Here is a 56,922-nt window from a genome sequence, read left to right as displayed (position 1 = left end):
GGCGGCGGCACTGTTCCTGGACCGCATCAGGACTTAAATCGGAAGAGGGAAACCATGGAAAAGATTTTCTATGAATATCCGGCAGGTTCGCCTGCCAAAGCACGCGTGTTGACCGGCGTGGTCGGCTCCGGCGATCTGGAGGTGCTGCTGGAACCCCATACCGCCGGCGTCACCAGCATCGCCATCAACACCTCGGTCGATGGCATGGGCCAGGTCTGGGCGGCGCTGCTGACGCGCATTTTTGCCATGGCGTCGCTGCCGGCGGCAAAAATCGAGATCAATGACTTCGGCGCAACGCCGGGCGTGGTGCGCATGCGGATCGAGCAGGCGTTCGAAGAATTGCAGTATGCAAGCACAAAGTAAGGAAACCATGAACACCGAACAACTGCTGCAACGCGACAGCTTTATCGAACTCAATGCGCGCAGCCGGGCCAGCGCCTTGCTCGACGCCGGTTCCATGCGCGAGCTGATCGGCCCCTTCGATCGCGTGACATCGCCCTGGCTGGCGCTGCAAGGCGTGATTGCGCAGTCGGATGACGGCGTGGTCGTCGCCAAGGGCACATGCGACGGCCAGCCAGCCGTGATCCTTGCCATCGAAGGCGCATTTCAAGGCGGCAGCCTGGGAGAGGTCGGCGGCGCCAAGATTGCCGGGGCGCTGGAGCTGGCGGCGCAAGACAATCGCAACGGCATTCCCACCCGCGCGGTCATCTTGTTTGAAACCGGCGGCGTGCGCCTGCAGGAAGCCAATCTCGGGCTGGCGGCGATTGCCGAAATCCATTCTGCCATCGTCGATCTGCGCCGCTACCAGCCGGTGATCGGCATTACCGCCGGCACCGTGGGCTGCTTTGGCGGGATGTCGATCGCCGCGGCCCTGTGCAGCTATCTGATTGTGACCCGCGAAGCGCGGCTTGGGTTGAATGGCCCGGCGGTGATTGAACAGGAAGCCGGTATCGCCGAATACGATTCGCGCGACAAGCCGTTTATCTGGAGCTTTACCGGCGGCGAGCAACGCTACCGCTCGGGGCTGGCGGACGCTTACGTCGAAGACGACGCCATGCAGATCAGAAGCATGGTGCGCGACCTGTTCCAGCGCGGCATGCCCGAGCAAAACCGCAGCGACATGGTGCAGGGCTTTCTGGCCCGTCTGGCCGAGGTGGACGCCAGCGTACAGGCGACGCCTGAACTGATTCGCACGATTTACCAGAAAGGATTCGCATCATGAGCGCAGCTATGGGTAGGGCTATGAGTTCAGCTGATAGTTCAGCTAATAAACAAAGCCGCGGCGCGGTCTGGTTCTCCAGGCTGACCGGCGGGGCAATGCCAGTTGCCGGCTATCCCGTTTCAGTGCTGGTGGCCGACGCCGATCTTGCCGGTAAAAGGGCGCGCTACATTGCGGTGGTGACGGATCCGGACAACCGTTTCCCGCGCGTCCGCAAAGGCGAGGTCGGTCTGGTGGAAGGCTGGCAACTCGCGCGCGCGGTACAAGAACTGATGGCCGCCGACCGCGACAGCCAAACCAAGACGCCGATCGTCGCAGTGATCGATGTCACCAGCCAGGCTTATGGCCGGCGCGAGGAAGGTTTCGGCATCCATCAGGCGCTGGCTGGCGCCGCTGGCGCCTACGCTGAAGCACGACTGGCGGGTCATCCGGTGATCGGGCTGATCGTCGGCAAAGCCATGTCCGGCGCTTTTCTGGCCCACGGTTATCAGGCCAACCGCCTGATCGCAATCAGCGATCCCGAAGTCATGGTGCATGCCATGGGAAAGGCATCCGCAGCGCGCATCACGATGCGTTCGGTGGACGCACTGGAATCCTTGGCCTCGGCCATACCGCCGATGGCCTACGACATTGAAAGTTATGCATCGCTGGGTTTGTTGTGGCGATGCCTGCAAGTGGCGTACCCGGATGCGCCGTCCGCAGCCGACATCGATACCGTTGAAAGCAGCCTGCACGCCGCGCTCCAAGACATCCTGGCGGACAGCGGCCGCGACCTGGCTGGCCGGCTGGGGGCAGAACACCGTCAGGCGTCGAGCAAGGTGCGGGACATGCTGCGCTTCCAGTGGGGGGCCAGCCAACCTTAACTTAAGAAGGAGCAAACATTATTTTTCTGTAACGCTAAAAAAACAAGATTTGACAAGCCGCTGATGTCATCAATTAGGAGACAAAATCATGATTATTTACGGAACCGCCTTACTCGCCTGCTGCCACCTGCTGGGGATTTTCCTGGGCGATCTTCTCGGCCAGTTGATCGGCGTCAAGACCAACGTTGGCGGTGTCGGCATCGCCATGCTGCTATTAATTTTCGCCCGCCTGTACATGCAGCCGAGAGGGCTCTTGCCCAAACCAACCGACGCGGGTGTCGGCTTTTGGGCCGCAATGTATATCCCGGTGGTAGTTGCCATGGCGGCCCAGCAGAATGTGGTTGCCGCATTGCGCGGCGGGCCCGTGGCGTTGCTGTCGGCATTTGGCGCGGCGGCTGTCTGCGCCTGTTGCATCGCGTTGATCAATCGCACGGAGAGTCAGGCTGAGATTGAGGTTGAGACTGAAGCGGCCGCGACTGACCTGGCGCCGTTGGCCGAATAGGGGACATCATGTTAGAAATATTCCAAAAAGCGGTCCAGCAAAACGGACTTGTCACCGCCTTCGCGATGATCGGGATGATTATCTTGTTGTCGGGAGCCATCTCGCGCAAACTCACCTTCGGCCGCGTTCATGGTTCGGCGATCGCCATCATGATCGGCCTGGCGCTGGCGTACTGGGGTGGCATAGTGAGCGGCGGCAGCAAGGGACTGGCTGACGTTTCGCTGTTCAGCGGCATTGGCCTGATGGGCGGCGCCATGCTGCGCGATTTCGCCATCGTCGCCACCGCGTTCGAGGTACAAGCCACCGAGGCGCGCAAGGCCGGCCTGGTCGGGGTCGTGTCATTGCTGCTGGGGACGGTATTGCCGTTCATTGTCGGCGCCAGCATCGCCCGGGCCTTTGGCTACTCCGATGCGGTCAGCATGACCACCATCGGCGCCGGTGCGATCACCTATATCGTCGGTCCGATCACCGGCGCGGCAATTGGCGCAAGCTCCGATGTGATGGCGCTGAGCATCGCTACCGGCCTGGTGAAAGCTATTATCGTCATGATCGGCACCCCCATCGCAGCGCGCTTTCTCGGTCTGAAAACACCCCGTTCTGCAATGGTGTTCGGCGGTCTTGCGGGTACCGTCAGCGGCGTTTCAGCCGGCCTCGCCGCGACCGACCGCAAGCTGGTGCCGTACGGCGCACTGGTGGCGACATTCCATACCGGCATCGGCTGCCTGCTAGGGCCATCCGTGCTCTTCTTTGCCACGAAGGCAATTGTGGGCTGATCATGGAAGCCGCATCGCTCAAGCAACCGGAGGACGAAACCGTGGGCACATACGCATTTGAGGAGGTCGGCGCCGGCGTTCTTTGTCCGCACGACTTGCTCTGGATCGAAGACGCCAAGGCATTGACGACGGTCACTCCACTTCCGCCTTGGGCCAGCGCTGACCGGCTCTTACGCGCGCCGGTCGTCGTACGGCGCGAGAAAGTCGACGATCCCCGGTTGGTCCCGGTTGGCCTGCGTGGCAAGACGCGAAGCGAGCGCTTTGCTGCCTATCTGGAGCGCGATGCGGTGGCGCGTTGCATCAGGCCGGAGACCATGGTTGAGCATGCTCCGGCTTATATCGAAGAGCAGCGCAGCCGGCTGAGGGCCTTCGAAGCACTTGCGGTGCTGGCGCCGGCGCTTGATGCAACCGGCCTGCCCTGGGGGCCGACCGGCGGCGTCGGGTTTCAGCTTGCATCGCGGCTGCCGGTGGTCCGCGAAGACAGCGATCTCGACATCCTGCTGCGTTCGCACGCACCTCTCAGTGCTGCGCAGATGCTGGGGCTGCGGATGATATGTTCATCTCCAATATGCCGTATCGATATTCAGGTCGACACCGGTAATGGCGCATTTTCATTTTCCGAATGGGCCAACGTCAATGCGCAATGGGCCAACCGCAATGGGCGGGTGCTGCTTAAAACCGACGCCGGCCCGGTTTTGACTACCGATCCATGGCGCACGAACAACTGGCGAGATGCCGAAAGCATGAAGGCAGCATGATCCTGTTCACCTTCCCCGGCCAAGGCGCGCAGCGGCCTGGAATGCTGCATGCGCTTCCAGACCATCCGGCGGTCATACGTACGCTTGACGAGACCTCTGACGCACTCCACGACGACCCCTTGAATCTGGATACGCTCAAAGCATTCGAGTCCACAGTTGCCGTGCAGCTGTGCCTGCTGATAGCTGGCGTCGCAATGGCCAGATTCTTCATTGCACACGATGCTGGCCCGCATATGGTTGCCGGCCTTTCCATAGGCGCTTACCCGGCTGCGGTGACCGCCGGCGCCCTTGACTATGCCGACGCAGTGCGGCTGGTAGCGCGGCGCGGGCAACTGATGGAGAACGCCTATCCGCACGGCTACGGCATGGCGGCGATAGTCGGTCTCGATCGCTCTCAGCTGGAACCGCTGATAGCACGCGTTCATAGCCCTGCGGCACCGGTCTACCTGGCCAACTTGAATGCGAACCGGCAACTGGTGATTGCAGGGGCTGACGAACCGATGCGCCTGGTCATGCGACTCGCGCTCGGACAAGGCGCGACCAAGGCGGAACGTCTGGCAGTTGGCGTGCCGTCCCATTGCGAACTGTTCGATGCGGCGGCAGTGGAAATGAGAGCGGCCTTTTCAAGAGTGGCAGTACAGCGTCCGCAGCTGACTTATCTGAGCAGCAGCATCGCACGTGCTCTGTTCGAACCGCGGAGCATTGCCTACGACCTCGCCAATAATATGGCGCGACAGGTACATTGGTTTGAAACCGCCCGTCTTGCCTGGGAACGCGGCGCACGCTTGGCGCTGGAAATGCCGAGCGGTTCCGTACTGACCAATCTGACAGCGCCGGTATTCACTGATGGCCAGGCGCTCTGCTGCGACAACAACCGGATTGATACGCTGCTCGCTTTGCTGTCGCGCGAGCAGGCTCAACTATGAGAGTTTCATAATTCATGGCATCGCCCCGGCAAGAGTCATCTGGGGTCAGAGTCAACTTTCGCAGTGCTTCATCGCGAAACTTGACTCTGACCCCACATGACGGATTCGGAGAAAGACAGAACGCACTACGCGGTTTTGTTCTTTTTAATGATGAGGCAGGTACTCCGTGGCCCGCTAAGTGGGGTCAGAGTGAAGTTTCTGCAAAAAGCGCGCAGAAAGTTCACTCTGACCCCAGTTAGCTGCGTTTGTTAAGCAGTAACTTGGCAAGGGCATTGTCATGTTTTATGAAAATCTAAACAAATCATTAATCACATCATATTGGAATAGAAAACCATGGCTGACATAGAGACCTTTGGTCAGGAAACCCGCATTTTTCCGGCCCCGGCAGACTTTTCCAAGACTGCAGCCATTTCCAGCATGGATGCCTATCGCGCCCTGGTGGCCGAAGCCGAGCAGGATTATGAGGGCTTCTGGGGCCGCCTGGCCCGCGAAAACCTGCAATGGCAGACGCCTTTCACCAAGGTGCTGGACGATGCCAACGCACCGTTCTACAAATGGTTTGACGACGGCAAGCTGAATGTCTCCTACAACTGCCTCGATATCCATTTGCACAATGGCAACGTCGATAAAGTCGCGATCATCTTTGAGACCGACAGCGGCGATGTCAGCAAGGTCACTTATCGCGAATTGCACAAGAAAGTCTGCCAGTTCGCCAACGGCTATTTGTTCGATGGTTTTCCGCGCACGCTTCCGCAGGCCGAGATGATGAAAAAAGCCGGTGTCGGAATTGACTATGTGCTGGAGATCGACGTGCCGGACGAGGCCATTCTGGAACGCATGAGCGGGCGCCGGATTCATCCGTCGTCTGGTCGTAGCTACCATGTGAAATTCAATCCACCGAAGATCGAGGAAAAAGACGATATGACCGGCGAGAATTTGATTCTGCGCGACGACGATAGGGAATATACGGTTAGGAAGCGCTTAAGGGTCTATCACGATCAAACGGAAATGCTCATTGCCTATTACACTCAATGGGCTCAATCCGGACAGCCCGGGGCGGCAAAATATCGAAAGATAGACGGTATCGGCCCTGTGGACGTCATTCGGGCCAACGCATTTGCGGCCATAGCGCGGTAAAGGAATCGCATTCAATTGGCCCCTATCAAATAGGGCTCAACAATTTTCAATTCGTTCAACTATGGGCAAACGCGGGGGGCGGCTTGCCAACTATGTGCGCATTGACGTCAGGCACGGACATTGACGATTGTTGCCTGCATGATGGCAACCACTCTCCAGGCGGTTCCCGATAAGGCCCGGACTTCTCCTGTGCAGACAGTGAGCAGCTTACCCGAAGTCTGTACCTTTCCGATTGCCAGGAATCGTTCGCCAATCGCAGGCCGCACGAGGTTGATCTTGAATTCGGCCGTGACAACCTCGCTCTCGAACGGCGCCTTGGTCAACGCCGCGTAGCCACATGCACTGTCAACAATACTTGTTATTGCGCCAGCGTGAACGTAGCCGTGCTGTTGGGAAAGCTGGGTGGAAAATGGCAATTCTATTTGCACCTCGCCATCTGCAACCGAGACAAGCTGCGCGCCGAGGGTCGCCATAAGGCCTTGCGATTTGAAACTGACTGCGATCCGTTCTTGCATGTCATTCATGGGAAAGTGGCCTCTTGATGGGATCGTGCATGACGCCTGACGGTTATCAGGCGGACCGAATATTCATGCAGTCATTATGCATAAGGAAACCCATGTCCGGCAAGAACGCAGACTTGGCCGGGCCGGCATAACAATCCCGGGCGCCGCGCTGCCTGGGGCCCACGAAGATTCAGGCCTTTTCGGTTATCATCACCCCCCTTTCCGCTCTTGAGCATCGGCAATACGCGGCAAGTGTGAGTTTTTCAACATTGAGGAATGACTATGTCTGGATATCTGCAGGAACGCGAAGGCGCCGTGCGTAGCAAAGCGGTCACCGTGCAATCACTATTGGCCATGCGCGATGCCGGTGAAAAAATTGCGACGCTGACCTGCTACGACGCCACTTTTGCGTCGCTTATGGACCGCTGTGGCGTTGATTTGCTGCTGGTGGGAGACTCACTCGGCAATGTCTTGCAGGGACACAGCACGACATTGCCGGTGACGATTGCCGATATTGCTTATCACACGGCATGTGCCGCGCGCGGAAACCAGACTGCGCTGCTGGCCGCAGACATGCCGTTTGGCAGCTATGCCACACCGCAGTCGGCATTCGACAATGCAGTGAAACTGATGCAGGCAGGCGCGCAGATGGTCAAGCTTGAAGGAGGCGCCTGGCTGGCCGACACCGTAAAATTCCTTACCGAGCGCGGCGTACCGGTATTCGCCCATCTCGGCCTGACGCCGCAGGCCGTGCATCAACTGGGCGGATTCAAGGTGCAGGGAAAGACAGCGGAAAGCGCAGAGCGATTGAAAGCCGATGCAATGGCGCTCCAGGCAGCGGGCGCAACGCTGCTCCTCCTTGAAGCCGTTCCGGCCGCGCTGGGCAAGGAAGTGACAGAGATGCTGGCCATTCCCACCATCGGCATTGGCGCCGGCCCGGATTGCTCGGGACAAGTGCTTGTGATGCACGACATGCTGGACGTATTCCCCGGCAAGAAGGCCCGCTTCGTGCGTAACTTCATGGCAGGACAGTCGAGCATTGAAGGCGCGATCCGCGCCTATATCAAGGCGGTGAAGGACAAGTCATTCCCCGCCCCGGAACACTGCTTTTAGACCGCCGCCAAGGCGACCGGCTGGCAACGTCTCAAACAGCCAACCAATATGGGCAAAACGAACGAGTGCTCGCTTTGCCCAATGACGCCATTCAGGATGGCTATCGGATGCCTCTAGAGGAGGACGCGATCATTTCGTTGATTCCGCCACCATATTTTGACGAATAGTAAATTGACTCAATACGAGTAAGCACCAATAACCCGCTTCACCTTTTCCAGTGCTTCCTGGAGGGCGTCCAGTTCTACGGATCCAAGCGCCAGGCGGATCGCACGAGGCACATGCTCTGAAGTCGCGAAAGGCTCCGTAGTCGATATCGAAGGCGACAGCCTTGGTTTTAGTAATCGGCTTGCAAGACATGATGTATCTTCTGCTCACGAGTTTGTCACCGTATGTGCTGCGCCGTATCGAGCACAAAATATTCTGCCTGTGTCTTCGCACTCGTGAAATAGTTCGTTGCATGCCGTCTGGTTTCGGTTTTCGTGCGCGGGTTCCCGCAACAAAGCCGTCCATGAATATCTTCCAAAATCAGGAGAAAAACCCGTTAAAAACGCTCCGCAAAAATATGTAGATCCGCTTATTTTTTTTCGTCTGCCGCTAGACGTTTGCATGCGCAATCATGGCTGGACACGGCTGTTAAGTCGGGTAACAGCAGCGCATTGCTGCGCCGCCGTCCCCCAAGAACGGAGCATGCGATTTTCACCGCACTCCGCTTAAGTCTCTCGAAGTTTTGTCCCAGAAATTCTCTCGAACTACCTGTCACAATAAAATCATCGGCGTATCGCACGAAGTTCAGACGGTCGATGTAGCGTGTTCGCGCAGTGCGGCCGCCGGCAAGCTTTTGAGCCAGATGTGCTTGCGCCATCGAGTGCCATACTCGCCACCGTTGGAGAAATGATTCCACCTTGTGGCGTCCCAGCTTTAGTCGGAGAGAGCGCGCGGCTTCCCATGAGTAAATTTCTTCAATACAGCGTGGCAGACGTGCTGTGACATCGGCATTTCGCATCAACGCATATTTCTTCGCAAATCGGATAACGCACTAAATAGGCGCGACCAAACTGCAGATACCAAACAGGTACAGCCGAACTGCGCATGCCTCATCCGCTGCATCCATGCCGCCATTTCAGTGCTTAAAAACATTACAAAAAATGGAGTCGAAAAATGATAAATGCAAAATCGGCCGTCACAGGCCAGAATCAGAGTTTCCCGCCGCTGCCGGCGCTGCTGCGCAATGCCGCGCTGCATCTCGGACTCGAACCGGGCGCGGCCGATCAGGTTGCAGCGGCGGGGTCGCTGGAGATAGACGGGGTGGTCGTATCGGTCATCGCTCTGGAATTAGAGGCTGAAATCAGCGATAACGATATCGCGGTCGCCGCCACCTTGCAGCAAATACAAACGCCGGGCGCATCCGGCATGCAACTGCTGCTCAATGCCAATCTGCCGGCTCTGTTGAGCGGCGGCTGCGCGTTCGGCATGACCCCAGAAAAAGAGGTGATGGTGCTGCATCCGGCGCGGCTGGATATGCTCGACGGCGCGAAGCTGGCCCGCAAGATCCGTCAAATTGCCGCACTGGCCGATTCGATCGCATCGGATCTGATGCAGATTGCCGCGACAGAGACCGGAACCAGGCCGGCTCCAGCGGCATTGAGCGCACACTGAGCGGGAGCCGACATGCCAAAAATCACTCAGGCAGCGCCAACAGATCTGCATCACACGGTCGATATCGATGCCGCACATGGCGAAAGTTCCGCCGCCCTGCCTAGCCGCCAGGGATCGACATCCAGCCGCAGCAGGTCGTTTCAACTGGCAGGATTGGGCCGCGCGCCATCCGCCCGCAGCACCGACGCCGCATCGGAGACCAACGCAGGCGCGGAGGAAGGCAGCCCGCCGCATAACATGGGCAGCTCTCTGCTTGGCGCATCGCAGCGCTCGGACTCCACGCTCGATATCAGAAGCGCATCCGATCTCAGCCGTTACGGCACGCCAACCGGGTCTTTCCGCTCGATGTCCTCGCTGGCGCATCCGCGCACAGGCGCTCCGCAAGAGCACGCCTTCGCATCGCATGCGGAGGAAAACCAACCGTCGCATCGCCGGAGCCGCTCCTCCTTGCCCGGCCCGTCGCTGCGCTCGGACTCTGCCAGAACCTGGTCCAACATCAATCTTCACGATACGCCGGAAGCATCTTTCCGATCGACGTCCGGGCCCGTGCATGCAGCGCCGGCCGCCACGCCGCAAGAGCGCGCCGCCACGCGCCAACAGCAACTGGTGCAGCATGAAGCCTTGCGCAACTACAGCGACAAACTCGGCGCCATCGGCGCCGGCACGCTCGAAGCATTGGGTTTCGGCGCGAATACCGCCACGACTTTCGGCGCCGGGCGCACCTCGGGCGAACAGGCAACCATCGCGGCCATGACGCATATGGCCGGCGACCATCTGACCGGCTTTTACACTAAGCAGGCGGCCGCCCCCGTCCCTTACGCCACCATGCTGGGCCGATCCGTTGCCGGCACGACCGTCGGCGGCATCGTCGGCGGCGTCAGCAGCGTCGTCGGCCAGGTCTTGGTGGCGCCGGCGCTGGTCGGCACGGCGCAGGCGCTGGCCGGCGGTTCGCGCACATTCGCCAAGGTTCCGCCCGAACATATTTATCCCGATCCGGATCCTTACATCGACATCGGCGGACAACAGGCATTAAAACCGGAGCCGCAGTATCAGGCGGAACTGGCGCAGGTTGCGGCGCTGCGAGGCGAAGTTGCGCAACTCCAGAACCGCTACACCGTCGACGGCTCCAGGGCCATCGTATCGGGTTCGGTTTCTTTCGATGCCGCGCATGCGATACGCGCCGCACTGACGACGCCGACCAGCCGCTTCGAAGCGCCGGCGCTGCTGACCCGCATTGCACTGGGCACGGCGGCGTCGGGTGCGGCCGGCGTCGCGACCGGTGCATCTCTGGCGCTGTTGAAAGCGAATACGACCGTGAAGGTCCAGGTCGGCGAGCAGCAATATGCGCTGCCGCTGTTTACGGTAAAGGACCCGAACGCGGCGAGCGTGCAGGGCGACGGCGGCAATATTTCCCGTATCGCGATGGTGAGCAACACCGTGCGCGGCGCGTGGAACGCTTTTGCCGGCGGCCGAACCGGCAGCGAGCTGGCCATGCACGTGGGATTGCAGGTTGCCGAACGCTCGGCGGGCATTATCGCCGCCACCGTGGTCAACGCCCTGGTGCAGCCGGCGGCAACGTCGGTAGCCAATGAAATCGATGCGCACAGCGACGGCGTGCGCATCGCCGCCAATACGGTAGCCACCGTCACCGCATTTACAGCGGCGGTCGCCATATGGTTTTCGATATTGCCGAAAATCCAGGCGCAGCAAGCCAGGCCAGCCACCACTTAGTTACCGGGCCTGGGCACTATTTATGAAGTGAATTCCAATAATTTCAATACCAGGAGACATTCATCATGCTTAGAAAACTGGGTGGTTTTGTTGTATCGTCGACGGCGGATGCCGCCGTCGACGCAATCGACAAGCAATCGGATTCCGCGTCACCGCGGCCGTCGTCCTCGCCACGAATGAGAGGAAGCCTTCCCGCAGCCCTGTCCGGATTACTGCGGATGCAGCAGCGCCCTTATCACGTCGATGTGACGCCGACCGTCGTACGCGGCACGGACGGCAAGGGCCAAACGCCGGGGCATATACAAATCACTCCAACCAGGGACGAACAAAGCGCCCACGGCCTGGCGCCCGCCTACGGACATTCTCCCACGATGGAGGCCACGCAAGACGCCGTTGCATCTGAGGTGAAGGGAAAATTCGCGCATCCCGCGGGAACCCCCTATAACTTCGGCAAGCAGGTGTTTCCGAAGCGTGCGCTGCCGTTTAGTGCGGACAAACCGATATTGAGACCGTCCATCGGCGCCAAATGGGGACAGACATTCACCCGCCTGACCGGCCCCGCACTGAACGCGGAACAGGCCGCCATGCTGCGCGACTTCAAGCATTCGGCGCGATACAGCCTGAATACGCCGGAAAACTGCGTCGGCGGTTTTACCGCGGCGGCCAATGCCATCCTGAAACCCGCCGAAGCGCTGGAAATGACGCAGGGCCACGTCACGCCGCAGCATATCGCCGCCGAAGCGCTGCGCAAGATTCCCGATCTGAAACTGGACAAGGGCGTCGGCCTCGGCGTCGCCATCGGCAACGCGGAACGGGATCTGGGTGTGAAACTAACGCGCGGCCAACAAGCACATGTCATTGAAAACCTGGTCACACAGGAACAATTCGGCAAGCTCGATGCATCGATCAAGCAAGCGATCGGCGACCTCCCTCCGGGTTCGCTCAAGAAGTCATAAGAGAAAAGACCGGCAATTCGCCTGTCATATGCGCCTTTGACCTCAGCATGAGGACTTGCGGCAACAAGCAATTCGTATCGGGCAGCCGCCAGGACCTTCTCGGCGGTCTCCGGCACTACCGCATCATCGCCAGCTTCTAGAACGCATCTCACGGATATTTATGAATTGAGTTCTAGGTATGAACCCAGTTCCGCAGCTGGTCAAGCAACGTCGAAGTGATATAACCGCGATGGATCTTTTCGTCGTATTTATGCAATGCGCGCGACATTGCGTCGTACTTCGACCCCAGGTTTTTTTGTTCATCCGTTTTCAGATGCGCTGCCGTGAACGCACGGAGTGGCTGCTTCAACACCTCCTTGCCACTGATGTATTTGTCGCTATGCAAGTGCAGGAACACCGGCGCCGCCGGTTCGCGGCTAGACAACGGTTTGGGCTGGATGCGTATTTCGTAAAGCGTATCTTTATCCGACGGCAATCGAAGCGGGGGCCGTACGCTTTCAATCTCACCCAATTGCAGCAAGCGGCTCACGTGTTTTCCCCTGGGGAATTTGTGGCGCTTGAGCGCATCCCTTTCCCGAGTGTCCATGGCCTGATGAATCAATTCCAGCGCCTGCAAGCGGCTCCCGAGCAATTCGATGGTGGTCTTATCGACAGCCGGAGACTTGCCTGCCTCGTTGCTGGTTGCACGCAGACGGGCGATGTCGCCGAACCAGTTTTGCGCTGACGAACGGACGAAGTCAGCTGTATCCATTGGATCGTCCCGCGGACCGTACAGCGCCTCAATGTCTCTCGTGTTTTTCTTTATCGATTGTGCAATGGCGACGACATCGCCGCCCAAGCTCTGCGCAACATCGAGGTCGATCGGACACTTTCTCAAGGTCCGCTCGATCTTCCCCTGGAGACCGTCGTGGGGCTCCGCTGCCGGAGACTCCGCAGGTATTTCTGCACGCGGCGCCGATACGGCAGTATCGGCTTGGGCATGAGACACCGATGCCGCGACAGATGACGGACGGGCAGCGGCTTGCTTCAGCAGTTGCTTGCCGCGTCCGTGCGACTTCTTGGCCTTGCCGGATGCCGCCTTATGCGAGCGGGCGGGAGCACTCGCCGGAATCGGCCATGCCGGCATATGCGCCGGCAAACTCGCCGAACTCTCAGGCAACGCTTCCGGTAGCGCTACGGAAGGAGTGTCGCCGCTGTTCGGCTCGCACACCTCGCGCAAGCACGCTTGATACGCGGAAATGGCATGGGCCATCTCCAGCGAATATTGCCAAATATCAGAGTTGTCGCTCATTTCCAGCATGCTGGCGGCGTCCAGGCAAAAAAGCTCTCCTGCCGCGTTAAGCTGGTCGGCATATGCGGCGGCGAGTGCCTGGTACTCGCTGCGCTTCTCCGGACTGAGTTCATCACCCCGTTCAAGGGTTCTTATCGCTTGCTCGGTATCGCTGCTCCGATTGGATATGGCGTCCAAGAGTTCAATTACGCGCTGCATGAGATGCAAGAACTCCATGCCGCCGGAGCGCAGGCAAAGCATGACCAGGCGATCGACGTTGACCGTAACCGCGTTGCCGGCGATTGCCAGCAACGCTTTCTTGGCCGCGGCCGCGCCGGATTTGACGGCAGGCAGTTGCTTCAACATATTTTCATGGGGCTCGGTCTGTTCACACTGACGAACGAATTCGTGCAGGATGCCGCCATGCTTCGTAACCACCTCGCGAAAGCCCCGCAGTTCGTCGAGCGCCCGGTCCATGGCGGCCAGCTCTTCCTGCGTTCCGATCAGCTCCTCTCCGCCATGAGATGAAGATCCTTGGGCGCGTTGCGTTCCTTGCCAAGACCACCGGGCAATCTGATCCGAGCTTACATTGACGCCATACTCGGCCGACTGGGCGCGACGCACGTGAAAGACGCCTTTTAATTCTTCGTATTGGTCATTAACGATTTTCCCTTTCAGTCCCTCCAGCCCTTCCAGGCCGGACCCGGCGGATTTGACGCCCGCTTCAGCGAGCTTCAATCGCTGCGCCACATGCGTCATCGATCCATTGACCAGCGCCTGCCAGGCGTCGGCATATCTCAGCGCAGTCTTCACCGCCTTTTCGTGTTCCTCGACGGTCGATGCGTTATCCGCCGGAGCCTGCGGAAGCGATGCGGTGCGCCTCGACCGTCCGGAGGATGCCGGCCGCGTCTGCGCCTGGCGCGCCGACGGACGCGGTAACCCGCCCAGTGCCGCCGCCGATAGCTCTGCGCGTTCCCGACCTCGTGCGCCAGAGCGCTCGCCGGCACTGGCGCCGGTCTCTTCCCGCGCGGCGATAGCCGGTTCCGGCGATATGGGGACGTGATGGTCGCTGATTTTTCCGCTCTGCATTGCATTTTTCCAGAAAAGGTGTTTGGGCGTTTTATGGAAACAGGTTCCAGGCAGCCTGCACCGCCGATAGCGCTGAAGATCCGGTCAATCGATAGCTGACGCCCGCACGTGAGTAGCCATGTTCGGGATTTCGGAAACGCGGGCCGGCCGATAGACATCATCGATGAAAAATCCGCGTGCTCGCGCGAATGGCGCTTTGGCGGATTATTCCGGGATAAGTGTTCAACGAAATTTGCCGCCGCGAAATGGAAGCGCCTGTTCCGAAGATTGTTGACGGTCATTCAAAATTGTCGGGTATGGCATGCGTGCCACGAACCCGTCTTCCGTCTCTTAAAATCGAATGCGGATGCCTGCGATGGGGTCTCCGCTGTCAGCGCGCTGGCTTGACCGGTTCCGTGATAAACCGGACGCTGCGATCGTGGTCGATGACCGCGCCAAGCGGTCCGTTCTCCTCCTCTCCACCGCCTGTTATCCGACAGCCCGCTCATAGGTCATGACTGGCGGAGCGGTGACAAGTGACCGTTCGGGCTGCACGCCAGCCCTTCGCCTTTTCGCCCATGTCAACGGACGGAAATCGCTAGCATTCGAAGATTCGAAGCCGACGCGCCAACGCAACCCCCATGACCAACCTGCTGACACCGTTTCTCCGGTGCTTTTCGCCTTCCTCGCAAGCACCTGCACCGCAAGATGCAAGCACAAGGCAACGGCCTTCCCAAGCGCGCGACACGTCCTCCCTGGCGGGTTCTTCGACCGGCTTGGCGCAACTGCAGCAACTCAAGAAACGTGCGCCTCAGCCGGACGGGCACGAGACCCGGGCACCCCGCACGCGGATTGGGACGAGCGCCGGACAATCCCCGCCAGCGCCCAAGCGGCACTTCACGGCCGGCTCGTCGTCGGGTTCGGTGCCGCTGGATCAGGCCAGCGATCTCCGGGGCTCTGCCAGCAGATTGCCGTCCACGTCACTCGCTGCCGCATCCGATAGTCTTTCTAGCTGGACGTGTGTGGGAGCAAAGCCTGGGGGCACGGCCGCCGGCGCCCTATACACCGATCGGCATGGACAAAAGTGGCTGGTCAAAGGATACGGCAATGACGACATGGCCAAGAGCGAGGTGTTCGCATCGCATCTCTTGAATGCTGTCGGCGCACATACGGCCGAAATGAAACTGGTCGATCTCGGCAGCAAGCACAGAGGTGGATTGGGGGTCGCTTCTCGATGGCTGGACAGCGTTCAACCATTCAATGCGCGCGATGACGCCCATGTTAATAGCATGCAGCAGACATTCGCAGCGCACGCGTGGCTGGCCAATTGGGACTCAGTGGGCCTGACGCAAGACAATGTGCTCTTCCACCAGGGGCGAGCGGTACACATCGACCCGGGCGGTGCGCTCGAATATCGCGCCATGGGCGGCAAGAAAGGAGACGCGTTTGCCGACAAGGTAGGAGAGCTGGAAACCATGCGCAACCCTGACGTCAACCGTGCCTCTGCCGCCGTCTATGGGGCAATGACCACGAAGGATGTCGTGCGCAGCGCGAAGGCTGTCCTCGGTCTGCCGGCCGCTACCATCACGAAACTCGTGGGCCGCCATGGTCCGGGCAGCCCGGCGCATCGTATGGCCTTGGCCGCGAAGCTGATCGAGCGGCAGCAATACATCAAAAGATGGTGCGTGGCTGCACAGCCCGACCTGTCGAAGTTTCGTAATACCGAGCACGCGCTGAAAGCGCTGAACAAAGCGTTTCCGGCATACAAAGGCAATCCAAGCGGCACGCGCGTGAAGAACGTCGCCAAGTTCGTCGAGCTCGGCACCTTTGGCGAGCCACCGTGGCCGCTCGATGTGCCGCATCGCACTCACGACACATCCGTTTACGCCGCCCAGACCTTGGTAGGCCTCGCAAAACTGCCGGCCGCCCAACGGGAGGCTGTTCACAGCTACACGTACTTCGGATTCGAGGAAATCAATGCTTCGCTGCGCGCAGGCAAGCCGAGCGCCATCGCCAAGGCTGCCGACGCAGCGATTCGCAACGCCGGCAGCGAAATTGCTTACGGCACGCTGCTATCCCGCAAGATCAACGTCGAAGAGCCGTTTATGGAGCAGCTCCTGAATGCCACCGGCAAGGTGCTGCAGGAGCCCGCGCTCATGTCCACCTCGACCCGGCCTGATCTGTATACGGGGAATGTCCATCTGAAACTCACGGTCGGCCATGGCGTGAAGGGATTGTTCCTGGGCGGCGGCTCGGCGCCGGGCAACGGTTCCATATCAAAAATTCCCAACGAGTCGGAAATCGTACTTCCTGCAAATACACGCCTGTACATTCACGAAGTCACGGAGGCGACTCATCGCGGCGACAAGGACGGCTTTGGCAGCCAGGAGTCGGGGATTACCCATATCGTACACGCGATGGTGTTGCCTACCCGCTGACTGGGCGGAGAAAACGATGCCCCTCATCGTGGCCAACTTCACGAAGCAAGGCTCGTCCCACCGTTCACCAAAAACCAGCGGATGTGCGCTGCCCGTTTAGTGCTTCAGTTAACCTTTTTTTTGGGGCGTAAAAAATGGCAATTTCAAAATGTCCGAAGTGTGAACACCCCCGCTTTAAACTGAAAACTGGTGAGCCGTCACGAAAGCCCCAGAGAAGGCTGGTTGGTGCAGACGCAAACAGGTAGCAGGGGGCGTAGGAAAAACCCTACCAAAAGACCTACCTTTCCCGATAGTTTTCTACACCCGTCTCGGCATACTGGCTCATTTATGCATCGCGTCGGCGGCCCGCGATAGAAATGGTTGGAGCTGTTGCATATGCTGCATGCGGTGAGCGCAACGGTGCAGCAATGGCTGGTCGCGGCGTCACATGACCTGCCGGCAAAAGCTATCTAGACAGAACCCGCCACTGCGTTGTTGCACCCATATTTTCTCGTCTCCAGAGGCAAGGTTTGTGCAGGGCTGGCGTATGCGACAAAAAAAAGAATGGGTTTTTGAAAATATCAATAATACGAAAGCAGACAAGATGAAAATTTGCAGCATGTATCTCCGCTTTGCCAGCGCTACGCTGTTTTTTGTTTTTGGACTAAGTTCGACACTGGCGCATGCCGACGTTCGTATTTCCGGTTCCGATACGGAAGAAAATCTGATCACCACTGCCATTACGCAATATCAGCGCGGTAGTAAAAGTGATATCAAGGCTGAATTCAAGGGAACCAGCGTCGGATTCAAGGACCTTTGCAAAGGCGCGGCTGACATCGTGCCGGCATCGAATAAGATACAGGCCGATCAAGCCAAAGCGTGTGCGGATAAAAAAATTTCCTATATCGAGCTGCCAATCGCTTACGACGCCGTCGCGGTGATCGTCAACAAGTCGAACAATTGGACCAATGACTTGACGATAGCAGAGTTGAAATCGATTTTTCATCCCGAGTCCTTCGGTAAAATAACACGCTGGAATCAGGTGAGAGCCGCCTACAACGATGCGCCGCTGAAAATCGTATCGCCCGATACCAAGTCAGGGACGACCATGTTCTTCACGGAGCGCGTGAATGCCATGCGAGGTTTCTTGCGTGGCGACTCCACGATATTTAGCGACCATGACAAGATTATCGATGCGGTATCGGAAGATATCAACGCCATTGGCTTCGTCTCTCTTGGTGCGTCGGTCGGACACAAGGGAAATGTCCGTCCGGTGCCGGTCAATTTCGGGAAAGGGGCCGTGATACCGGATGCAAGCTCGGTGCTGTCGGGAGCCTACGAGCCGCTAACCCGGCTGCTGTACGTCTACATCGCCCAATCGGCATTGGCCAAACCTGAAGTTACTGCGTTCGCCAGCTATCTGTTCGAGAACGGCGACCGCTACGCGCGCTTTGCCGGATTCGTGCCGCTGGCCGCGTCAACCTATATCAGCGACGTGCGACGCATAAAGGCCGGGCAATAGCGGCAGCACCTTGTTTTCAGCCCCTAGGATTCATCCGTTTTTATAACTTGCAGAAGAGGAGATTTGCATGCTTCGCAGTCCAATTATCGCAATTTCAGGCATGGCGTTTGCGCTTTCCGTTCATGCCAATCCGACAGTTCAATTATCAAGTCTCGCCGACGTGGAAAAGGCTCTCGGCCGAGGTGTGCCGATCTCGGTGGTGCTCGATCTTGCTAAATGCAGTCCTGCCGCAGGCGCCACATCCCCCGGCACAGTCCGCGGCGGCCTCAAGATTGACGCATACCGGATTCTTCCGGACGGCACGCTCAGTTTCGCCGACGGCCATGCCACGGTCGACCGTAGCGGCCAGCCTATCTGGCAGTTCCTGCGCTACCAGGTCAAGCCGGATCAAGCGGTGACGTTTACGATGGATGTGTTTTCCTTGCCGTCATATGCTCGCAAGGCTGAGCAGATTAGCTACGCGTGTGCGGTAAACCAGGGCGTCGCCTTCTTCATGAATACAGTTTCAGCCGAAGAAACTCCCTGAACCTCGCCTTCTATTGAATCTTTGATCGCTCCGATGATTTTACCGGCCATCCGGTGGGGCGTTTCAGCGCTTTCCGTGTCATTCGATGAAATGACCGCCCGCGCCGATCACCGTAACCGTGACGAATTTCGAACCTGTATGGTCGGTTTCATCGTAATTCACGATGAAATCGCCGGCATCCCAGTGATGCATCGTTTCGAGCGCCTTGGTCAGAGCCGGCCTGCTGGGATTCGGGCCAGCGCGCCTTAGTCCTTCCACCAATACTTTCGCTGCGATGTAGCCGTCAAAACCGATATAGCTCGCCGTCAATTTGCGTCCAGCGGCATTCGCGGCTTTCAACGCCGCCTGATATTCAAGGGAGATATGGGTCTCGCCATTGAACGGCGACGGCGCCACCTGCGATATCACGATGCCTCTGCTTTCTTTACCTAGTTTTACAACCAGCTGATGTCCGCCGATAAGACTGCGCGCGAGAAATTGAACCGGCAGCTTATCGGCGGCCTGATTGAAATGCTGCACGAAGGCGACGGCGTCGTCACCGGAGACGCCGAGTATGATCGCTTGCGGATGCATCTTTACTATCTTGAGTACAGCGTCGGCCGGCTGAAGTGAATTGAGCTGCATCGTCACCACGCCGACCGGCGCCAGCTTGATTGCCTTCAATTTTTCTTCCAGGTCTTTTTGCAAAGCGAAGCCGCCGGCGCTATCGTAGCGCGCCAGCGCCACCCGCGATAATCCCATTGCCTGTACATGGCGCAATAGAGCGTCCAGTTCATTGGAATAGCTGGCGCGCGTCATGAACAGGATGCGATTTGTAGGCCGTGCATATAGCGACTCATTGCCAGCGTACGGTGCGACATAAGGTACGCCGGCAGCAGTGGCTATCGGCAGCGAAGCGAAGACTGTATTGGTGAACATGTGGCCGAACAACGCCAGCGCCTGATGATGTTCGATCAATTCTGTGGTGTTGGCTTGAGCGCGTTTGGCGTCATAGCCGTCATCCAAAGTGATTAAACGGATGCGCCGGCCATTGACGCCGCCTTCCTTGTTGATTTTTTCAAAGTAGATTTGCGCGCCGTCTCGATAGGCTTCGCCCATTTCACTGAAGCTACCGCTTAACGGAGCGGATTGACCAAGAACGATATCGGCCTGCTCTCCGGCATGTGCCGAAAAGAATACATGCGCCGCTGCCACGAATACGACCAATCTGATAACAATATTTCTACGTCGCATTTTGAGCTCTTATTATTGAATATGTGAATGGATTTCCAATCTTGCAGAACAATGGAAATAATCTCGTATTGCTTTTCGTATTTTTTCTCGTACTTTTGCTTCAACCCGCCGCCGATCTGCCCGAATTTTCTCCGTGATCCCTACGCCGCCGTCGCCGGCTATCTATCGTCAAGCACCTTGGCCAGACGCATCACCGTTACGCCGGGGGCCACATGGCGCAGCGACGGCATGATGATGACGCAGTTGTCGTAAGGTGTGGAAATTTCCCGTTCGCCGTCGCGCGCGATGACGGTGCCGGCGTGCTCGATCAACTCCAGCCCGCGGAAATCTTGAGTAAATTCAAAATCTGTCGTGTCCGCGACGACCGGCTGAGTTACCTGGAAAAAGTGCTGAGTCAAGATTTCGCCTCGGGTCAAAAAATTGTCCAGCTTGGTTGCCGCGACGACCCCGGTCTTGATCAGGAAGCGCGCCGCGGCATCCAGTGCAACGTCCCGGCTCCGCAGTGAAAAATGCTGTCCGCTCTCGATCAGCAAGGCATTCTTCGGGCTGGCTGCGTCGCCAAAGCCGCCATAGTCGCGCATCCGTTTTCCGTTCGGATGACCGGCGTCGACGATCACATGTTGCGGCGCGCCGATTTCCGCAGCAAAGCGGATGCCTTTTTGCAACGGCCCGCTTAGCAATAAAGGCGGTGCTTCTTCGTGCATCGAATGCAGATCCAGCAAAAAATCGACGCTATCGATGATTGGACGCAATTCCCGCGCGCGGCGCAATTCCAAGGTGTCGTCGCCGCTGTCGAAGCGGGATGCCGACCAGACGCGATTCAAGTCTTCATCGATAAAACGGGTTGCGTCCGGATTGCTGCTATCGAAACGATGATAGGCCTCGACGTTCGCAAAACCGAGCGTGACGCGGCCTTTAAGCGGGCGCAATTCGGCGCGCAGCAGCTTGTCGACCGCGATCGCACCGCTGACTTCGTTGCCGTGCGTTAGCGCCATGATCATCACGTGCGGACCGGCTATGCCACTGTCGAATGCATGCACGTAATCGACGCCGGTATTTCCATGCTGCCATCTGCGGATGTCGGGAAACGTCACCTCCATTGGATAGACTTGCAACTTGGCGCGAATTTGTTCCAAGGTATTCATAGATTCCACTCCTGCTTGAAAAAAAAATGCCGGATGCTCCTGGCGATCCGGCAGAAATGATGTGAATGCGTAATGAAAAAAAACGGGATTTTAAAACGGCTTGCGGCGCGCCATCCGGCGGCCCAGAGCAAGCACCGCGATAACGCTGATCAACCCGGTTGTCATTACATAAAAACTGGGCGCCATCTTGTTGTTGCTGAAAGCAATCATCCAGGTAACGATCAGAGGCGAAAAGCCGCCGAATATGGTCACTGAAAAATTGTAGCTAAGCGCTAATCCGGTGCCGCGGGTGCTGGTCGGAAAAATGTCCGACAGCATGGCCGGTATCGGTCCAAGACAAGCGGCGAGCAACAGGCCGACTACCGCCTGTACGACGATCAGGGTCGTCACGGTTGGCCAGGTGGTCAACATCAGGAATAACGGGTATGAAGTGGCGCCGATCATCATCATCGCAATTGACAGTACCTGGAATCGTCCATAGCGATCCGACAGTGTGCCGAACATCGGCGCCGTCACCATCAGGACGAAACCTGTCACCATTGCGCCGAGAAATGAAGACGTCGCTGGAATATGCAATTGCTTCAACGCGTAAGTCGGCATGTACACTTTGTGGACGTAGTTGAAGGCAGTCGCTCCAGCAACTACGCCGATACCCAGCAATAGATTCAAACGATCGTTAACCAGCACTACCTTCAGCGGCGATTTCTCTGGCTTGACGGCGGCAAGTTTCTTGAACTCCGGCGTCTCGTCGATCTGGCTGCGGATATACAGGCCAACCGGTCCTATCAGCAAGCCAACGCAAAAGGCGACCCGCCAGCCCCAGTCATTCAACTGATTCTCCGTCAACGCATAACTGAGAAATGCACTGACGCCGGCTGCAAGTACCGTGGCCAGACCTTGTGTCGATAATTGCCAGCTGGCGAAGAAGCCGCGCCGCTTGGCGTCCGCATGCTCAACCATGAAAGCGGTCGCCGCACCGAATTCTCCGCCGGTTGAAAAACCTTGCAGCATGCGGGCAGCGATGACGATCAGCGGCGAGAGGATGCCGATCTGGGAATAGGTCGGTGCGAAAGCAATCATCGCCGTGCCTGCCATCATGAAAAGAATCGACAGCGTCAGCGATGCCTTGCGCCCGGCCCGGTCGGCATACGAACCCAGGATAACGGCGCCGAGCGGGCGCATGACGAAGGAAATGCCGAATGTGCCGACGCTGAGCAGCAAAGACGTGGTCTCGTCCGCGGCGGGGAAAAACAATTTGCCGATCACAATCGCGAAATATCCGTAGATCAGCAAATCGTAGAATTCCAGCGCGTTGCCGATACTGGCTGCGCAAATTTCTTTCCAGGGATTGCGCCTTGCGACCGGCATTGCGCCTATGTCGGATGAATGAAACTGTGCTGACATGAGATATCTCCGGAATTGTAATGAGCGAGAAGTGTAGGGCGATGTTTTTTTTGCTCATTGCTATTTCGGCAGCGATCGCTGCTCATTCGGCGTAGCCGATTTGCGGTGCACGCAACTGGTGCTGCGCACCATTGCAAAAGAGCTTATTTGGTGCCGAGGCGCACGTAACAGGTGCGATGCGAGGTGCAATGCGCGGTGCGATGCGTGCTGCGATGCGTCATGAAGACAATGTCATTTATCCATTGTTTTTTTTGTCGATGACAGACCCTGCCAGATCGCATCCACCCGCGCATTGCTGCTCCGGCGGGAGCGGTACAGTGAAATATCGAAGCTGACGCGCATGGCGGCGCCGCCGGCGACCGTCAGGTGGCCCTGCTTCAATTCGTCCTGTATCAGCCTCTGCGGCAACCAGGTCAAGCCGGCGCCACGCTTGGCCATTTCCAGAATCGCCTCGTAAGAATCGGCCTGACAGACCATGCGCAGCGGCAATTTGTGCGGCAGGCCCGCCAGGTGCTGGGACAGCACGCTTCGCAGAGTCAGCGACGGGGCATAAGCTAGCCAGGGAATCGGCGTATCGCCGGTTGGAGAAATGCGGAATTGAGGACGTCCTTTTGCATCTGGCGCACTGACGGGCAGCAGCACTTCGTGATCCAGCAAGATGGATTCGTAGAGATTGGGATCGATCAGCAGCCGGGTAGACGGACTGCCGTAACTCAACAGCAAATCGACGTCGCCGGCCGACAAGAGCGTGATCCCCTCCTGTGCGCCGCCGGTGCGGAGAGATACCAGGAATGGACCGAAACGCCGGTTGATGGATTCACACCAGTCCGGGAAAAAGGTTTTCGCCAGCGTCCGGCCTGTCGCAATTCTCAGGGTTTCCTCCGAAAGCGGCGCGGTGTTTTGCAACTGGGCGCGAGCTGCATGCAAGATATCCAGCGAATGGGTCGCCGCGTCCAGAAACAGCACGCCGGCCGGCGTCAGGGAAACCGGCTGCTTGCGTTCCGCCAGCGGTGCGCCGACCCATTCTTCCAGTGCGCGAATGCGACGGCCGAAGGCTGGAGACGTGACAAAACGATTTTCCGCCGCCCGGGAAAAATTGCGTGTCCGAGCCAATTCGACAAAATCCTCCAGCCATGCTAGTTGCATTTTTATCCTCTGATTAATCAAATGGTCCGACTAACGATCCACCCGGGCAGTTGGCAAGTTGAATCCGCTCCTGCGTCGAAATGATACATGAGCAGATATCACTAGAACTCATTTCATCAATATCCGTGAGATGCGTTCTTGCCAGAAGAGGCGCTGGCAAGGCGTGCGACGCGTCCAATAGCGAGCTATTGGCAAGGAGCGCAACGCGGCCAGCGCCTCTTCTGGCAAGAACCCTTCGGGAACGGGTTATTTGGGCGTATTGCTGCGTTGCGCCGCTTGCCAAGGGAACCACCCTTGGCTGCGCGACGCGCCTTGCACTACCTCCCAAATATCCGCGTTCGCACTCGCGGATATTGATGAAATGAGTTCTATAGAGACTACACGCAAGCAGGTTTTAATCGGGGGGGAGCAAAATGAACGGAAAGATAAAATCAAGGCATTGAAGCGGCGATCCGGTCTGACAACGTCGCCGGCAAAACCGGCCGGCTGCCAGATCGGATCGCGATGGCTGCAATCAGTGCGACGCTGGAGGAATTCTGTTGTTGTTAGAGTCGTACCTGGCCTCAGGGTATAAGACGTCCTTTGCATCTACCGTCAATACGCCAAGAAAGTTAAATTGCGGTTCGCCTTCCGCCGTCTTGCCGACTTTGCAGAAATGCTCGACGCTCTTGGGGGAAACACCTTCTGCGTTGTTCGCCATCAATCCCGTAAATTCGGAAACGATTTTTTCCAGCATCGCCTCTGCTTCGTCGTCCGTCGGCAATTCCTGATTTTTTTCCACCTGCTTGGCCAGCGCGATCTGGGCGTGCGCCGCTTGATACAAGCGTACGGCAACGCTTGAGCAGATCTCCCCCGGAGTACGTTCTTTCGGGGTCATGGATAAGAAATGGGTGCCATCCGACGGTTGCGCCTGCGGAGGAGTATGGGTGAAAGGATCCGACGCCACCTGCAGGATATCCTTTTTGGCTGCCTCGGTAAATTTTGTGAATTTGTCGCCCGGTTTCATCGACGTGCCCAGGATGGTTTTGCTGTAGGGGACGTCCTGCCACATTTGACCCGCCTGAGCCGCCCAATCGCCGACATTCTTATCGGTGGGCTTGTAGACCCAGTATTGGCCTTCCTGTATCGAGGACGCCTGCACCCGCATGGTGTTCGAGGTGCCGAGTCCGCCGCGCGCTTCCAGTTGTTCTGCTTCGCCTTTTCCATCCAGCTCTGTCTTGACCGGATTATGCTGATCGTGCGCCCACATCATGATGTGAAAACAATTATCGTCGCCTTTGTTGTCCTCGATGCCATTCAGATTGGGCACCATTTGCAATCCCAGGGAAAACGCATGCGCTTTCGACTCTGGAATGCTTTCCTTACGCACCAGGATGCATCCGGGAAATAAATCTTCTTTACCGATCTTATGGGTGAAAGACTGGGTTGCCTGCGTATGGAGCGCAGCTTCGGTCCCCGGTTTTTTCAACCATGTCTGCACCTGGCCTTTAACGTATTTCACCAAGTCGAGCGTATCTTTTACTTTGACTGTATCTGCTTCTTTGACTGTAAATTTGCCCTTGACTACCATTTCATCCATCTTGGCATCAAGCTGCGATGCGTTGGTAAATGAGTTCTTCAGGTGCGCTGCAAGAGCGGCATCGCTGGCCTCGCTTTTATGGCCGCCGCTCTTGCGGGGAGCCTGTTCAATTGCCAGAGCCGGTAGTGAGCTGCTTGCTTTGCCGCTAAACACATTGCTGCTCGCTGCTTTCTTTCCGCTACCGGAAAGCGACTCCAGTCCGGGCAGAGCTTCTCGGGTTGGCGATCTGCTGCCGCTGCGGCGTGCAGCGCTATCGCCTTGATGTTCCGAAGCTGCTTCAGTATCGATATGTTGGGATGTTGCGGGGGCGTTTCTGGTGATTTCCATTTTATTTACTCCGTGATGTGATGACATTACATTTTCGCGGCTAGATGCCGGCTGTTGAAAAGTCGGCGGCGAAACTACCCGGAAAATAGCGAAACAGATGACAAAAGGATGACAATATTTCCCAGAACGGAGGCAAAGGAGGTACTCGGTATCACGATGCTCGACTCGCTCGAACTATCGCTCTCTGAGTTCAAGTCAAAGACCGCGTGCAGCGCCTGCGTCATGGAAAAGATGGTGAGAAAATTCCGCATCGAGACAGGCCCGATGGGGCGCAGTGAATGGCTGTCAGGAAATTACAAGGAGTAATAAGTGCGATGAGGGTGGCGGGAGGTGGAACCGTCAGGCGCGAATCCAGACGTATTCTCCGGAGGCGATATTTTCGAACATGTCGTCCCGCGCCCGGAACATATTGTCGCGCCAGTACCGGCCATGCTCAAGATAGTGATCGATGAGGTCGACCAGCCATTTTCCATCGATTTCATCGTCCAGGGCAATCCGGCTAATCAGCACGATGCCGCCGGTATCCACCTCCAGCCCAAGTTGCGCCTGGTCTTGCGCATAGACGGCAAGGTTGGCTTCCAGCAGCAATCTGAAGATACGCAGCGTACGGCCGGCCGTGACGATACCTAATTGAAAATTGACGTAGATGGCTTTTGGGTCGTCGTCGAAATAATCGATTGCCACCTCGAAGCTGTCAATTTCGAGCAAACCTGAATTCATCACACCATCCACGTCGGCAATTTGCCGAATCGCACACAGTTCGCGAATCAATTCGTCGCGGCGTTCTATGCTCATAAATTTACACGAGGAGGGATTGGAGATTGAGGGGGCGACAAAAAAAGAAACGGCACATCGTCAAAAGAAATTGGCCGTTAGCCGACGACATCTTTGGCGGCCTTAAAACCCATCGTATGGACTTTGGCCAGAGCATTGGCCAAGTCAATGGCGTTCTCTGCCGCAGCAGCTGCTTCGATTATGTCCATTTGTTTATCTGTATTCAGACCGGCGATTGCAGACATGTTGACGCTCCCAGGTTAAAGCGCGGTATTTTAAAAAAGAGGTTGGTCGACACCCAGACGAGTGCCGGCCGGCCGCTGTCTGATGATTAGCCGACGATATCTTTGGAGGCCTTCAGACCCATCGTGTGAACCTTGGCCAGAGTGTTAGCCAGGTTGATTTTGTTTTCTGCTGCTGCAGCTGCTTCGATTATGTCCATTTGTTTATCTGTATTCAGACCGGCGATTGCAGACATGTTGACGCTCCCAGGTTAAAGCGCAGTATTTTAAAAAAGAGGCTGGTCGACACCCAGACGAGTGCCGGCCGGCCGCTGTCTGATGATTAGCCGACGATATCTTTGGCGGCCTTCAGACCCATCGTGTGGACCTTGGCCAGGGTGTTGGCCAGGTTGATTTCGTTTTCTGCTTGGGCTGCTGCTTCGATTTCGGCGATTTGTGCACCTGTATCCAGGCCTTGAATTGCTGATGTCATTTTGATGCTCCTTGAAGAAAGTGGTATAGATTAAAAAGAGGCTGGTCGACACCCAGACGAGTGCCGGCCGGTTACGATGATTAGCCGACGATGTCTTTGGCTGCCTTCAGACCCATCGTGTGGACCTTGGCCAGGGTATTGGCCAGGTTGATTTCGTTTTCTGCTTGGGCTGCTGCTTCGATTTCGGCGATTTGTGCACCTGTATCCAGGCCTTTGATTGCTGATGTCATTTTGATGCTCCTTGAAGAAAGTGGTATAGATTAAAAAGAGGCTGGTCGGCACCTTGAAAGGCGCCGGCCGGTTATTACGATGATTAGCCGACGATGTCTTTGGCTGCCTTCAGACCCATCGTGTGGACCTTGGCCAGGGTGTTGGCCAGGTTGATTTCGTTTTCTGCTTGGGCCGCTGCTTCGATTTCGGCGATTTGTGCACCTGTATCCAGGCCTTTGATTGCTGATGTCATTTTGATGCTCCTTGAAGAAAAATATGCTTCGATCTCGAAGCGGGCTGGATGGGCCCCGTGAGGGGCCCGCTTAAAATGTGCAATTCCCGCATGGGCGCCACACAAAACTGAGTCGATGCCGTGAAAAGCAGCCGCACGGCATTGAAGACTGATAAACATTACGCAAGCTGTTCTACTGCAGAGCGGCATAATTCGGCTGCCGCTCTCAATCCATCCACTATCACGCTGCCGGTCTGGCGGTCGCTCGGATCTGCGCTGGCCCGGTTGGCCTCGGCGGCGCTGAGCGCCATCTGTTCCAGCGCCTGTGCGACCGCATTCAACTCGGCGGAATGGGCTGGATCGCCGGCTAACTTAGGTAGCGCATTTAAAGTATTGATCAGCGGTTCTGTCATATATTCGTACATTGCAATCACCTCATTGGAAACGGAGCGAAGCGTGTTGCGGCGAAACGAAGCTTTTCGTACCGTCGCTCGACGCGAAATATTGCAGGCCGTCGACTGTCAGCGCGGAACCGATATCCTTGGCGGTAGCGATTTCGTCGGCGCGCATGACATTGACATCGACCTTTTTGACCAGCGGTCCCAGGTCGGCGCGGAATTGCTCTACAACTTTATGGATGGCCTCGGGGTGCAGTACGGTTCCTGTGACAGCAAAGACGCCGTCGCCCTTGTATTGCACACTGACGTCGGGGTCGCGCAATGATTCCTTGAGATCGCGCACCACTTCGTCTGCAGCTCTGACGTTCCACTTCAAATGTCCGGCTGCGAAGGCGTGCGCCGCTTGATAGATCTTGGCCGCGGCATCTTCCTGTTTTACGATGCCGCTGACGTTGACCACGCCGTCTTGCTCGGTAATTGCCAGATCGTCTTGATTCAGCTGCGCCACAGCCAGTTTCAGTCTTTCCAGCGACGCCTGCGGTTGTGGCAGAACGCCGCTCCGCAGTGGATTCGTGCCGGGCACAATCATCGCGGTGGCTGTCACGGCCGCCAGCAGCGACGAGGCCAGAACCAGCCAGCTGATGGTTGCGTGGCGTGCCAAGATGGGGACAGTCTTGACTGGATGCAGAGATGCCGGCGCCTGGACCGGCAAATTTTCCGATGCGGCTTGCTGAGTAGCTTGCTGAGTGCAGACCATGCGCAGCAAGCTGATGTCGGACGGCCACGTTGCGTCTGCCGGCCCTGCGCATAGAACAATATCGCTGAAGCTGCGAGGCTCAAAATCTTCGAGCCGGGCCTGCGGCTCGCCGTCGTTTGAGATGCCTATCGCGACGTTGCCTTGCTCATCCAGCGTAAGCAACATGGCCGGCGCGTTCCAGTCCGAGATTTGAATTTCAGACTTGGCGTCGCAGCCGATCGTGGTATCGCCATTGGCCAGGCCGATCACTGCTCCGGAGTGACGGCCAGTCAATACGCGAATCTGTTTTTTCATGGACTAACTCCCTTGTTCTGCTGTTGAATCAGGATCAATCGGGCTGCTACTGCTTTGATATAAGTCTATCTTCGTGTTCTGCAGGCCAGCAGCCAAGGCCCGAATTTATTGGCTTGCGAACGAACTTGATTACCATCCGCGGCCGCGCAGAATAAGTGCTGAAAGCTTCGCAATACCGATCGCGCGTTCCATGTCGGTACGCTTGCGGGACAGGTTGAGCAGCAGCAACGGCAGCAGCAGATTCATTGTTTCCTCGGCCGGAGTACATGTTCGCCGGGATGCCGGGCCGGACCGGAAAAGCAGGCCGGCGGAAGATGCATCGCCGCTCTTAATTACTGCCGATGCAGCCTGCTTGCCTGGCTCGACCAGCGCCACCAGGCGGTCGCGCACCGTATGCAAGGTAGTTGGCTGCGCACGGGCTGCAACCGGCATTTGCAAAAATTCGCGCATGATCGCCAGAATCCGATAGCTCGTGCCTGATTGCGTCTTACCGGAAGCCACGCTGTCGCGTGCCCCGAGCAATGCTGTTTCGGCAGCCGCCTGGCCGTGCAGCCGCAACTTGGTGTCATGCGCCAATGGCCATGTGCCGAGTAACAGCGCCTCTTCCCGGATTGGACGCCTGGCGGCCCGCATGATGTCTATGGTGCGCGCCGAGCCCGCTGCATGAAATTGCATGCGCCCGGCATTGCCTGCACCGTCGCGGCGGCCTTCGCGCCGGTCGCGGTCGGATGGCCGGCCATCGTCGTTCGACTGGCGAAGATTTATTGTGCTGATTTCTGTACGTTGCGAGGAGGTATGCTCTTCCAGCATCATCAGCAAATCTTCGCTCATGGCGCCTGATTCGAGCTGCTCCGGTTCTCCGCCGGCGCCGCGCCGCGCCGTCTGGCGCCTGGCGCGCAGGGCAGCCGCCCGATGGCGATGGTGGCCGGGAACCGGCAGTTGAATCGGCAGCTGGGCCGGCTGCTCCTCATCTTCCACCTGGTGCGGACTGTTCCAGCCGTCGATACGCGAGATGTTCATGGGAATATCAGCTGGAACACGGAACGCGCATAGTTCTGGATTGCGGCGGCGGCCCAGGGGGCGGCGATAACCACCACGACCGTCACGACGATCATTTTAATGCCCTGCGAGATGCTGGAATCCTGCAGCGAGGTAATCGCCTGCAGAAAAGCAATCACCAACCCGGTGATTGCAGCGACGCCGACAACAGGCAGCGATACCAGCAGGGCCAGCGTCAAGGCCTGCGTCGTCAGGTGGGTGATTGCGTCGTATTCCATAGCTTCACCGATATGTGGATATGAGTCCATGGACCAAGGTGGACCAGCCGTCCAGCGATATGAACAGCAGCAGCTTGAATGGGATCGCGACGTTGCTCGGATTGACCTGAGATAGCCCCAATGCCATCAGCACGTTGGCGATCACCAGATCGATCACGATGAAACACAGGTATAGCAGGAAGCCGATCTTGAAAGCCGCAGTCAGCTCACTCAATACGAACGCCGGCGCCAGAACGATCAAGTCGTCCTGCTTCAGCTCTGCGGCCCGTTCTGGCGGCCAGATCTGGCGCGCCGAGCGCATGAAAAACGCCTTCTCGCGTTCAGCCGTATGCTTGCGCAGAAAGGCGCGGAACGGCTCGCGCGCCGCGTCGAACAATGGCATGATCTGCGATCCGGCGGTTTGTTCGCTCGATAGCTGCGCGTGCTTGACAGCTTCCATGCCTACCGGCGCCATCACGAAGCATGAAATGATGATGGCGACGCCGTTCAGCACCGAGGTCGGCGGCACCTGCTGCAAGCCGAGAGCGTTACGCAGCAGGCCGAGCACGACGACGATTTTGGTATAGGACGTGACGACCATCGCGGCGAACGGCAAGATGGCAAGGGCGAGCGCTGCGATCAGCAGCGACGCGATATCAGGAGTTCCGCTCATTGCGCTCTGCCATGCGGTGGATTTGCAGGCCCAACTGGCCGCCGACTGCTACCAGTTCGCCAAATGCAAGAACCTGGCCGTGCGAAACCAGCCGGATCTGGGCATCGTCTACCGGCACTGGAAGTTCCAGGATGCAGCCGGGTTCCAGCGCGGCGATTTGCGCTATGGGCAAATTGAGCGTGACAATCTCAAGATGGACCGGAATCTCGAGCTGTCCGACATCGATCTGCTCCGCCGCTTCTACCGCTTCTTGGTCCGCAGGCTGGTCGTTGTCTAGATTGTAGGTCGTCGTCATAGGTTTGTTCTCCAGGGTAATGGTGTGTGCCGCGACGCTTGCCAGCGCGCCGGCGCACCAGCCGTTGCTGACGCCCCAGCGCAGCGCTACGTTGTCGATAGGCGCGCCGCGCACATAATTTCCGCGCGGCTGCCAGCCGAGCAAGATGTCGCCGCAGCGCAAAGAAGCAAGCAAGGCCTGGCTGCAATTGCGGCTGCGCAGCCGCAGATGCGTGGGCAGGGATAGTGCGGGTAAGGCTTGCGTGGTGCTGAAGACAGTCAGCCATTGCCGTTCGAGCAGCGTCGCCAGCGGTGACGGCAGGTCGACAATGACAGCAACGTCAGTAACACCGGGGCAAGTGCCTGCCGACGCGTGTTGGAATTCAAATGCCAGCCCCTGCGCCAGCGTCGATTCGCCGGTCAGCGTCAGGTCCGCAACGGTTGGCTGCGGATAGCCGTTCGCCGCCAGTTTTTCGAGCAGCGGCGCCAGCCATAGATTGGCCAGTGCCGTACGCCTTTGGCGGTCGCTGTCGAGCGCGATCGCTTCAAGCGCCGGATGACCGGCCAGATCGACCAGGGCGGTCAGGACGCCGTAGGCAGAATCCAGGCGCAGCGTTGCAGCGCGTTTGAAGCTGACCGATGCTGCCGGCATCGCACGCAGTTCGATGCCCGCGGCGCGGGCCGCAATGCGCATCGTGCTGCGCGCGTCGAATAAGCCTCGGGACAGGCTAGCCAACGCTGCCGGATAGGAGCGCAAGCAGTTGCCGATGGGTGTTGCCGCGACTTGTTCATTCATAGGAATCCATCTCTTTTCAGAAGGCTTCAGGCCGCCTCGATGTCAATATCGAGACTGGCGCCGAGCCGGGAACGCAGACGCTGTTGCAATGCGTCTGTGTTCAAGCAGATTAGGTCATTGGCCCGTGCATTACCGCAGTCGAAGCGAAGCGACAGCCGGAATGGCGAAAGTTTCAATTGCAGGCTGGTCTCAGGCAGGATGGCAGGATTAAGCACGATGACTACTTCCCAGATCCCGCCTCCCTGAACCGCCGGCGACGAACAGAAGTTGGCGATTCGCTCAGCCAGATGCTCGACTACCAGGTCGGCCTCCGCCGCCTGAGAGCATTGCCGGATCATGTGCGCGCGCAGGGCGGCGAGCGCATCCCGCTCGGCGTCGCTGCCGGCCGCGGCTGCCGCAGTCGCGGCCACAGCCGCAGCTTGGCTGTCCTGGTCCGCCATGACTGGCGGAGCGTCATCCCGCTGGTCCGCGTCGTCATCCGTCGATCGATCTTCGGACCCAGCGTAGGGACTATCCGTCAGCGATTGCCGGGCGGCGCCGAGAAGTGTGTTGAAACGCGCCGTTCGCTGCCGTGCGGGCCGGCTTGGGGCCGTGTCGGAATGCGCTGCGGAAAGTCGCAGGACCCGCAATTCGCGGGCCTGCCGGAAGCGGTTGTCCATGGTTAGAGATTAACCACGCCGACCGGCTGCAGCTCGACATTCGCTCCCAGCTCCTGGAATGAATACACCTGCAGTGCTGGAAAGCCTTGCTCGATCATGCGCCGGAAGTAACGTCGGATATCCATTGCCGTAACAACCGCGACGCCAGCCGCAGGTTCGCTGCCGACGGCGCTTTGGACAGACTCCAGCAGCGCGTCGATTTGTTGCGGTTCAAGAGTCAGGAAATTGCCCGCCGGGGTGGGCTTGATAGCCTGGCGAATCGTCTGTTCGACGTCGGCGTCGAGCACGATCGCCTGCATTTTTCCGGTGCCTGCCGTCGCGCGGTGGGCGATGAAGCGGCCGAGATCGCCGCGCACGTATTCGGTCAGCATCAGAACGTCTTTTTCCTTGGCGCCCCATGCAGCCAGGCTTTCCAGGATTGCCCGGATATTCCGGATGGGTACGTGCTCTTCGAGAAGACGCCTGAATACTTCCGCTATCTTCGGCACGGTCGAGACTTTCTGCACCTCTGCCACCAGGCCCGGATACTCGGCGCCGACGCGGTCCAGTATCCACTGCGTCTCTTGCAGTCCGACGAAGAGGTGCGCTTCACGCCGCACCGAATCGAAAACATCGTCTACCAGCGCCTGTTCGCGTTGACTGACCGACTCCGCCATCTCTACCGGCGGCAACGGCACTTCTTGCAGCAGGATTTGGTAGGACATGCCGGGCAAATTGTCGGCGGTCCAAACCGCAGTGCGCGGAAAAGGCAAGCCAAGTTCTTCTACCAGCCGCAGCCGTATGTCGTTCAGGGCCTGATTCAAGGCCGTCTCGTCGAGCCGGCCGGTCAGGTTTTTCGATAAGCGCAAGGACAGCGGCACGGCGAACGCTGGAGCGTGCTGCGCGATGCTTGGCGCGCTGCCTTTGACGCCGTCGGTGAGCAGAGCGGAGAGTTCGGTCCCGGAATCGGGCTGAGTTTGCCGCTGCTTGCGGCGCAAATTGTAGCCGCCGGCGAAGATCGCGACCGCCAATACCAGGAACAAGGTGGTCGGAAAGCCTGGCACCAATGCGAACCCGCACAGCATTGCCGAAGCGCTGAACAAGGCATTCGCGTTGGTGGACAGCTGCGATGCGATATCCATGCCTAGCGAGCGCGGCCGGCTGTGTTCGTCAGCCACGCGTGTGATCAAAATGCCGGCCGCGACCGAGATCAGCAGCGATGGAATTTGCGAAACCATCGCATCGCCGATGGAAAGCACGGAAAAGCGGTTGGCAGCTTCGCCGGCGCTCATGCCGTGGTAGCTGACGCCGATCACCATGCCGGCCAGGATGTTAACCATGGTGATGACCACACCGGCGATCGCATCTCCCTTGACGAACTTCATCGCGCCGTCCATGCCGCCATGCAGCTGGCTCTCGATGGCCAGCAGCGCACGCCGCTGCCTGGCGTCTTCGACCGAAAGATTGCCTGCCTTGACGTCGGCGTCAATGCTCATCTGCTTGCCCGGCATTGCATCCAGGGTGAAACGCGCGCCCACCTCCGCCACCCGTTCCGAGCCCTTTGCGATGACAATGAACTGCACGGTTGCGATGATCAGGAACACCACCAGCCCGACCACCAGATTGCCGCCGACAACCAGTTCGCCAAAGCTCTCGATAATGTGGCCGGCTTCGGCGTTAAGCAAGATCGATTTGGTCGAGGCTATGTTAAGCGACAGACGGAACAAGGTGGTAAACAACAGCAGGGATGGAAAGGCCGACAGCGATGTGGCGCTGGGAATGTACATCGTCACCATCAGCAGCACGATGCTGATGGTGATATTCAGGCCCAGCAGCATATCGATCAGAAAAGTGGGCAAAGGCAGGATCATCAGAGCGATAACCGAGATCACCAGCGCTACGATGCCGACTTCGCCGCTGATATTGAAGAGGCGCGACGATTTCATGTAAATCTCCTTCAAGCTGGATTGACAGCTGTGGTGTGGCCTTTACCCATATCGTCAACCCAGGCCAGCACTGCTGCCACCGCGTCGAAAAGGGGTTCGGGGATCGTGTCTTCTAGAGCAACCAGATAAAGCGCGCGGGCCAATGGCGGGTTACCGACAATCGGAACGCCATGCAGGGTTGCCAGTTCACGGATGACGCGTGCTTCGTCATCGGTGCCCTTGGCGATGACGCGCGGCAAGCCGCATTCTTCAGGCGCGTAGCGCAGGGCGACAGCGTAGTGGGTCGGATTGACGACCACGACATTCGCCTGCCCCACATGCGATTTCTGCGGCGCGTTGGCAAGTTCTTTTGACAGTTTGCGCAGCTCTTGCTTGATTTGCGGATTGCCGTTGCTTTCCTTGTTCTCCCGTTTGACTTCATCCTTGCTCATGCGGTGGTCCCTGATGAACAACCAGCGCTGGATAGCAAAGTCGGCCGTGCCTATCACCAGGAAAACGACGGCAGAGATGGCGAGCATCTTGCATAAGGCGCCCCAGGCGATGCTGTCCAATCCCAGGATCGGCTGGTAGACGACCCCAATCAGCAATGGCATCAGTATCAGCACGGTCTTCCACAATACCGTGCTCAAAATGCAAGCTTTGACCACGGTGTTGGCCAGTTCAATCATCGAGCGCATCGAAAAGATCCGCTTCAGTCCCGATGCCGGGTTGATTGAATTGAATTTCAGTTCCAGCGGCTTGAAGGCGAGTTGCAATCCGACTTGTGCAGCGATGACAGCAGCCGAAATCAGTGCGGCGAGCAGCGCTATGGGTAGACAAATAGCCAAGCCGCGTGTGCCGGCAGTCACTAGCGCATCGGTATAGCTAAAGTTTTCCGATTGTGCATTCGCAACGTCGAGCCCCATGCGCAGCAGCAAACGCAATTGTTCTGTCATGACCGGACCGCCCAGCGAAAAACCGATCGCCGCGCTGAACAGAATTGCCGCGAACGGCAAATCCTGGCTTTTCGACGTTTCGCCGTCGCGCCGGGCGTCGGTCAGTTTCTTTTCGCTGGGTTCTTCGGTTTTTTCGTCGGACATGGATGTATACCGAAATAAGGTGTGGAGCGATTAATAAGATGTGCAGCGAAGATGTGCCGCGAAGATGTGCAGCGATTGTCGCGCCGGCGCGCGGCCGGCAAGAGCGTGAATGCGAACCGATGCGCGTTGTGGCGAAGCAGGAGGGCATTGCCGTCTTCGGGAAGTTGCCGCGATATCCTGGCCCGGCCTTCCGGCCTTTGCGGCGAAGTGCGATGTTTCGCTAGTTGCGATGCCGGTTCGTATCTGCAGCGGCAACGGCTGCCAAGTTGATTTACCTTCCGCTACTACCTACCGCGTAGTGCGTGCTGTTCTCAAGGCGGCGTGCGGAGGTTTTTCTTCGAGGAGCCGGATATGAAGATGGGAAATTGCAGTAACGAGCTGTTAACTGGGCTGATCGAACTATTGATGTTCGGCGCCAAGCACAACTATATCGAGCCAACCGAGCGCCTGCTGGCGGCGGTGCACCTGATGCGGCCGGGTTTTATCGAACTGCGCGCGTACGACGCCTGGATATTGATCCGTCAAAGGCGTTTCTCCGACGCCGTGCGTCTGTTGCGAGAGCTGGAACAGCAGCCTTTGCGAGGATCGTTCGGCCCTTACGTCAGTTCGCTGCTGGCGATCTGCCTGGCCAATCAGAACGATGAGTCCTGGCGTCACTATGCAAACGAAGTCATGTCGGGCAAGGAGGATGCCGACTCGATCGAGCTCATGACTACCCTGATGGGGCAGGCAGGCGACAAGACGGCGAAACGGCCGCCTGTGGCGCAGATCGATCAAAGTCAATTGCAATTTTTGCTACAGCGCCGGCATCTGCGCGCTTAAGGAGATCAATATGAGCATGACAATTCCACCACTGCCGCCGATCTCAAGCACACCTGCGATGCAGGGCGGTGCGGGCGCCGTCAAGGAAACCGCGGCAACTGCCGCGCCGGCGGCGCCGCGCAGCGATCTGGTCGAACAATTCCGCGCCAAGTTCGAGCAAGCGCGTCTTTCGCCGCAAAGCGTGACGCATTTCCAGGGACCTTCTGCGGTATCGCAAATGATTACGCAACAAGACCAGGCCATGGGGGCATTGACCAACAAGGTCGACGCCTTCGCAGCGGGCGCCGACAAGATGAGCATGCAAGAGGTGGTGGCCCAATCGGTAAAGGTACAGCTTGACGTGGCCACCTTGACGGCAAAGCTTTATCTCGGGCAAACGCTTGCGCAAGGCAGCAAGGGCGCCATACAGACCTTGGTCAAGAATCAGTAGGAGGGCCAGATGCCACACTATCCATCGTTCGTCCGCAGGCTCTGCATCGCTGTGCTTAGCGTCGTGCTCATCAGCGGTTGCAGCGAGCAGCTGTTTGCGCAACTGTCCGAAGCCGACGCCAACGACATGCTGGCGGCGCTGCTCGACGCCGGCATTTCCGCATCCAAGCAGAAAGACGAAAGCGGAAAAAGCTGGTCGGTGAAAGCAGAAGAGCAAGATTTTGCGCGGGCCATCAATGTGCTGCGCTCGCACGGGATGCCCCATCAAAAGCACGAAAATCTCGGCGAGATGTTCAAGAAGGATGGCTTGATCTCCACGCCTACCGAAGAGCGGGTGCGTTTTATCTATGGCGTATCGCAGCAGCTGTCGGAGGTGCTTTCAAGGATCGACGGCGTCAGTTACGCCAGTGTCCAGATCGTCCTGCCGAATAACGATCCGTTGGCGAACGAGGTCAAGCCGTCGTCGGCAGCGGTGTTCGTCAAGTACCTGCCTGGAACCGATGTCGCTTCGCTGGTGCCGAGCATTAAGAACCTGGTCGTGCATGCGGTGGAAGGACTGACCTACGACAACGTCAGCGTGACGATGGTTGCCGGCACCGACTTGCCGGCCGCGGGATCGGCGCGCCGCAACGCCGGCGACGGCTGGCTGATCGGAGCCGGGTTGCTTTTTGCGGGAATTCTGGCCGCGGCGCTGGCGTTTGCCGCCAGACGCTACGGTCTGCTCCGCAAGCTGGCGCCAGGCGGATTGCGTGCCTTGGTTTCGCGGAGCAAGCCGTCTTGAATGCCGGCGACGTCAGCGAGGCCAGCGAAGCCAGTGACCAAAGGGAAAGCGGGCCGGCAACGCTTGCCCAGCTGCATGGTTGGGCCGCCAGATACGACACGAGGGTGCGCGAGGAGGCGGCGCGCCAGGCGCAGCTTCATTGCCAGCGTTGGCGCCAGGCTTGCACTCCTGCCGCTGTCCGGATATGGCTCGCCGCCCGCCATGTCTGGCTGCCAGGCGCCATTTCGATCGACCAGCTGAGCGTGAGCGTCAACCGGCTTGCTTTGCTGGACGCCGCCGGTTTGCGCAAGGTCTTGTCAGCGCGTGCGCTGTACCGGTCGCGGGCCAGCCTGCGCCGGGTGGTGGCCCGCAGCCAGTGCGAGCAGCTGCTCGCTGCGGTCGGAGCGCATGCGCTGGAACGTCTGCAGCAGGTGGATGCACTTGTCGGCGGTTCTACGCCGCCGCTGCCAGAATCGTTTACCGCAATGTCGCTGGCGGCCGATGGCTGGCAACTGATCCAGTCCGAGAATGCCGGCCTGGCCCCGGCTTCGGCTGCGCTGGTGGCTGCGGCACTTGCGCCGGACGAGATCGCTGGCGCTGCCATGGCAGGCGTTCCAGGCGCAAGCTGGGATAAACACGCGTCGTCCAGCCAGCTTTCCAGCGGTAATGAGTCGGCGCGCTTTTTTTCGAAACTGGGATCGTTTTTTCCGGAGATGCAATGGCTATTTGGCTAAGCTCGGAACAACCGTCCGTCGGCCCCGACGTAGACGTGATACGCAGCGCGGAACTTGCCAGCGTGGTGGCCCTCGATCAAGCGCATGGCGCACTTGAACGGCGTTATGCCGGACTGCTGGCTGATGCCGAAGCGTCGGCCCAGGCCATCGTGGCCGAAGCGCAGCAACGGGCGGATACGCTTGAAACGGCAGCGCAGCGCCGTTTCGACAATAGCGCGCGCCTGGGCTACGCAGCCGGCCGCCGGCGCGGGCTGGCAGAGGTGCACGACGCCATGCTGCGCCAGGCGGCTTCGCAGCGTCAGTTGCTTAGCGCCACCCGCGAGCGGATCGCACAGATTGTTACGCGTACCGTCGAACGCGTGCTCGGCACTGCCGATCCCAAGGCGCTGTTCGCGCAGGTTGCCGGCACCGTCGACCGGCTCCTGGACGATTCATCGTTTTTGACCGTGCGGGTAGCTCCTCAGGACCTGGACGCTGCCCGAGACGCCTTCGGCGCGGCCTGCAGCGACAACCAATGGGGCGTCAATCCGCAAGTTGCGGGACGCGCCGATCTGCTGCCGGGAAGCTGCGTCTGCGAGTGGGATTACGGCGTGATCGACGGCAGCCTCTCATTGCATGTCGATGCGCTGCGGCAGGCTGTTGCCGGCCTGGTTGCCGAGCCGCTGTCGTCACTCCAGCAACTCCACGAAGATCATGCGCCGGACCAGGACGACGCGCCGGCCGAACATGAAAGCATGGAATGATGGACGGATTCGATAGTTTTCTCGACACGCTGGACGCCACGCTCGATGCGACGCCCATGCTCAAGCAGCACGGCAAGGTGGTCGAAGTCATAGGTACCTTGCTGAAAGTGGGCGGCCTGGACGCTACGCTAGGTGAATTATGCGAGCTACGCGAAGCTGACGGGCGTCTGGTGCAGCGCGCCGAGGTGGTCGGCTTCACCCGCCAATTCGCGCTGCTGGCGCCGTTCGGCAGCGTAGTCGGCTTATCGCGTTCAACACGGGTGGTCGGACAGGGACGGCCCTTGTCCGTGCCGGTAGGCCCGGCGCTCATGGGCCGCGTGCTCGACGGTCTGGGCGAGCCGCTGGACCAGCTCGGCGCAATCGAGACCAAAGAGTTCCGCTCCGTCATCGCGGCTGCACCGGATCCGCTCACCCGCCGCATGATAGAAGAGCCGCTTGACACCGGCGTGCGTGTCATCGACGGCTTGATGACAATCGGAGAAGGTCAGCGGGTCGGCATCTTCGCCCCGGCCGGCGTCGGCAAGAGCACGCTGCTCGGCATGCTGGCCCGCGGCGCAGCCTGCGACGTGAACGTGGTGGTGCTGATCGGCGAACGCGGCCGCGAAGTGCGAGAGTTCATTGAATTGATTCTTGGCAGGGAGGGCATGGCCAAGAGCGTGGTGGTCTGTGCGACTTCGGATCGCTCATCGATCGAGCGCGCCAAGGCTGCCTATGTGGGCACTGCGATTGCCGAGTATTTTCGCGACCAAGGCATGCGCGTGTTGCTGATGATGGATTCGCTGACGCGTTTTGCGCGGGCCCAACGTGAAATCGGCTTGTCGGCTGGCGAACCGCCGACACGGCGCGGCTTCCCCCCCTCCATTTTTGCCGAGCTGCCGCGCTTGCTGGAACGTGCAGGCATGGGCAGCGTAGGCTCGATTACTGCGTTCTATACGGTGCTGGCCGAGGACGAAGAAGGGAACGATCCGGTCAGCGAAGAAGTACGCGGCATCCTCGATGGCCACATCGTTCTGTCGCGCGCTATCGCCGCGCGCAATCACTATCCTGCGATCGACGTTCTCAATAGCTTGAGCCGGGTGATGACCCTGGTAGCGAGCAGCGCGCATTGCAGCGGCGCCGGCCGGGTGCGCAAGCTGATGGCGAAATTCAACGAGATCGAGCTGCTGCTGCAGATCGGCGAATATCAGCAGGGGACCGATCCGCTAGCCGACGAGGCTATCTCGCATCACGAAGCAATCGAGCAATTCCTGATGCAGGGCACGGACGAAGAGGCGCCGGGAGCGCATACGCATGCGATCATTTCACAGTTCTCCAATTGATGGCGCGCGATGAGCGTTGACGCTGCAAAAATATGGCGGGCAATTGTTGCTGCGCAGATGCGCCGGCAGCAGCGTGCCAAGGATGAACTCGAAGCCGCCCGGCAAGACATGCTGGCGGCCGAGGCGACGCACGCCGCAGCTGCTGCCGAAACAGAGCAGGCTTGCGAACGCCGCCGCATTCACGAAGATGGCTTGAAAGAGCTGCTTTCCACAAGCTTGTCTGCTGCACTGTATTTAAGCCATGACGCCTGGCGCAGTCATTTGCGCGGAGAGGTCAAGGCCATGCAAGCCCGCGAGCGCCAGGCGCGCGACGCGCTAGAAAAGCAGGAGCGCAAAGTTGCAGCGTTGCGTACCAGGCTGGCCCGCATAGATGCCGCGCTCGACAAGTGCCGGAACAAGCTGAAACAGATTGAAGACGAAACTCGCCGCCGCCGCGAGGAAAACGCTGACGAGGAAGCCATTGAAACGCTGCTGGCGCGGCGTGCCTTAAGGTGAGCTCGCATATGCCTTGCTGCGTCATGCCCGCGTTCGCCGCGACGACGAAATTCTTGGAACCTCCTAAAGCAGATAACGATGAATGAATTAACGGTTCTGAGCAATACATTGCTGTCCTTGTACACGGCGTATCACAATTTGATCGTCGCGATGCTGCTCGCCGGCATGCGCATCATGATTGTATTTCTCGTATTCCCGCCTACCAGCGATCAGGCGATACCCGGAATAGCCCGCAACGGCGTCATCTATTTGCTCACTTATTTTGTGACAGCGGGACAGAATCCTGAAGTCTTTGAAAATTTAAATAGCGCGACGCTGCTGGTCCTGACGGCGAAGGAAGCATTCCTTGGGCTGGCGTTCGGATATTCCGCAGCCACGGCCTTTTGGATCGCACAGAGCGTCGGCACACTGATCGACGATCTTGCCGGGTTCAATAACATACAGATGAGCAACCCGCTGCGCGGCGATCAAAGCACGCCGGTATCGGCCGTGCTGCTGCAACTTGTGGTCACCTTGTTCTACGTTGGCGGCGGCATGATCTTTGTACTTGGGGCTTTGTTCGAATCTTTCAAATGGTGGCCGGTGCAGCAGCTCATGCCATCGCTCTCAAGTACCGCCGAGGCATTTCTGATTCAACGCACGGACTCTCTCTGGACCGGCATCGCCAAACTCGGTACGCCAATCATGCTGGTGCTGGTATTGATCGAAATAGGCATAGGCTTGATTTCTCGGGCGGCAGACAAACTTGAGCCGAACTCGCTGAGCCAGCCGCTGCGCGGTGCTGTCGGCCTGGTGATGGTAATCGCGCTGGCGGCGGTGTTTGCGGGACAGGTCGTGAACGATATTAAATTCCTGGGTTTCGGTCGAACGTTAAGCACCGGGATGGTCGGTAACCCGCAAGATAAATCGGCGCCGGAAAATGCATTGAAAAAGTGAAGATTGTTGTGGAATCAGATGTTGTTTGTTGAAAATTGCGGAGTTGCTTTCGCCTATGATGAAATTGTCGCTGGTGTCATTCATTCGGCAACCGGCAACGGATCGTCTGATTTTTTTTGACAACCTACACTGGAGTAACGCTTATGTTTTCCACCGTCTATTTTGCGCTCACCTCGGCGCTATCCCTGCAAGATAAACTTCCCGCCTATTCGACCGCGTTGCTCGACAGCGCTTTCGATCGCGCCTATTGCCAGGTCGACGACGTGCTTGAACGCAGCCGCCGCGACCTGACGGCTGACGATATTGCCCGCTTGATTGCGCTAGGCGATTCGTCGCTGCTGCTCGGCCATGACGAGGATGCCGAAGAGGCGTATCGTCGCGCACAAAAACTGCTCGGGGCCAATGGCGACCGGCTGCGCATCATGTCTTGCCGAAATACCGGCTGGCAGCTGATGCTGCGCGATCGTTACAGCGCCAGCGCGAAATGTTTTACGCGCATGTGCAACGACGAGGCCGCCACCGCCAGCGATGTGCTGGAAGGTTTGCTGGGGATCGCACTGGTGCAGCATCAAATCGGCCACCAGACTGCGGCGGATGATGCGCTGTTGCGTGCTGCAGAACTGGCCGATGAACATCGTCAGCCTGGCTGGCGATTGTTGGTAGCGCTGCTGGCGAGAGAGTTCGACGTGCAGTTGCAGATCCGTGGCGCCGCGACCTTGGGCGATCACGCGTTCTGGACTTCGGCTCGCAGCGCCAGCATGCAGTCAGCCGGCGAGCGCACTGCGCGCATGCGCCATGTGCATGAAGCGACTGCCGTGATGTCGCCTATGCCGTTGTTGCTGGTGCAGCGCCGGGAATATCTGCATTTGCTGGATCGCCTGGTGCAAGGCGACGCTACCGCGGCGGACCGGCTTTTTTTCGCGATTGACGAACCGCAACGCTTCGGCGGCGCCGGCCAGGGCTTCCTTGCCAAGCTCGACGTCATACTCGCGGCACTGGCGGGCGGACTAGACGACATTGCGGATCGCGTCTTGGTCAAGATCAACCGGTCTGAGGGAGAAGCGGGAACGCGGCGCTGGAATGTCGAGTATCTGTATGCCTCATCGAAAGTTGCAGTGCGGCGCGGCAATCCAGCGCAAGCGCTCCAGTTCTATTCGAAATATGCAAGCGAAGCGTTGCGGTGCCTGCGCTTGGAGGCGGTCGAGGTGCGGCCGCTCGATAAGGCGCACGGCGGGGCGCACGCCGGGACGGCGTCGAGCGATGATGTTTCTGCTCGCCTGCCGGCAAAATACCGGCGCGCGTATCGCTACATCGTCGATAACCTGAACCGGGCGAATCTGAGCACGCGCGAGGTTGCCGCACATGTCGATGTCACCGAGCGCGCCTTGCAGCTGGCGTTCAAGAGATCGATCGGCGTGTCGCCCAGCAACGTGATCCGCAGTCTGCGGCTGGATGGCGTTCGCAGTGATTTGCTTGACGGCGATTGGGCCGGGGCGTCGATCTTCGATACGGCCAGCCGATGGGGCGTCAGCAGCCGGTCCGCGCTGGCCAAGGGCTATCGCAGGCAATTCAACGAGTCGCCATCCGAAACCATCTACGGCTGAACCCCGAGGCGGCTCCCGCGAGCCGCCCATCTTTCTCATACCTATTCATGACAAACATTTCTCTGATGTGCGGGCAAGCGCACAGCGCGGTTTCGTATCTGCGCAGACAGCGCAGCGCGCTGTATCGACAAATCTCCTGGGTATTGCCGGTGATTCTATGCGTGGCGGGGGCCAGCGCCGGCGCTCAGCCGCTGGTCTGGAAAAGCCAGAGATTCCAGTACGTGGCTGATCATAAAGATCTTAAGGATGTCTTGCGCGACTTTGGCGCCAGCGAAAATATCATGACCTCGATTTCCTCTCATGTCGACGGTTCCGTGTCAGGTCGTTTCGACAGTTCTCCGGAGCAGTTCCTGGACAAGATGGCCAATACATTCGGCTTCATCTGGTATTACGACGGCGCGGTGCTCAGTATTGCCGGCGCCAACGAGGCCCGTAACGCGACCATCAGTCTCAAGCACAGCAATGTGGCGGAACTGCGGCGCGTGCTGGGAAGCCTTGGCATCGCGGATCGGCGCTTTCCTGTCCGCTATGACAGCGAAACAGGATTGGTGATCGCATCCGGGCCGCCGCGGTACGTGGAACTGGTGTCCGATGTCGCCCGTTTGATTGATCAAACCTCGGCCCCGAGCGATAAGATTGTTGTGCAGCGTTTTCCTTTGAGCTATGCCTGGGCCACGGACCGTACCGTCACAATCGACGGCCAAGGCGTGACGGTGCGCGGTGTCGCGTCGCTGCTGCGCGGCCTGTATGCGGTGAATGGCGGCGGCCAGGCAGCAGCTGGCGACGCCACTCCGGCGCCGCGCGATACCTACAGGATGAAGAGCCTGCGCAGCACCGGCGCCAACAGCGGCGTTGCGCCTGCGTCCGGCGCTAACGCGCGGCCGCCGCTGCCGACCTTGCCCGGGCTTTCCACGGCGGATAATTCGCGCCAGCCTGCTGCAGATGTTGCGCCGCTTCCCGCCGGCGCCATGGCTGGCCGTGCCGACGCTAGCACTGCCGAACAAGCCGCGGCATCTGCCGGACCGGTGATTGAAGCCGATCCTCGCAGCAATGCGATTTTCGTGCGCGACCGGGCCGAAAACATGCCGGCTTTTCAAGCGCTGATCGAATCGCTGGACCAGCGCCCCGGCGTTCTTGAAATAGATGCGACTATCATCGAGATCACCGACAATGCGCTGAAAGAGCTAGGCGTCGATTGGCGGCTGCATTCCGGCCACATGGATGTGCAGACCGGGAACGGCGCCCTGGCCCAGACTGGAAATCCCGACTCCCTCAATCCGCAGGGTTTCGGCAACCCGGCGAACCAGACCAGCACCGGGCCGATACTCTCCACGCCGGCAGGCGGCGTCCTGACGGCGGTGATCGGCGGTGCCGGGCGTTACTTACTGGGGCGGGTCACGGCACTCCAGCAAAGCGATCAGGCGCGCGTCACCGCCAGCCCCAAAGTCGAGACGCTGGACAACGTGGAAGCAATCATGGACAACAAGCAAACCTTCTATGTGCCGGTCTCCGGCTACCAGTCTGCGGACCTGTATAGCGTATCGGCCGGCGTATCGCTCAGGGTATTGCCGATGATCGTGCCCACGTCAAGCACTGAGCAGATTCATCTTAATGTGCACATCGAGGATGGCCAGCTGAGCACGCAGCAGGTTGGAACGTTGCCGATTGTAAGCAACAGCACCATAGACACGCAGGCGTTGATCAACAACGGCGAGAGTTTGCTGATTGCCGGTTACTCTGTCGATCAGGATGACCATGCAGAAACTGCGGTGCCAGGTTTGTCGAAAATCCCGTTGATTGGCGGCCTGTTCCGCTTCAAGCACCACCAGGGCCAGCGTTTCCAACGGCTGTTCCTGTTGACGCCGCGGATCATTGCGGTGTCAGGCCCTTCCGCGGCTAACGTTTCAACCAGTTCAGTCCGCTAGTGTCCTGGGTTTTAACTTATTGAGAGTTTCATCATTCATGACATCGCCCCGGCAAGAGTCATCTGGGGTCAGAGTCAACTTTCGCGGTGCTTCATCGCGAAACTTGACTCTGACCCCACATGACGGATTCGGAGAAACACAGAGCGCACTACGCGGCTTTGTTCTTTTTAACGATGAGGCAGCTACTCCGTGGTCCGCTAAGTGGGGGCAGAGTGAAGTTTCTGCAAAAAGCGCGCAGAAAGTTCACTCCGACCCCAGTTAGCTCAGTGCGCTAGCGCAGTTCGGCTTTGCTGGCGCCTTTCGCGTTTTCCCCAAAAAAGACGGCCTTGAATAGCCGGCAGCTAAAAAAAACATCCTTCGTGCTTTCGCAGGAAGGATGCTTTGGCGTATTCGAGGCAGTCTTGACGCAGCGCTGCCTGCATCAAATCAATTGTCGATTATGCGAATGCATGCTGGTGATGCGAGGAGCGATTGTTTTCCGCGTTTTTCTGATTACGGCTGACATCGGGCGCCATTGCCACAAACGGCAAGACATTCGAAAGCATTTCCGAAGTTTTCGGATTCGACGCCAGCTTTGATTCAGCGTAATCTTCAACCTTCGAAACCACTTCACTTTTGACAGCTTTTTCGGCGCCTTTCACCATCTCGCCTACATTGCCGTGCATTGCGCCGGCCACCAGGTCGTCGATCTTGGCGTTGCCGATATGTGCGGCAACCATCACCTGGCTCGCCATGTCTACCGCCAATCCTTCCGGCGTCAGATCGGCCGCCACGGTTGCCACGTCTTCACCCACCTTCACCACATCGCCCATCGCCGCCTTCAGGTTTCCATGGGCGAGATCTTTCAGCATCTGGACCGAACCGGTGGCGATGCCGACGGTGGAATCGGCGAGCGTCTTGACCGTCGAGTCAATCCCTTTCTCGACATCGTTAGTGACTGTCTTGATTTCTTTTTCAGCGCTGCTGACGAATTTGTCCAAGCCTTTGGATATATGCAAATCGCCAAGCGCGCTCATTGCCAGGGTGGCTTCCTTCGTGACCAGATCGCCGGCTCCCTTGACTACGTCATCCGCAGTTTTCAGAAAGTCCTGCAAGCCTTCCTTGAAATTACCCTCCATCAGCGCTTCTGTCATCTTCATCGTATCCTGCAAGACGTGTTCAACGTCTTTTTCCAGCGTTTTGACGACGCCTTCGACGTCGTGGATGGCGGCCTTGGCTACATTTTCGATGTCATGGCCGAAGTGCTCAAAGGCGTGTTTGATTTTTGAAAAAATGCTCATAATGTTTCCCCATTAGATTGATTACCAGAATGCGAGGCATAGCCCTGCGTTTAACGATGCGGTTAAATAATTTCCTGTCTTTTTTTCAAAGCGGCGCTTACCTCCTTGGCTAGAAATTGCATAAATTGCGGTGATGTGTGTCGCCATGGCGTTGGACAGCTGCTGCTTCGTGTGTTTCATCTCTGTCATTTTGGCGACGATGCATGTCTGGAAATAAGTAGCGCATGCGGCAGCAGCCGCAAATTCCGTCGCACGCCTGCGTGTTCCGCTACACAGGTTAGGCGATTTGGGGTGGCGGAGTAGTCCGTAACAGCGAAGTTTGAGGCATGCATCCGAAGCGGCGTTCACTCCGGCTGTTGCATGCTGACGGCATCATTTCGAGCGCATGAGTTCGCGCGTCGCGCTGACAGATTCGGTTGCAGAGGCGTTTAACGGCAGGTATACGCCGGTTGCCTGCATCTTCGCGGATTGCTCCTGCAGCGCGATACGCTCAGGCAGCCAGGACCCGGGGCGGCGCAGCAGTGCGTCAAGCGCGCTCGACCAGCCGGCGCTCTCTGGCGACCGGCCTGAGGTTTGGCTTAGCGCGCGATAAAAATCCGCTTGCCGTGCACAGGCCGGACGCAATCGGTGCCGCACCAGCAGTGTCTGGTTGCTGCGGTGCTGCGAACGTATTGCATCAAGGTCTTGCCGGAGCAAGGCCGCTGCGCGCGGACGGTCGCAGCCATGATTGAATTGGTACATCTTGATCCATTCGTCGCGCGACGAGTCGACGGCGGCGGCGAAGGTGATGAACGATGAGAACTGCTGGTCGGCATAACAGGCGCGATTCATCAGCTTTCCGTGACGCTGCACCAGTGAAATACGGGCGCCTGTCATTTTTTTTGGATAGATGCCGCCGAAGCCGAACGGGTTGGTGCCTGGAACGCCGCCTGATATTTTGTCAGTGCCCCAGGCGGGAGCGAGGCCGAAGCCGGCCTGGACGGATTTGCCTGAACCGGCAGCCGCGCCGTGCCGCTCGTGGCGCATGGCGCCGCTTTGTTCGCCAATGTCGTTATCGGTCTTGATGCCGAATTCGAATGCTGCTGTGACGCCGGCCCCGGATGAGGCGCGAACGCCGGCGTGCCTGGTGGTGACAGATGCCCCGATCGACATTTCCATGCCGGAGCGCCGGGTGTCGGTCTTCGAGGTTTGCCAGCCGACCGAGACGTCCTGCCGGTCCTGGAAATGCTGCGCAAATCGCTCGAAAAATTGCGTGTCGGCGCCGTTTGCGCGCACCGGCCGGTTTGCTTCATCGAACAAAAAATCGACCAGATCAAGCGCGGTCTCGGTGGTATGTTTGTCATCGTAGCGTTGCGCCGCCCAGTCCTCGCTATCATCGGTCAGCAGCGGGCGTATCGCGCGCAGCACGACGCCGCGCGGCTTGCGCACTTCATGGTCAAACGGTGTTACCCGTACCGTTCCGCCGATGCGGGCTTTGGCCAGCGCATCGATGCCCGCGCTGTAGCCGAGATGCAGGGCCGCGCCCGCTTGCTTGCGCACGACGGTTTCGGTGCCGATGAAAATTTCCAGGCCGCTGGTGCTCTTGGCGATCGTCACGACAGCTTGCCGGCTTCTCTGCCCAAGCAGCGTCAATTCGCCGCCGATGGGCAGATGCGATCGCGCCAGCTGCGAGGCGCCAAGCGACAGGCCGCGCGTCGAGATGCCGATGCGTCCGCCGTCGGCCAGCGTGATCTGGGCGCCTTGCGGCATCTCTGAAATGAGTTGCCGCAGCACGCGCCGGATTTCCTCCCGTTGCATATTGTCCGGCTTGAGCGAGGTAGATTCGGCTACCTTGCTTGCCTCTCCAAGTACGGCGCTAACTTCGCTCAGTTTGTCGATCTTGAAGCGGGTGGCGCAGTCTTTCAATAAGGTAAGGTCCAGGCGCGGCGCCGGCTGGTCTTTGGCGGCCAGTCCGGATACTGCGGGGCGTTTGCAGAGCGCGGCAAGCAATGTCTCGTCCAACGGGAAATGCTCGACCCGCATCATGCCATTGGCGCCAAGGATGTCCAGCGCTGCGGCAGCCGCCTCGCGCGCCGGCCCATCGGTTTGCTGCTCTTGCGTTAATGCCAGCCGTGGTTTGCGCAGAGCCTCTGCCATGGTTCTGCAAGCAGCGCTTAATGCGGCGCAATACTTCGCCTCTTCATTGCTGATCGATCCCAGCTGCGCGCCAAGCGTGCCGTGGCGCAAGCTGCGCAGTGCGGATTTCTTGTGGCCGAACATGCGCTGGAAAAACCAGTTGCGTTTGTCAACACGCAGTAATCCACGAGTGACGAAACGATGCAAGCGGTTTTTCAATTTCTTCAACTCGTCCTGCGCTGCATCGCTTCGGAAGCCTTGCTGCCAGGCGAACACGGCAGTGGTATCTCGTACCTCGCTCGATCCGGCAAGCGCACGCAGCACGCGGGGTGCGAGCTGGCCGCCATCGTCATGTGTGGCATGCGCCTGAGCAAGCGCGCCTGCGATGTCGCCGGGCGCGGCAGCAAGACGGTCCCATGCCTGGAGCATGAGCATGGTCTGTTGCTCGGTGCCGATGGCGGGCCGGGTTTTGGCCATCTTCATCAATACCTCGAAACCGGCCTCGGTCGACGCCAATGCCCTTGCGATGCGCCAAGCATCCGAGCGCGCAGCGTCGCCGATCGCGCTCGTTGCGGCGCTTGCGGCATCCTGGGAAGATGTTTCCGCAGTGCGGGAAAATGCTGCCGCCAGCTGCAGCGGCGTGCTTAGATCGAGCTCGTCCTGCAGCAGTTCAAGTGCATGCAGCGCCCGTCCGGCATCGTCAGGCTGAAATGTCCCTGCCAGCACTTGTCCAACCAGCACGGAAGCGGCAAAGGGGGCCGCGTCGGCAGGCCCCGGAGCAATAGCGCCGGCATCGTCGTCGGATTCCAGAGTCTGTCCAGAGGCGGAGGGAGGCGCAAGTGTAGCCAGACGTTCACTCAGAGCAGCTAGCAAGTCCGCAGCGGGAGCGTTGCCGCCGGCGCCGGGCCGGCCGAAATATTTGTCGACCCATGCGTTCAAGCCGGTGCGGCAACCAAGCCAATGTTCAAGTTCTGCCAAAGGCGCTGACCTTGGCGCGGCGCTCTGCTCCGGTTTGACATCTGAAAGCCGCCCGACTGCGCGCTTAAATCGTGCTGCCTGCTGCTGCAGGCTGGCCGTTGCCCTCGGCGCTGGGGCAGATTTGGCTAAGTCTGCGCCGCTGCCTGTTTCGGGCGGCTGCGCAAGGGAAGGGGGGGGCCGTATATCGCGTGCTGCCAACGGTTCGCCAAACTGCGAACGGCGCATGAACGGTGTGTGCCAATCGGTCTCGGCCATTGGTCGTTGCCCGGCTGGCTTGTTCCGGCTCGGCCGCTTCAATGCCAGCGTCTTGCTTAGCAGGTCGCGCACGCTGCCATAGACGCTGGCGATGGTGCGCGATGGGCTCAATGACGGTGCGGGTGCCACGGCTGCATCGGGAGACGGTGACGCAGACGGAGACGGCGAGCCGTGGGGGAAAATCCGGATGGGCAACTTCTTCACCAGTGAATCCTCGAATTTGGATAGCCGTTGCAAGATGGATGCGGCACAACACGACACGACAACGGACGGCATCATGCTGTTCAGGTTGGGGTTTCTGTTTGCAGTTGCGAAAAAGCGTGCTCAATAGCGAAGCGCCGGATTGTGCACTGCACCGTTTCGGAAACGGGTTCGCAGTTTCGCTGCGGCAGGACGAGTGGCGAGGTGCAACTGTCAAGCTGCAAGCCATACTCTTCAACTTCTTATGGCGCTTGCTATGTCCTTACATTTCTCATCGCGCCACCGTTCCTCCGCCGGCACGGCAACGACTGCCCCGATCGCGGCAATCCTTCCCGTGCCAGACATCGAGGCAACGATCGCCGCACTGTTCAACCCGGGCGATGCCATTGCACGGCTTGGCAGCGTGCGCGAGATGGCCGATCTGCTGGGTGAGAAACTCGAAAAAATATCCAGCGCAGGCGTCGTTGAGGGTCTTGCGCCGGGCCTGCATGTGGAGCTTGTCGTGCGCAAGTTGAATCTGCTTTTCGGCAGCAACTGTGCGGCGGCGCTGGGGGCTCTCCATAGTCTGATCATGGCGCGCAAGCCGCTTGCCGCTACGGGGGATGCTTTTCACCTGGCGCGCGTACTGGCCGGCAGCGTTGCCGGCGCGGCAGCTCTGAGTGCGTTACTTGAGGCGCCCATCCGGGATGCCAGGCCGGACTCATCCATTATTCGAAGCGGGGCTGAAAAGCAGGCGCTACGAGCCGCCAACTATCTGATCGCGGTCGCTCCGCTCGATATGCTGGTGCCGCGCAATATCGGCGAAACTACCGAACTCGCGCAACGCATGCTGCCTGCGCATGAACGCACCGAAATTGCGGAACCATTGCCAGCCGGCGCATACCGGGCAACCATTCCGGCCAAAGCGATACTTGCTGCGGTGGCGTTGGCGCGCAATCCCGGCGCCGAGTTGTTGCCGCACCTGAAAATGGCCTATTTCGCGTGGTGCAACGGTTTTCATGAAGAAGGCCCGGGTACGCCGCTGGATAGCGCGAAAGAGCATTTTTTTGCGCTGCCGAATTGCACTCGGCTGGCAAGCTAGCATTCATGACGTTGCCGCGGCAAGAGTCATCTGGGGTCAGAGTCAACTTTCGCAGTGCTCTATCGCGAAACTTGACTCTGACCCCACATGACGGATTCGGAGAAAGACAGGGCGCACTATGCGGCTTTGTTCTTTTTACCGATGAGGCGGCTACTCCGTGGCCCGCTAAGTGGGGTCAGAGTGAAGTTTCTGCAAAAAGCGCGCAGAAAGTTCACTCTGACCCCACTTAGCTGCGTTTGTTAAGGGGCATTGTCTCAATAGACGAGCTGCGTCGTTGTTCTGTTACGGCACCAAGGCCGCAGTCTTTTCGCAGTGAATCTTGCCGCTGGCCGCCACGCTTGTCACCATTGAACAGCGCGCCATCAGCACGCTGTCACGATCATAGGCTTGATACACCCAACTTGAGCCCTGCCTGTCCATCACCATAAAACCATATTTCCGGGTGTGGATAATGCTTTCGAGCGTGACGCCGGCGGCCGGGCTGGTATTGGCCGGGAACGGGTCGGGAAAGCCGGGATCAGCATGGTCGCCGCCGTTGCCGGCGACAAAGGTGGCTGGATGCGCGGAGGAGAAATTGATCGCCTGGAAACCATGCACATGTCCGTGAATGGCGATTTGCACCTCAGGTGGAAAATACCTGCCTGGATACAGCGAATTCATTACGGATTGGAGTGCCGCCCCAAATCCGCTGGGCGCAGATCCCTTGTATAGGACAAAGCCCAGGACCGGATGGTGACTGGTGAAGATGCTCGTCACCCCTGGCTTGGCGGCGAACCGGCCGACCGATTCGAACTGCGCGCGATACTTGATATATTGCGGATCGGTAGGAGGCAAGGCAGTTTGGCCGGATTTGGCGGAGTCGAATACGATCAATTGCGTATCGATGCCGAGATTTACGGCGTACGGTTCCGTGTAATTCGCTTCGTCGTCATTGGCTTTATCGTCGCAACTACGCTGCCTTTCATACGGATTGGGGTCGAGATAGCGGAACCATCCTTGACCGGCTCTTGCGCATTCCTCGTGGTTGCCGCGTACTGCGATCCAGGGGGCGGCGGCCAGCAACGGTGCGCCCGGCTGCAGCAAGTCTGCATCCCAGGTATCCGATCCGTAACCCCAGGGGCTGTCCTTGCAGCCGTCAATTCCGGCAGCGCATGGGGTTTCGCGATAGTGATAATCGCCGACATGCAACACCAGATCCGGCTTCAGGCGTGCAGCGGCTGCCGCGATCGTTGGAAACGGCCATGCGACGGGGTCTGAGCATCCTTGATATAGATTGTCCGTTTTTTTCATCCGGCAACCGGTGTCGCCCAATATCACGATGCGTTGCGGATTGGTCTTGGGCAGCGGTAATACGCGGGAGCCGATAGCCGCATGCGTTGCGTCTGGCGGCAACAAGGCTTCGCAGGTGTTGGTCGAGAAGGTAGACGGCTTGGAGTCGGCTGCGTTACTGGAAGTCGGCCGCAACGGGATAGTCCCAGCCGCAGCACGCAGGGTCATGGGGGTGAGCTTGCCGTTGATGTCGATGAGCGGACAGTTTGCCGACTGAGTGTTTGCTCGGGCGATCGCCTGATTGCCGGAACCGATGATGACCCAGGCGGCATCGGCATGCGCATCGGCAGTCATCGCCTCCGGGTTCATGCTGGTGCAAGCGGCCAGGCTTCCCAGCAAGGTCATTGCCGCCAGCCACCCGCACTGCCTGATGGAGCATGCGACCGTTCTCAATTTACCGTGCGGCATATGATTCATGTTTGGATGTAAAAGAGACCGTCAGAATTGTTTTACAGGCAAGGGAAGCATCCGAAGCATGAGTGAGTGGAAAATCAATCGCCGCTGCGTTTTGCGATGCGCGTCTTATAGCGATAGCTCGATAAATACTTCATTAAGCAATATTCAATAGGCTCGCGACGATCCGACAAGGTGACTCTTTCGCAAATCAGCAAAGGATCACCTTTTTGGATGCCCAATAAACGCGCATCTTCCTGCTCGGCGGCGCCGGCACTGAGGTTTTCGACCGCCTCGGCTGGGGTAAAGCCGAATTTTTCAGTCAGCAGCTTGTATAAGGAACCGGCTCGCTCGATTTGGGAGAGCGTCAATTTTGCTCCCGGCGGCAAGACGAAATAGGCGTCGTGCAAACCAACCGGAACATTGTCCATCAGGCGGATCCGATATACGCGGATCAACGGATCGCCCGGCCTCACGTTCAACAGACCTGCAATCGCCATCGATGCAGCAACCGGCTCGACGTTCAGAACGCGCTGGCCTGGGACGCTACCCCGGCTATTTGCATCTTGCGAAAAGCTGTCGATAAAACGCGTGGTTCCGCGCACGATGGCCGGCGCCACAAACGTACCACGGCCGTGTCCGCTGTAAATTATGCCGCGCTCCTCCATATAGCGTACCGCTTTGCGGACGGTATCGCGACTGACGTCATAGCGCTCCGCCAGTTCGCGCTCGGAAGGCAATGCCTGGTTGTCGGCGAGCAGGCCCTGGCTGATCGTAGTGCCAATAATATTGGCAAGCCATTTGTAGCGCGGCAGGGTTAGCGCCGTTGTATCGTCAATTTTCATCATATCGTCCCATGGTATGATGGTACGTACCAATTGTCAATAATCGAAATTTCCTTTAAGCTGCCGGACATCTGCTCCTCCCCACATTCAGATTGCAATATTCATGCTGATCAAAAATATATCATCAAGCGCGTGCTTGTCCTTGGTGTTGCTTTGCGCAGCCTGTGCCAGCATCGATGGCGATAACCCTCAGCAGGCGTCTGCCAGCCGCAGTGTCGCCAGTTTGCGCTTCATTGGCGAGCAGCGCATCCCCTTGGACTATCCGTTTAAGGGAAGTATTGTTGGCGGTTTGTCCGGAATTGACTATGATCCGCGAACCAATAGCTGGGTAATGGAAAGCGATGACCGTTCGGAAGTCAATCCGGCGCGCTTTTATAGCGCCCGCCTGGACTATGATAGCGAGGGCTTTCACGCTGTCAACCTGACCGGCGTTACTTATTTCAGGCAGGCCGACGGCAGCCTCTATCCCGGCGTGGCTGATTTTTCCCGGCGCGGGGGAGGACATGGCGGCGAGGTGCCGGACATCGAGTCGATCCGTTTTGATCCGCAAGACAGCAGCATCTGGTATTCCAGCGAAGGCTATCGCAAGCTGGGGATGGGGCCTTTTGTCAAGCAGGCCAGCCGCGACGGCGCTTATCTGGCGTCGCTGCCGCTGGCACCGATGTTTCGGATCGCGACGGATCAAGAGCTCGGGCCGCGCGATAACCTCTCTTTTGAAGGATTGAGTTTTTCGCCGGACGGCAGCTACCTGTGGGTTGGAATGGAAGCTCCCTTATACCAGGATGGCCCGCTAGCCAGCGTGCAGTCTGGTGCGGTGGCGCGAATCACCAAATACACGCGCGGCGGCAAGCTGCTTGGACAATATGCTTATCCGGTCGATGCCATCCCTTTTGCGCCGGCCGGCAAATATGCCGACAACGGCGTATCCGAAATTCTGGCAATCAACGACCATCAATTGCTGATGCTTGAGCGCGCAGGAATTCAAAATAGCGAAGGCGTATTCAAATTCTATATTCGCATCTATGAAATGGATGTCAGCGAGGCAAGCGATATCAGCCGGATTGCATCATTGCAAGGCGCGGCCTATCAGCCTGCAAAAAAGCATTTGATTCTGAATTTGAATGAAAGCAATCTCCCGCATGTAGATAATCTGGAAGGTATTGCATGGGGGCCGCTGCTGGCCAACGGTCACAATAGCCTGGTGCTGGTTTCAGATAATAACTTCAACGCGACGCAGGTAACGCAGTTGCTTGCGTTTGAAGTGATACCGAAGCAGGCGCGTTGACAATTTCTTGCCGCGCTTGTCCGGCGCGGGTGCTGTAGTTTTACCCTCCGCATCATATCTTTTCCAAGTTCGACAATCAGTTGTTTGCCGCTTTTCCCCGGACTGCATGACTGCCTTCCGGTCGTCGTCTCGACGGTCAGCTGGCGGTATCGATCCCCTTCCCCTCTCTTTTTTATAGCTACGCACGGCAATGGCGCGGTCATGATCGCACGTGCCAAATATTTTCACTAAATAAAAAATTTCTTCATAATGGTTCGTACCAGTCATCGTAATGTCATATTTGTCTTGTATGCTTTGTTGGTGCTTATGACGGTTATATATATTGCTCTAATGGGTTATATGATATTTATGCAAAAAAGTGGTTCGTACCATATTGGCATAGATATTGCTGATAATCGCAACGTATCCATGTGTCCATGCATCGAAAAGTCGACCTGTGCTCGCATCGATGATCAACATTGAAAGTTCGGAGATGAAAACAACTTTAGACCGGGTATTGCTCTGGCTGATGGCGTCGCTTGCGATGGCGATATTGGCATTGCCTGCGAACGCCGATACCGGCAGACGCAAGCTGATTATCAGCCAGGACGCGTATGGGCCGGGCGGCACTAATATGCAATCGATACTGATGCTATTGCAGGCGCCGGACGTCGACGTGCTAGGCATCGTGGTTGGCAGCGGCGATGGCTGGCGCGACGAAAACATCCAGCACACATTGCGGTTATTGGAGATCGCGGGTCGCACCGAGGTTCCGGTGTATGCCGGGACGGTGTTTCCGTTGCTGAACAGTGCCGAAAAAACGCAGCGCTGGGAGCGCATGTACGGTGAATTGTCATATAAGGGAGCATGGTCGGACCCGATGGACAAAAAACGTCATGCCGATCCCTATGCGGTTCCCGCACTGCCTGAAGGAATGGCTGCGATAAGGCCGGCGGCGGAATCCGGCGCCGATTTCATGATCCGCAAGGTGCATGAATTCCCGGGACAGGTGACGATTTGGGCGGCCGGCCCGCTAACCGATCTGGCCGTGGCGGCTCGTCTTGATTCCGCATTTTCTTCGCTCGCCAAGGAACTGGTTTTCATGGGGGGGAGTTTCCGCCCGGTCCCTGCGACTAATGCATTCGCTGACGAATATCGGCATAACACCCGGCTTGAATTCAATATGCGCTGGGATCCGGAAGCCGCTTCGATAGTGCTGCATGAACCGTGGAAACAGGTGTTGCAGATTCCTGTTGATCCGACCACTGCAACATTTTTCCGGCCCGAGCTATTGGCCCGGATTGCGAACGGAAAGACTCCCTTCGCAAGCTATGTCGGACGGTATGGACAGCCGCTTCCAATGTGGGATGAATTGGCGGCGATGGTGTGGATCGACCCCAGCATCGTGAAAGCAAGCTCGACCATGCTGGTCGACGTGGATACCAGTTTTACTGCCGGTTATGGCAACACCCTGAGCTGGGCGCTGGGAAAAGGCCCGCAACTCGGCGAACGGCCGGTGCTGGTGATTCAAGAAATCGATGTGCCGCGTTTCGAACAATTGACGGTCGATCTTCTTACGCATCCCCAAACCGTGAATAGC

The 56,922-nt window shown here is 58.4% G+C and carries 55 protein-coding genes (1 of these 55 only partly in view); 29 read left to right on the top strand and 26 right to left on the bottom strand.

What is annotated here, in order from left to right; all coding sequences use genetic code 11:
• The 9 genes from KHU33_RS06510 to KHU33_RS06470 form a co-directional block, all read left to right on the top strand.
• Window positions 1–37, top strand: the final stretch of a protein-coding gene (locus KHU33_RS06510) for a triphosphoribosyl-dephospho-CoA synthase (protein WP_211461699.1). The gene continues 845 nt to the left of window position 1, outside the view; 37 of the gene's 882 nt are visible here — the last part of the coding sequence; the start codon falls outside the window, past its left edge; the stop codon is at window positions 35–37.
• A gap of 17 nt (window positions 38–54) precedes the next feature.
• Window positions 55–363, top strand: a complete 309-nt coding sequence (locus tag KHU33_RS06505) for a malonate decarboxylase subunit delta (protein ID WP_211461698.1) — start codon at window positions 55–57, stop codon at window positions 361–363.
• 7 nt (window positions 364–370) lie between these two features.
• The gene (locus KHU33_RS06500) at window positions 371–1,222 is read left to right on the top strand and encodes a biotin-independent malonate decarboxylase subunit beta (protein ID WP_211461697.1); all 852 of its coding nucleotides are present in this window, start codon (window positions 371–373) and stop codon (window positions 1,220–1,222) included.
• A 20-nt stretch (window positions 1,223–1,242) separates the two neighbouring features.
• Window positions 1,243–2,082 carry a biotin-independent malonate decarboxylase subunit gamma gene (gene mdcE, locus KHU33_RS06495; protein ID WP_211461696.1) on the top strand — a complete coding sequence of 280 codons (840 nt, stop codon included), beginning with the start codon at window positions 1,243–1,245 and terminating at the stop codon, window positions 2,080–2,082.
• 88 nt (window positions 2,083–2,170) lie between these two features.
• On the top strand, window positions 2,171–2,584 hold the full coding sequence (madL, locus tag KHU33_RS06490; RefSeq protein ID WP_211461695.1) for a malonate transporter subunit MadL: 414 nt from the start codon (window positions 2,171–2,173) through the stop codon (window positions 2,582–2,584).
• An 8-nt stretch (window positions 2,585–2,592) separates the two neighbouring features.
• The gene (gene madM, locus KHU33_RS06485) at window positions 2,593–3,357 is read left to right on the top strand and encodes a malonate transporter subunit MadM (protein WP_211461694.1); all 765 of its coding nucleotides are present in this window, start codon (window positions 2,593–2,595) and stop codon (window positions 3,355–3,357) included.
• 2 nt (window positions 3,358–3,359) lie between these two features.
• Entirely contained in the window at window positions 3,360–4,115 is a 756-nt protein-coding gene (locus KHU33_RS06480) for a malonate decarboxylase holo-ACP synthase (protein WP_211461693.1), read from the top strand.
• On the top strand, window positions 4,112–5,041 hold the full coding sequence (mdcH, locus tag KHU33_RS06475; RefSeq protein ID WP_211461692.1) for a malonate decarboxylase subunit epsilon: 930 nt from the start codon (window positions 4,112–4,114) through the stop codon (window positions 5,039–5,041). Before KHU33_RS06480 ends, mdcH begins: the two co-directional genes overlap by 4 nt.
• A gap of 417 nt (window positions 5,042–5,458) precedes the next feature.
• A complete protein-coding gene (locus KHU33_RS06470) occupies window positions 5,459–6,178 on the top strand; it encodes a nucleoside monophosphate kinase (protein WP_211461691.1) in 720 nt (239 codons plus the stop codon).
• 107 nt (window positions 6,179–6,285) lie between these two features.
• On the opposite strand, the gene KHU33_RS06465 is transcribed toward KHU33_RS06470, so the two are convergent.
• Entirely contained in the window at window positions 6,286–6,702 is a 417-nt protein-coding gene (locus KHU33_RS06465) for a PaaI family thioesterase (RefSeq protein ID WP_211461690.1), read from the bottom strand.
• Window positions 6,703–6,963: 261 nt separating this feature from the next.
• Between KHU33_RS06465 and panB the strand changes: the two genes are divergently transcribed.
• The 4 genes from panB (at window position 6,964) to KHU33_RS06445 (ending at window position 12,137) form a co-directional block, all read left to right on the top strand.
• Window positions 6,964–7,794: a 3-methyl-2-oxobutanoate hydroxymethyltransferase gene (gene panB / locus KHU33_RS06460; RefSeq protein WP_211461689.1), complete on the top strand. Its 831-nt coding sequence runs from the start codon at window positions 6,964–6,966 to the stop codon at window positions 7,792–7,794.
• A gap of 1,158 nt (window positions 7,795–8,952) precedes the next feature.
• Window positions 8,953–9,450: a hypothetical protein gene (locus KHU33_RS06455; protein WP_211461688.1), complete on the top strand. Its 498-nt coding sequence runs from the start codon at window positions 8,953–8,955 to the stop codon at window positions 9,448–9,450.
• A gap of 12 nt (window positions 9,451–9,462) precedes the next feature.
• Window positions 9,463–11,181: a hypothetical protein gene (locus KHU33_RS06450; protein ID WP_211461687.1), complete on the top strand. Its 1,719-nt coding sequence runs from the start codon at window positions 9,463–9,465 to the stop codon at window positions 11,179–11,181.
• Between the two features lie 65 nt (window positions 11,182–11,246).
• Window positions 11,247–12,137, top strand: coding sequence for a hypothetical protein (locus KHU33_RS06445; RefSeq protein ID WP_211461686.1), 891 nt, complete (start codon window positions 11,247–11,249; stop codon window positions 12,135–12,137).
• Window positions 12,138–12,309: 172 nt separating this feature from the next.
• Here the strand turns inward: KHU33_RS06445 and KHU33_RS06440 are convergent, their stop codons facing one another.
• Window positions 12,310–14,496 carry a hypothetical protein gene (locus tag KHU33_RS06440; RefSeq protein WP_211461685.1) on the bottom strand — a complete coding sequence of 729 codons (2,187 nt, stop codon included), beginning with the start codon at window positions 14,494–14,496 and terminating at the stop codon, window positions 12,310–12,312.
• Window positions 14,497–15,590: 1,094 nt separating this feature from the next.
• Between KHU33_RS06440 and KHU33_RS06435 the strand changes: the two genes are divergently transcribed.
• The 3 genes from KHU33_RS06435 to KHU33_RS06425 all read left to right on the top strand — a co-directional run bounded on the left by KHU33_RS06435 (window position 15,591) and on the right by KHU33_RS06425 (window position 18,940).
• Complete coding sequence (locus tag KHU33_RS06435) at window positions 15,591–16,913, top strand: ADP-ribosyltransferase (RefSeq protein WP_211461684.1); 1,323 nt, start codon at window positions 15,591–15,593, stop codon at window positions 16,911–16,913.
• Between the two features lie 427 nt (window positions 16,914–17,340).
• Window positions 17,341–18,414, top strand: a complete 1,074-nt coding sequence (locus tag KHU33_RS06430) for a substrate-binding domain-containing protein (protein WP_211461683.1) — start codon at window positions 17,341–17,343, stop codon at window positions 18,412–18,414.
• A 67-nt stretch (window positions 18,415–18,481) separates the two neighbouring features.
• Window positions 18,482–18,940, top strand: coding sequence for a VirK family protein (locus tag KHU33_RS06425; protein ID WP_211461682.1), 459 nt, complete (start codon window positions 18,482–18,484; stop codon window positions 18,938–18,940).
• Between the two features lie 78 nt (window positions 18,941–19,018).
• On the opposite strand, the gene KHU33_RS06420 is transcribed toward KHU33_RS06425, so the two are convergent.
• The 20 genes from KHU33_RS06420 to sctU form a co-directional block, all read right to left on the bottom strand.
• Window positions 19,019–20,173, bottom strand: coding sequence for an ABC transporter substrate-binding protein (locus KHU33_RS06420; protein ID WP_211461681.1), 1,155 nt, complete (start codon window positions 20,171–20,173; stop codon window positions 19,019–19,021).
• Between the two features lie 158 nt (window positions 20,174–20,331).
• Window positions 20,332–21,318, bottom strand: coding sequence for a M14 family metallopeptidase (locus KHU33_RS06415; RefSeq protein ID WP_211461680.1), 987 nt, complete (start codon window positions 21,316–21,318; stop codon window positions 20,332–20,334).
• 90 nt (window positions 21,319–21,408) lie between these two features.
• On the bottom strand, window positions 21,409–22,722 hold the full coding sequence (locus tag KHU33_RS06410; protein WP_211461679.1) for an MFS transporter: 1,314 nt from the start codon (window positions 22,720–22,722) through the stop codon (window positions 21,409–21,411).
• Window positions 22,723–22,953: 231 nt separating this feature from the next.
• Window positions 22,954–23,868: a LysR family transcriptional regulator gene (locus KHU33_RS06405; protein ID WP_211461678.1), complete on the bottom strand. Its 915-nt coding sequence runs from the start codon at window positions 23,866–23,868 to the stop codon at window positions 22,954–22,956.
• Window positions 23,869–24,382: 514 nt separating this feature from the next.
• Entirely contained in the window at window positions 24,383–25,774 is a 1,392-nt protein-coding gene (locus KHU33_RS06400; protein ID WP_211461677.1) for a hypothetical protein, read from the bottom strand.
• Window positions 25,775–26,113: 339 nt separating this feature from the next.
• Complete coding sequence (locus KHU33_RS06395; RefSeq protein WP_211461676.1) at window positions 26,114–26,569, bottom strand: CesT family type III secretion system chaperone; 456 nt, start codon at window positions 26,567–26,569, stop codon at window positions 26,114–26,116.
• A gap of 77 nt (window positions 26,570–26,646) precedes the next feature.
• Window positions 26,647–26,793 carry a hypothetical protein gene (locus KHU33_RS06390; RefSeq protein WP_211461675.1) on the bottom strand — a complete coding sequence of 49 codons (147 nt, stop codon included), beginning with the start codon at window positions 26,791–26,793 and terminating at the stop codon, window positions 26,647–26,649.
• 86 nt (window positions 26,794–26,879) lie between these two features.
• Window positions 26,880–27,026 (bottom strand): hypothetical protein, encoded by a 147-nt coding sequence (locus KHU33_RS06385; protein ID WP_211461674.1) that lies wholly within the window; start codon window positions 27,024–27,026, stop codon window positions 26,880–26,882.
• A gap of 86 nt (window positions 27,027–27,112) precedes the next feature.
• A complete protein-coding gene (locus tag KHU33_RS06380; protein ID WP_211461673.1) occupies window positions 27,113–27,262 on the bottom strand; it encodes a hypothetical protein in 150 nt (49 codons plus the stop codon).
• Window positions 27,263–27,342: 80 nt separating this feature from the next.
• Window positions 27,343–27,492, bottom strand: coding sequence for a hypothetical protein (locus tag KHU33_RS06375; RefSeq protein WP_211461672.1), 150 nt, complete (start codon window positions 27,490–27,492; stop codon window positions 27,343–27,345).
• Between the two features lie 83 nt (window positions 27,493–27,575).
• Window positions 27,576–27,725 carry a hypothetical protein gene (locus KHU33_RS06370; protein ID WP_211461672.1) on the bottom strand — a complete coding sequence of 50 codons (150 nt, stop codon included), beginning with the start codon at window positions 27,723–27,725 and terminating at the stop codon, window positions 27,576–27,578.
• Between the two features lie 158 nt (window positions 27,726–27,883).
• A complete protein-coding gene (locus tag KHU33_RS06365) occupies window positions 27,884–28,129 on the bottom strand; it encodes a hypothetical protein (protein ID WP_211461671.1) in 246 nt (81 codons plus the stop codon).
• Window positions 28,130–28,139: 10 nt separating this feature from the next.
• A complete protein-coding gene (gene hrpD5, locus KHU33_RS06360) occupies window positions 28,140–29,153 on the bottom strand; it encodes an HrpD5 family protein (protein ID WP_211461670.1) in 1,014 nt (337 codons plus the stop codon).
• Between the two features lie 129 nt (window positions 29,154–29,282).
• Window positions 29,283–30,173, bottom strand: coding sequence for a hypothetical protein (locus KHU33_RS06355; protein ID WP_211461669.1), 891 nt, complete (start codon window positions 30,171–30,173; stop codon window positions 29,283–29,285).
• Window positions 30,170–30,430 (bottom strand): type III secretion system export apparatus subunit SctS, encoded by a 261-nt coding sequence (sctS, locus tag KHU33_RS06350; RefSeq protein WP_211461668.1) that lies wholly within the window; start codon window positions 30,428–30,430, stop codon window positions 30,170–30,172. Before sctS ends, KHU33_RS06355 begins: the two co-directional genes overlap by 4 nt.
• Before the next feature lie 4 nt (window positions 30,431–30,434).
• The gene (gene sctR / locus KHU33_RS06345) at window positions 30,435–31,082 is read right to left on the bottom strand and encodes a type III secretion system export apparatus subunit SctR (RefSeq protein WP_211461667.1); all 648 of its coding nucleotides are present in this window, start codon (window positions 31,080–31,082) and stop codon (window positions 30,435–30,437) included.
• Window positions 31,066–32,151: a type III secretion system cytoplasmic ring protein SctQ gene (gene sctQ, locus KHU33_RS06340; protein WP_211461666.1), complete on the bottom strand. Its 1,086-nt coding sequence runs from the start codon at window positions 32,149–32,151 to the stop codon at window positions 31,066–31,068. The genes sctR and sctQ overlap by 17 nt, the downstream gene beginning before the upstream one ends.
• A 26-nt stretch (window positions 32,152–32,177) precedes the next feature.
• The gene (sctP, locus tag KHU33_RS06335) at window positions 32,178–32,810 is read right to left on the bottom strand and encodes a type III secretion system protein SctP (protein ID WP_211461665.1); all 633 of its coding nucleotides are present in this window, start codon (window positions 32,808–32,810) and stop codon (window positions 32,178–32,180) included.
• A 2-nt stretch (window positions 32,811–32,812) separates the two neighbouring features.
• Window positions 32,813–34,735: an FHIPEP family type III secretion protein gene (locus KHU33_RS06330; RefSeq protein WP_230414094.1), complete on the bottom strand. Its 1,923-nt coding sequence runs from the start codon at window positions 34,733–34,735 to the stop codon at window positions 32,813–32,815.
• An 11-nt stretch (window positions 34,736–34,746) separates the two neighbouring features.
• Window positions 34,747–35,814 (bottom strand): type III secretion system export apparatus subunit SctU, encoded by a 1,068-nt coding sequence (sctU, locus tag KHU33_RS06325; RefSeq protein ID WP_211461664.1) that lies wholly within the window; start codon window positions 35,812–35,814, stop codon window positions 34,747–34,749.
• Between the two features lie 351 nt (window positions 35,815–36,165).
• Between sctU and KHU33_RS06320 the strand changes: the two genes are divergently transcribed.
• From KHU33_RS06320 to sctC, 10 genes are all read left to right on the top strand, one after another.
• Window positions 36,166–36,636 carry an HrpB1 family type III secretion system apparatus protein gene (locus KHU33_RS06320; RefSeq protein ID WP_211461663.1) on the top strand — a complete coding sequence of 157 codons (471 nt, stop codon included), beginning with the start codon at window positions 36,166–36,168 and terminating at the stop codon, window positions 36,634–36,636.
• A gap of 10 nt (window positions 36,637–36,646) precedes the next feature.
• Window positions 36,647–37,066: a hypothetical protein gene (locus KHU33_RS06315; RefSeq protein ID WP_211461662.1), complete on the top strand. Its 420-nt coding sequence runs from the start codon at window positions 36,647–36,649 to the stop codon at window positions 37,064–37,066.
• A gap of 9 nt (window positions 37,067–37,075) precedes the next feature.
• On the top strand, window positions 37,076–37,846 hold the full coding sequence (gene sctJ, locus KHU33_RS06310; protein WP_211461661.1) for a type III secretion system inner membrane ring lipoprotein SctJ: 771 nt from the start codon (window positions 37,076–37,078) through the stop codon (window positions 37,844–37,846).
• Window positions 37,843–38,559: a type III secretion protein HrpB4 gene (locus KHU33_RS06305; protein WP_211461660.1), complete on the top strand. Its 717-nt coding sequence runs from the start codon at window positions 37,843–37,845 to the stop codon at window positions 38,557–38,559. The genes sctJ and KHU33_RS06305 overlap by 4 nt, the downstream gene beginning before the upstream one ends.
• The gene (sctL, locus tag KHU33_RS06300) at window positions 38,544–39,302 is read left to right on the top strand and encodes a type III secretion system stator protein SctL (protein WP_211461659.1); all 759 of its coding nucleotides are present in this window, start codon (window positions 38,544–38,546) and stop codon (window positions 39,300–39,302) included. Before KHU33_RS06305 ends, sctL begins: the two co-directional genes overlap by 16 nt.
• Entirely contained in the window at window positions 39,299–40,621 is a 1,323-nt protein-coding gene (gene sctN / locus KHU33_RS06295; RefSeq protein WP_329956029.1) for a type III secretion system ATPase SctN, read from the top strand. The genes sctL and sctN overlap by 4 nt, the downstream gene beginning before the upstream one ends.
• Before the next feature lie 9 nt (window positions 40,622–40,630).
• Complete coding sequence (locus KHU33_RS06290) at window positions 40,631–41,116, top strand: hypothetical protein (protein WP_211461658.1); 486 nt, start codon at window positions 40,631–40,633, stop codon at window positions 41,114–41,116.
• A 78-nt stretch (window positions 41,117–41,194) separates the two neighbouring features.
• Window positions 41,195–42,052: a type III secretion system export apparatus subunit SctT gene (sctT, locus tag KHU33_RS06285; protein WP_211461657.1), complete on the top strand. Its 858-nt coding sequence runs from the start codon at window positions 41,195–41,197 to the stop codon at window positions 42,050–42,052.
• Window positions 42,053–42,195: 143 nt separating this feature from the next.
• On the top strand, window positions 42,196–43,656 hold the full coding sequence (locus KHU33_RS06280) for a helix-turn-helix transcriptional regulator (RefSeq protein WP_211461656.1): 1,461 nt from the start codon (window positions 42,196–42,198) through the stop codon (window positions 43,654–43,656).
• Between the two features lie 47 nt (window positions 43,657–43,703).
• Entirely contained in the window at window positions 43,704–45,581 is a 1,878-nt protein-coding gene (gene sctC, locus KHU33_RS06275; RefSeq protein WP_230414093.1) for a type III secretion system outer membrane ring subunit SctC, read from the top strand.
• 437 nt (window positions 45,582–46,018) lie between these two features.
• Here sctC and KHU33_RS06270 read toward each other — a convergent pair whose 3' ends face one another.
• A complete protein-coding gene (locus KHU33_RS06270; protein ID WP_211461655.1) occupies window positions 46,019–46,861 on the bottom strand; it encodes a hypothetical protein in 843 nt (280 codons plus the stop codon).
• Window positions 46,862–47,233: 372 nt separating this feature from the next.
• Window positions 47,234–50,413 carry a hypothetical protein gene (locus tag KHU33_RS06265; RefSeq protein ID WP_211461654.1) on the bottom strand — a complete coding sequence of 1,060 codons (3,180 nt, stop codon included), beginning with the start codon at window positions 50,411–50,413 and terminating at the stop codon, window positions 47,234–47,236.
• Window positions 50,414–50,666: 253 nt separating this feature from the next.
• On the opposite strand from KHU33_RS06265, the gene KHU33_RS06260 reads away from it, so the two are divergent.
• A complete protein-coding gene (locus KHU33_RS06260) occupies window positions 50,667–51,491 on the top strand; it encodes a hypothetical protein (RefSeq protein ID WP_211461653.1) in 825 nt (274 codons plus the stop codon).
• Between the two features lie 282 nt (window positions 51,492–51,773).
• Here the strand turns inward: KHU33_RS06260 and KHU33_RS06255 are convergent, their stop codons facing one another.
• Both KHU33_RS06255 and KHU33_RS06250 read right to left on the bottom strand, forming a co-directional pair.
• On the bottom strand, window positions 51,774–53,228 hold the full coding sequence (locus KHU33_RS06255) for a metallophosphoesterase (protein ID WP_407928251.1): 1,455 nt from the start codon (window positions 53,226–53,228) through the stop codon (window positions 51,774–51,776).
• A gap of 83 nt (window positions 53,229–53,311) precedes the next feature.
• Window positions 53,312–54,061: a GntR family transcriptional regulator gene (locus KHU33_RS06250; protein WP_211461651.1), complete on the bottom strand. Its 750-nt coding sequence runs from the start codon at window positions 54,059–54,061 to the stop codon at window positions 53,312–53,314.
• A gap of 142 nt (window positions 54,062–54,203) precedes the next feature.
• On the opposite strand from KHU33_RS06250, the gene KHU33_RS06245 reads away from it, so the two are divergent.
• Both KHU33_RS06245 and KHU33_RS06240 read left to right on the top strand, forming a co-directional pair.
• Window positions 54,204–55,343 (top strand): esterase-like activity of phytase family protein, encoded by a 1,140-nt coding sequence (locus KHU33_RS06245; protein WP_329956032.1) that lies wholly within the window; start codon window positions 54,204–54,206, stop codon window positions 55,341–55,343.
• 472 nt (window positions 55,344–55,815) lie between these two features.
• On the top strand, window positions 55,816–56,922 hold a 1,107-nt coding region (locus KHU33_RS06240), incomplete at its 3' end, for a nucleoside hydrolase (RefSeq protein WP_211461649.1).

The organism is Collimonas silvisoli, assembly GCF_018305005.1.
GTDB lineage: Bacteria > Pseudomonadota > Gammaproteobacteria > Burkholderiales > Burkholderiaceae_D > Collimonas > Collimonas silvisoli.
The sequence above is the reverse complement of the archived record's forward strand: the minus strand, read 5'-3'. Positions and strand labels throughout refer to the sequence as shown.

What these genes read in the sequence shown, in the direction of transcription:
- KHU33_RS06505 (WP_211461698.1), top strand. Translation starts at nt 55, where the DNA reads ATGGAAAAGATTTTCTATGAATATCCGGCAGGTTCGCCTGCCAAAGCA.
- KHU33_RS06500 (WP_211461697.1), top strand. Translation starts at nt 371, where the DNA reads ATGAACACCGAACAACTGCTGCAACGCGACAGCTTTATCGAACTCAAT.
- mdcE (WP_211461696.1), top strand. Translation starts at nt 1,243, where the DNA reads ATGAGTTCAGCTGATAGTTCAGCTAATAAACAAAGCCGCGGCGCGGTC.
- madL (WP_211461695.1), top strand. Translation starts at nt 2,171, where the DNA reads ATGATTATTTACGGAACCGCCTTACTCGCCTGCTGCCACCTGCTGGGG.
- madM (WP_211461694.1), top strand. Translation starts at nt 2,593, where the DNA reads ATGTTAGAAATATTCCAAAAAGCGGTCCAGCAAAACGGACTTGTCACC.
- KHU33_RS06480 (WP_211461693.1), top strand. Translation starts at nt 3,360, where the DNA reads ATGGAAGCCGCATCGCTCAAGCAACCGGAGGACGAAACCGTGGGCACA.
- mdcH (WP_211461692.1), top strand. Translation starts at nt 4,112, where the DNA reads ATGATCCTGTTCACCTTCCCCGGCCAAGGCGCGCAGCGGCCTGGAATG.
- KHU33_RS06470 (WP_211461691.1), top strand. Translation starts at nt 5,459, where the DNA reads ATGGATGCCTATCGCGCCCTGGTGGCCGAAGCCGAGCAGGATTATGAG.
- KHU33_RS06465 (WP_211461690.1), bottom strand. Translation starts at nt 6,702, where the DNA reads ATGAATGACATGCAAGAACGGATCGCAGTCAGTTTCAAATCGCAAGGC.
- panB (WP_211461689.1), top strand. Translation starts at nt 6,964, where the DNA reads ATGTCTGGATATCTGCAGGAACGCGAAGGCGCCGTGCGTAGCAAAGCG.
- KHU33_RS06455 (WP_211461688.1), top strand. Translation starts at nt 8,953, where the DNA reads ATGATAAATGCAAAATCGGCCGTCACAGGCCAGAATCAGAGTTTCCCG.
- KHU33_RS06450 (WP_211461687.1), top strand. Translation starts at nt 9,463, where the DNA reads ATGCCAAAAATCACTCAGGCAGCGCCAACAGATCTGCATCACACGGTC.
- KHU33_RS06445 (WP_211461686.1), top strand. Translation starts at nt 11,247, where the DNA reads ATGCTTAGAAAACTGGGTGGTTTTGTTGTATCGTCGACGGCGGATGCC.
- KHU33_RS06440 (WP_211461685.1), bottom strand. Translation starts at nt 14,496, where the DNA reads ATGCAGAGCGGAAAAATCAGCGACCATCACGTCCCCATATCGCCGGAA.
- KHU33_RS06435 (WP_211461684.1), top strand. Translation starts at nt 15,591, where the DNA reads ATGGCCAAGAGCGAGGTGTTCGCATCGCATCTCTTGAATGCTGTCGGC.
- KHU33_RS06430 (WP_211461683.1), top strand. Translation starts at nt 17,341, where the DNA reads ATGACCTGCCGGCAAAAGCTATCTAGACAGAACCCGCCACTGCGTTGT.
- KHU33_RS06425 (WP_211461682.1), top strand. Translation starts at nt 18,482, where the DNA reads ATGCTTCGCAGTCCAATTATCGCAATTTCAGGCATGGCGTTTGCGCTT.
- KHU33_RS06420 (WP_211461681.1), bottom strand. Translation starts at nt 20,173, where the DNA reads ATGCGACGTAGAAATATTGTTATCAGATTGGTCGTATTCGTGGCAGCG.
- KHU33_RS06415 (WP_211461680.1), bottom strand. Translation starts at nt 21,318, where the DNA reads ATGAATACCTTGGAACAAATTCGCGCCAAGTTGCAAGTCTATCCAATG.
- KHU33_RS06410 (WP_211461679.1), bottom strand. Translation starts at nt 22,722, where the DNA reads ATGTCAGCACAGTTTCATTCATCCGACATAGGCGCAATGCCGGTCGCA.
- KHU33_RS06405 (WP_211461678.1), bottom strand. Translation starts at nt 23,868, where the DNA reads ATGCAACTAGCATGGCTGGAGGATTTTGTCGAATTGGCTCGGACACGC.
- KHU33_RS06400 (WP_211461677.1), bottom strand. Translation starts at nt 25,774, where the DNA reads ATGGAAATCACCAGAAACGCCCCCGCAACATCCCAACATATCGATACT.
- KHU33_RS06395 (WP_211461676.1), bottom strand. Translation starts at nt 26,569, where the DNA reads ATGAGCATAGAACGCCGCGACGAATTGATTCGCGAACTGTGTGCGATT.
- KHU33_RS06390 (WP_211461675.1), bottom strand. Translation starts at nt 26,793, where the DNA reads ATGTCTGCAATCGCCGGTCTGAATACAGATAAACAAATGGACATAATC.
- KHU33_RS06385 (WP_211461674.1), bottom strand. Translation starts at nt 27,026, where the DNA reads ATGTCTGCAATCGCCGGTCTGAATACAGATAAACAAATGGACATAATC.
- KHU33_RS06380 (WP_211461673.1), bottom strand. Translation starts at nt 27,262, where the DNA reads ATGACATCAGCAATTCAAGGCCTGGATACAGGTGCACAAATCGCCGAA.
- KHU33_RS06375 (WP_211461672.1), bottom strand. Translation starts at nt 27,492, where the DNA reads ATGACATCAGCAATCAAAGGCCTGGATACAGGTGCACAAATCGCCGAA.
- KHU33_RS06370 (WP_211461672.1), bottom strand. Translation starts at nt 27,725, where the DNA reads ATGACATCAGCAATCAAAGGCCTGGATACAGGTGCACAAATCGCCGAA.
- KHU33_RS06365 (WP_211461671.1), bottom strand. Translation starts at nt 28,129, where the DNA reads ATGTACGAATATATGACAGAACCGCTGATCAATACTTTAAATGCGCTA.
- hrpD5 (WP_211461670.1), bottom strand. Translation starts at nt 29,153, where the DNA reads ATGAAAAAACAGATTCGCGTATTGACTGGCCGTCACTCCGGAGCAGTG.
- KHU33_RS06355 (WP_211461669.1), bottom strand. Translation starts at nt 30,173, where the DNA reads ATGAACATCTCGCGTATCGACGGCTGGAACAGTCCGCACCAGGTGGAA.
- sctS (WP_211461668.1), bottom strand. Translation starts at nt 30,430, where the DNA reads ATGGAATACGACGCAATCACCCACCTGACGACGCAGGCCTTGACGCTG.
- sctR (WP_211461667.1), bottom strand. Translation starts at nt 31,082, where the DNA reads ATGAGCGGAACTCCTGATATCGCGTCGCTGCTGATCGCAGCGCTCGCC.
- sctQ (WP_211461666.1), bottom strand. Translation starts at nt 32,151, where the DNA reads ATGAATGAACAAGTCGCGGCAACACCCATCGGCAACTGCTTGCGCTCC.
- sctP (WP_211461665.1), bottom strand. Translation starts at nt 32,810, where the DNA reads ATGGACAACCGCTTCCGGCAGGCCCGCGAATTGCGGGTCCTGCGACTT.
- KHU33_RS06330 (WP_230414094.1), bottom strand. Translation starts at nt 34,735, where the DNA reads ATGAAATCGTCGCGCCTCTTCAATATCAGCGGCGAAGTCGGCATCGTA.
- sctU (WP_211461664.1), bottom strand. Translation starts at nt 35,814, where the DNA reads ATGTCCGACGAAAAAACCGAAGAACCCAGCGAAAAGAAACTGACCGAC.
- KHU33_RS06320 (WP_211461663.1), top strand. Translation starts at nt 36,166, where the DNA reads ATGAAGATGGGAAATTGCAGTAACGAGCTGTTAACTGGGCTGATCGAA.
- KHU33_RS06315 (WP_211461662.1), top strand. Translation starts at nt 36,647, where the DNA reads ATGAGCATGACAATTCCACCACTGCCGCCGATCTCAAGCACACCTGCG.
- sctJ (WP_211461661.1), top strand. Translation starts at nt 37,076, where the DNA reads ATGCCACACTATCCATCGTTCGTCCGCAGGCTCTGCATCGCTGTGCTT.
- sctL (WP_211461659.1), top strand. Translation starts at nt 38,544, where the DNA reads ATGGCTATTTGGCTAAGCTCGGAACAACCGTCCGTCGGCCCCGACGTA.
- sctN (WP_329956029.1), top strand. Translation starts at nt 39,299, where the DNA reads ATGATGGACGGATTCGATAGTTTTCTCGACACGCTGGACGCCACGCTC.
- KHU33_RS06290 (WP_211461658.1), top strand. Translation starts at nt 40,631, where the DNA reads ATGAGCGTTGACGCTGCAAAAATATGGCGGGCAATTGTTGCTGCGCAG.
- sctT (WP_211461657.1), top strand. Translation starts at nt 41,195, where the DNA reads ATGAATGAATTAACGGTTCTGAGCAATACATTGCTGTCCTTGTACACG.
- KHU33_RS06280 (WP_211461656.1), top strand. Translation starts at nt 42,196, where the DNA reads ATGTTTTCCACCGTCTATTTTGCGCTCACCTCGGCGCTATCCCTGCAA.
- sctC (WP_230414093.1), top strand. Translation starts at nt 43,704, where the DNA reads ATGACAAACATTTCTCTGATGTGCGGGCAAGCGCACAGCGCGGTTTCG.
- KHU33_RS06270 (WP_211461655.1), bottom strand. Translation starts at nt 46,861, where the DNA reads ATGAGCATTTTTTCAAAAATCAAACACGCCTTTGAGCACTTCGGCCAT.
- KHU33_RS06260 (WP_211461653.1), top strand. Translation starts at nt 50,667, where the DNA reads ATGTCCTTACATTTCTCATCGCGCCACCGTTCCTCCGCCGGCACGGCA.
- KHU33_RS06255 (WP_407928251.1), bottom strand. Translation starts at nt 53,228, where the DNA reads ATGCCGCACGGTAAATTGAGAACGGTCGCATGCTCCATCAGGCAGTGC.
- KHU33_RS06250 (WP_211461651.1), bottom strand. Translation starts at nt 54,061, where the DNA reads ATGATGAAAATTGACGATACAACGGCGCTAACCCTGCCGCGCTACAAA.